This is a genomic window from Streptomyces sp. NPDC006393, assembly GCF_040628575.1.
Lineage (GTDB): Bacteria > Actinomycetota > Actinomycetes > Streptomycetales > Streptomycetaceae > Streptomyces.
Genome location: NZ_JBEXZD010000072.1, coordinates 1 through 42,341, shown reverse-complemented (window position 1 = coordinate 42,341; position 42,341 = coordinate 1). Strand labels below are relative to the sequence as shown.

Annotated in this window: 37 protein-coding genes and 4 pseudogenes; 24 read left to right on the top strand and 17 right to left on the bottom strand. The window is 71.3% G+C overall.

The genetic code is table 11. The features are described from left to right. Positions 1-151: 151 nt before the first annotated feature. On the bottom strand, positions 152-589 hold the full coding sequence (locus ABZ484_RS25905; RefSeq protein WP_030169728.1) for a DUF3052 domain-containing protein: 438 nt from the start codon (positions 587-589) through the stop codon (positions 152-154). Between the two features lie 412 nt (positions 590-1,001). Between ABZ484_RS25905 and aceE the strand changes: the two genes are divergently transcribed. Beyond that, positions 1,002-3,758 carry a pyruvate dehydrogenase (acetyl-transferring), homodimeric type gene (gene aceE / locus ABZ484_RS25900; RefSeq protein ID WP_358868316.1) on the top strand — a complete coding sequence of 919 codons (2,757 nt, stop codon included), beginning with the start codon at positions 1,002-1,004 and terminating at the stop codon, positions 3,756-3,758. Between the two features lie 53 nt (positions 3,759-3,811). Here the strand turns inward: aceE and ABZ484_RS25895 are convergent, their stop codons facing one another. Continuing rightward, the gene (locus ABZ484_RS25895) at positions 3,812-4,225 is read right to left on the bottom strand and encodes a CU044_2847 family protein (RefSeq protein ID WP_358868315.1); all 414 of its coding nucleotides are present in this window, start codon (positions 4,223-4,225) and stop codon (positions 3,812-3,814) included. Positions 4,226-4,333: 108 nt separating this feature from the next. Between ABZ484_RS25895 and ABZ484_RS25890 the strand changes: the two genes are divergently transcribed. Further along, positions 4,334-5,536: a hypothetical protein gene (locus ABZ484_RS25890; RefSeq protein WP_358868314.1), complete on the top strand. Its 1,203-nt coding sequence runs from the start codon at positions 4,334-4,336 to the stop codon at positions 5,534-5,536. Here the strand turns inward: ABZ484_RS25890 and ABZ484_RS25885 are convergent. Together ABZ484_RS25885 and ABZ484_RS25880 are read right to left on the bottom strand one after the other, a co-directional pair. Beyond that, the gene (locus ABZ484_RS25885) at positions 5,522-6,055 is read right to left on the bottom strand and encodes an NUDIX hydrolase (RefSeq protein ID WP_358868313.1); all 534 of its coding nucleotides are present in this window, start codon (positions 6,053-6,055) and stop codon (positions 5,522-5,524) included. The two genes, ABZ484_RS25890 and ABZ484_RS25885, sit on opposite strands and share 15 nt — an antisense overlap. Before the next feature lie 49 nt (positions 6,056-6,104). Then, positions 6,105-9,092 carry a serine protease gene (locus tag ABZ484_RS25880; RefSeq protein ID WP_358868312.1) on the bottom strand — a complete coding sequence of 996 codons (2,988 nt, stop codon included), beginning with the start codon at positions 9,090-9,092 and terminating at the stop codon, positions 6,105-6,107. Between the two features lie 163 nt (positions 9,093-9,255). Here ABZ484_RS25880 and ABZ484_RS25875 point away from each other — a divergent pair. Next, positions 9,256-9,969: pseudogene (locus tag ABZ484_RS25875) on the top strand (potassium channel family protein); the annotation flags it as partial. Between the two features lie 69 nt (positions 9,970-10,038). Here ABZ484_RS25875 and ABZ484_RS25870 read toward each other — a convergent pair. Continuing rightward, positions 10,039-10,350: a small hydrophobic protein gene (locus ABZ484_RS25870; RefSeq protein ID WP_358868311.1), complete on the bottom strand. Its 312-nt coding sequence runs from the start codon at positions 10,348-10,350 to the stop codon at positions 10,039-10,041. A 289-nt stretch (positions 10,351-10,639) separates the two neighbouring features. Next, the gene (locus tag ABZ484_RS25865; RefSeq protein WP_358868310.1) at positions 10,640-12,253 is read right to left on the bottom strand and encodes an MFS transporter; all 1,614 of its coding nucleotides are present in this window, start codon (positions 12,251-12,253) and stop codon (positions 10,640-10,642) included. Positions 12,254-12,375: 122 nt separating this feature from the next. Here ABZ484_RS25865 and ABZ484_RS25860 point away from each other — a divergent pair, with 122 nt between their 5' ends. From ABZ484_RS25860 to ABZ484_RS25850, 3 genes are all read left to right on the top strand, one after another. Continuing rightward, entirely contained in the window at positions 12,376-13,056 is a 681-nt protein-coding gene (locus ABZ484_RS25860; RefSeq protein WP_358868309.1) for a TetR family transcriptional regulator, read from the top strand. 265 nt (positions 13,057-13,321) lie between these two features. Continuing rightward, positions 13,322-14,539 (top strand): alpha/beta hydrolase, encoded by a 1,218-nt coding sequence (locus ABZ484_RS25855; RefSeq protein WP_358868308.1) that lies wholly within the window; start codon positions 13,322-13,324, stop codon positions 14,537-14,539. Between the two features lie 66 nt (positions 14,540-14,605). Further along, the gene (locus ABZ484_RS25850; RefSeq protein WP_358868307.1) at positions 14,606-15,490 is read left to right on the top strand and encodes a DUF4429 domain-containing protein; all 885 of its coding nucleotides are present in this window, start codon (positions 14,606-14,608) and stop codon (positions 15,488-15,490) included. 32 nt (positions 15,491-15,522) lie between these two features. Here ABZ484_RS25850 and ABZ484_RS25845 read toward each other — a convergent pair whose 3' ends face one another. Beyond that, positions 15,523-16,539, bottom strand: coding sequence for an aldo/keto reductase (locus tag ABZ484_RS25845; protein ID WP_358868306.1), 1,017 nt, complete (start codon positions 16,537-16,539; stop codon positions 15,523-15,525). Further along, a complete protein-coding gene (locus ABZ484_RS25840; RefSeq protein ID WP_358868305.1) occupies positions 16,536-17,036 on the bottom strand; it encodes a MerR family transcriptional regulator in 501 nt (166 codons plus the stop codon). The genes ABZ484_RS25845 and ABZ484_RS25840 overlap by 4 nt, the downstream gene beginning before the upstream one ends. Before the next feature lie 105 nt (positions 17,037-17,141). Here ABZ484_RS25840 and ABZ484_RS25835 point away from each other — a divergent pair, with 105 nt between their 5' ends. Continuing rightward, complete coding sequence (locus ABZ484_RS25835) at positions 17,142-17,612, top strand: GNAT family N-acetyltransferase (protein WP_358868304.1); 471 nt, start codon at positions 17,142-17,144, stop codon at positions 17,610-17,612. Between the two features lie 17 nt (positions 17,613-17,629). After that, entirely contained in the window at positions 17,630-18,448 is an 819-nt protein-coding gene (locus ABZ484_RS25830; RefSeq protein WP_358868303.1) for a serine hydrolase domain-containing protein, read from the top strand. Between the two features lie 48 nt (positions 18,449-18,496). On the opposite strand, the pseudogene ABZ484_RS25825 reads toward ABZ484_RS25830, so the two are convergent. After that, positions 18,497-18,715, bottom strand: a pseudogene (locus ABZ484_RS25825) (TetR/AcrR family transcriptional regulator); the annotation flags it as partial. A 133-nt stretch (positions 18,716-18,848) separates the two neighbouring features. Beyond that, entirely contained in the window at positions 18,849-19,550 is a 702-nt protein-coding gene (locus ABZ484_RS25820) for a pirin family protein (protein WP_358868302.1), read from the bottom strand. Between the two features lie 132 nt (positions 19,551-19,682). On the opposite strand from ABZ484_RS25820, the gene fasR reads away from it, so the two are divergent. The 5 genes from fasR to fabF all read left to right on the top strand — a co-directional run bounded on the left by fasR (position 19,683) and on the right by fabF (position 24,667). Next, on the top strand, positions 19,683-20,888 hold the full coding sequence (gene fasR, locus ABZ484_RS25815) for a fatty acid biosynthesis transcriptional regulator FasR (RefSeq protein WP_358868301.1): 1,206 nt from the start codon (positions 19,683-19,685) through the stop codon (positions 20,886-20,888). Between the two features lie 89 nt (positions 20,889-20,977). Continuing rightward, positions 20,978-21,895 (top strand): ACP S-malonyltransferase, encoded by a 918-nt coding sequence (locus ABZ484_RS25810; RefSeq protein WP_358868300.1) that lies wholly within the window; start codon positions 20,978-20,980, stop codon positions 21,893-21,895. Between the two features lie 22 nt (positions 21,896-21,917). After that, positions 21,918-22,949 (top strand): ketoacyl-ACP synthase III, encoded by a 1,032-nt coding sequence (locus ABZ484_RS25805; RefSeq protein ID WP_358868299.1) that lies wholly within the window; start codon positions 21,918-21,920, stop codon positions 22,947-22,949. Between the two features lie 101 nt (positions 22,950-23,050). After that, positions 23,051-23,299: an acyl carrier protein gene (locus ABZ484_RS25800; protein WP_018545314.1), complete on the top strand. Its 249-nt coding sequence runs from the start codon at positions 23,051-23,053 to the stop codon at positions 23,297-23,299. Between the two features lie 87 nt (positions 23,300-23,386). Beyond that, positions 23,387-24,667: a beta-ketoacyl-ACP synthase II gene (gene fabF / locus ABZ484_RS25795; protein WP_358868298.1), complete on the top strand. Its 1,281-nt coding sequence runs from the start codon at positions 23,387-23,389 to the stop codon at positions 24,665-24,667. A 222-nt stretch (positions 24,668-24,889) separates the two neighbouring features. Here the strand turns inward: fabF and ABZ484_RS25790 are convergent, their stop codons facing one another. Then, positions 24,890-25,384, bottom strand: coding sequence for a DUF3145 domain-containing protein (locus ABZ484_RS25790; protein WP_030173395.1), 495 nt, complete (start codon positions 25,382-25,384; stop codon positions 24,890-24,892). Positions 25,385-25,653: 269 nt separating this feature from the next. Here ABZ484_RS25790 and ABZ484_RS25785 point away from each other — a divergent pair, with 269 nt between their 5' ends. The 4 genes from ABZ484_RS25785 (at position 25,654) to ABZ484_RS25770 (ending at position 29,874) form a co-directional block, all read left to right on the top strand. Continuing rightward, positions 25,654-26,550: an SGNH/GDSL hydrolase family protein gene (locus ABZ484_RS25785; RefSeq protein ID WP_358868297.1), complete on the top strand. Its 897-nt coding sequence runs from the start codon at positions 25,654-25,656 to the stop codon at positions 26,548-26,550. 15 nt (positions 26,551-26,565) lie between these two features. After that, complete coding sequence (locus ABZ484_RS25780; RefSeq protein ID WP_358868296.1) at positions 26,566-27,543, top strand: aldose epimerase family protein; 978 nt, start codon at positions 26,566-26,568, stop codon at positions 27,541-27,543. A 148-nt stretch (positions 27,544-27,691) separates the two neighbouring features. Continuing rightward, the gene (locus tag ABZ484_RS25775) at positions 27,692-28,444 is read left to right on the top strand and encodes a peptidase inhibitor family I36 protein (RefSeq protein WP_358868295.1); all 753 of its coding nucleotides are present in this window, start codon (positions 27,692-27,694) and stop codon (positions 28,442-28,444) included. Continuing rightward, positions 28,441-29,874, top strand: coding sequence for a phosphodiester glycosidase family protein (locus tag ABZ484_RS25770; RefSeq protein ID WP_358868294.1), 1,434 nt, complete (start codon positions 28,441-28,443; stop codon positions 29,872-29,874). The genes ABZ484_RS25775 and ABZ484_RS25770 overlap by 4 nt, the downstream gene beginning before the upstream one ends. Before the next feature lie 114 nt (positions 29,875-29,988). Here ABZ484_RS25770 and ABZ484_RS25765 read toward each other — a convergent pair whose 3' ends face one another. Together ABZ484_RS25765 and ABZ484_RS25760 are read right to left on the bottom strand one after the other, a co-directional pair. Beyond that, positions 29,989-30,984 (bottom strand): hypothetical protein, encoded by a 996-nt coding sequence (locus ABZ484_RS25765; protein ID WP_358868293.1) that lies wholly within the window; start codon positions 30,982-30,984, stop codon positions 29,989-29,991. 221 nt (positions 30,985-31,205) lie between these two features. Then, positions 31,206-31,586, bottom strand: a pseudogene (locus ABZ484_RS25760) (RidA family protein); the annotation flags it as partial. 85 nt (positions 31,587-31,671) lie between these two features. On the opposite strand from ABZ484_RS25760, the pseudogene ABZ484_RS25755 reads away from it, so the two are divergent. Then, a pseudogene (locus tag ABZ484_RS25755) lies at positions 31,672-31,890 on the top strand (LysR substrate-binding domain-containing protein); the annotation flags it as partial. A gap of 13 nt (positions 31,891-31,903) precedes the next feature. Here the strand turns inward: ABZ484_RS25755 and ABZ484_RS25750 are convergent. The 3 genes from ABZ484_RS25750 to ABZ484_RS25740 form a co-directional block, all read right to left on the bottom strand. Beyond that, positions 31,904-32,782 carry an EI24 domain-containing protein gene (locus ABZ484_RS25750; RefSeq protein ID WP_358868292.1) on the bottom strand — a complete coding sequence of 293 codons (879 nt, stop codon included), beginning with the start codon at positions 32,780-32,782 and terminating at the stop codon, positions 31,904-31,906. 45 nt (positions 32,783-32,827) lie between these two features. Further along, the gene (locus ABZ484_RS25745; RefSeq protein ID WP_358868291.1) at positions 32,828-33,247 is read right to left on the bottom strand and encodes an organic hydroperoxide resistance protein; all 420 of its coding nucleotides are present in this window, start codon (positions 33,245-33,247) and stop codon (positions 32,828-32,830) included. 153 nt (positions 33,248-33,400) lie between these two features. Next, positions 33,401-34,423, bottom strand: coding sequence for an NADP-dependent oxidoreductase (locus ABZ484_RS25740; protein WP_358868290.1), 1,023 nt, complete (start codon positions 34,421-34,423; stop codon positions 33,401-33,403). Positions 34,424-34,568: 145 nt separating this feature from the next. On the opposite strand from ABZ484_RS25740, the gene ABZ484_RS25735 reads away from it, so the two are divergent. After that, positions 34,569-35,012, top strand: a complete 444-nt coding sequence (locus ABZ484_RS25735; protein WP_358868289.1) for a MarR family transcriptional regulator — start codon at positions 34,569-34,571, stop codon at positions 35,010-35,012. A gap of 147 nt (positions 35,013-35,159) precedes the next feature. Here the strand turns inward: ABZ484_RS25735 and ABZ484_RS25730 are convergent, their stop codons facing one another. Further along, the gene (locus ABZ484_RS25730; protein WP_358868288.1) at positions 35,160-35,948 is read right to left on the bottom strand and encodes a hypothetical protein; all 789 of its coding nucleotides are present in this window, start codon (positions 35,946-35,948) and stop codon (positions 35,160-35,162) included. 191 nt (positions 35,949-36,139) lie between these two features. Between ABZ484_RS25730 and ABZ484_RS25725 the strand changes: the two genes are divergently transcribed. The 5 genes from ABZ484_RS25725 to mmsA form a co-directional block, all read left to right on the top strand. After that, positions 36,140-37,303: a mandelate racemase/muconate lactonizing enzyme family protein gene (locus tag ABZ484_RS25725; protein ID WP_358868287.1), complete on the top strand. Its 1,164-nt coding sequence runs from the start codon at positions 36,140-36,142 to the stop codon at positions 37,301-37,303. A gap of 8 nt (positions 37,304-37,311) precedes the next feature. After that, positions 37,312-38,316 carry an alcohol dehydrogenase catalytic domain-containing protein gene (locus tag ABZ484_RS25720; protein WP_358868286.1) on the top strand — a complete coding sequence of 335 codons (1,005 nt, stop codon included), beginning with the start codon at positions 37,312-37,314 and terminating at the stop codon, positions 38,314-38,316. A gap of 127 nt (positions 38,317-38,443) precedes the next feature. Continuing rightward, positions 38,444-39,412, top strand: a complete 969-nt coding sequence (locus ABZ484_RS25715; RefSeq protein WP_358868285.1) for a hypothetical protein — start codon at positions 38,444-38,446, stop codon at positions 39,410-39,412. 234 nt (positions 39,413-39,646) lie between these two features. Beyond that, entirely contained in the window at positions 39,647-40,762 is a 1,116-nt protein-coding gene (chvE, locus tag ABZ484_RS25710) for a multiple monosaccharide ABC transporter substrate-binding protein (protein ID WP_358868284.1), read from the top strand. Between the two features lie 53 nt (positions 40,763-40,815). Then, on the top strand, positions 40,816-42,341 hold a 1,526-nt coding region (mmsA, locus tag ABZ484_RS25705; RefSeq protein ID WP_358868283.1), incomplete at its 3' end, for a multiple monosaccharide ABC transporter ATP-binding protein.

Sequence of the window (42,341 nt, the reverse complement as noted above, 5' to 3'; positions counted from 1 at the left end):
AGCGGTACGTCCCCTGGGGGCGCGCCTCGGGGCCGGCGTCGGCCGCACGGAGGCTGAGGACCATGGTGAGGCCGCCGCCGGGCGTGTCCTCGGCCGCCGTACGGCGGCGACGGTCCGCGGCCCGGACGGGCCGGCGCTCCTTGCCGGACCGCTACTTCTTGGACTTCGCGGCCTTCGGCGTCAGCAGCCTGGTGCCGTTCCAGTCCTTGCCCACGCTGACGCTCTTGGTCTGCGACAGCCCCGCCGTCGTGGCGGCGTCGCCGATGTCGCTGGGCTCGACGTATCCGTCCCGGCCGGTCTTCGGCGTCAGGAGCAGGATCACCCCGCCCTCGTCGAGGAAGCCCAGGGTGTCGACCAGCGTGTCCGTCAGGTCGCCGTCCTCGTCGCGGAACCACAGCACCACGGCGTCGGCCACGTCGTCGTAGTCCTCGTCGACGAGCTCGCTGCCGATCGCTTCCTCGATGGACTCGCGGAGCTCCTGGTCGACGTCGTCGTCGAAGCCGATCTCCTGGACCACCTGCCCGGGCTGGAATCCCAGCCTGGCGGCCGGGTTAGTCCGCTCCTCCGCGTGGTCCGCGGTCGCGCTCACGGGTTGCCTCCTGATGGTGTTGCGATATGGGTCTTCAGCCACGCGCGTGCGCGAAGCATTGGCCGTAGTCCACACGGGCGGGCCGGATCGCGCAAGTACCCGGCGGTCCGGACCGCCGAAACGGTGACGTTCCCGGCTGTGTCGCCGCAACTCCTGACACCGTATCGCGATCAGCGGTGACTCACACCACACCCTTCTGCCCGCTTTTGCGTGTTTGGGAACCCCCGGTGGGCAGGAGAACCAGCAGGAGTCCTCCGGTTACCGAGCAGTAGAGATGACGTGTGGCTCACGCCAGGTACACGATGGGGAACGGTGCAGGCACAGACAGGCAAATCGACTGAAACCCAGGGAAAGACCGAAAAAACCCAGAACCGCCCCAGATATGTCAGCCCTCTGACAGGTAAGGAACAGCGTGGCTTCCGGATCCGATCGAAACCCGATCATCATTGGCGGCCTTCCGAGTCAGGTTCCTGACTTCGATCCCGAGGAGACCCAGGAGTGGCTCGACTCGCTCGACGCCGCCGTCGACGAGCGAGGCCGGGAGCGGGCCCGCTACCTCATGCTCCGGCTGATCGAACGCGCCCGTGAGCGGCGCGTGGCCGTGCCGGAGATGCGCAGCACCGACTACGTCAACACCATCCCCACCAAGAACGAGCCGTTCTTCCCGGGCAACGAGGAGATCGAGCGCAAGATCCTCAACGCGACCCGCTGGAACGCCGCGGTGATGGTCTCCCGCGCCCAGCGCCCCGGCATCGGCGTCGGCGGCCACATCGCCACCTTCGCCTCCTCCGCCTCGCTCTACGACGTCGGCTTCAACCACTTCTTCCGCGGCAAGGACGACGGCCGCGGCGGCGACCAGGTCTTCTTCCAGGGGCACGCCTCGCCGGGCATCTACGCGCGCGCGTACCTGCTGGACCGGCTCACCGAACAGCACCTGGACGGCTTCCGCCAGGAGAAGTCCAAGGCGCCCTACGGCCTGTCCAGCTATCCGCACCCGCGCTCCATGCCGGACTTCTGGGAGTTCCCGACGGTCTCCATGGGCCTCGGCCCGATCGCCGCGATCTACCAGGCCCGGATGAACCGGTACATGCACGCGCGCGGCATCGCGGACACCTCCGACTCGCACGTGTGGGCGTTCCTGGGCGACGGCGAGATGGACGAGCCGGAGTCGCTCGGCCAGCTGTCCATCGCCGCCCGTGAGGGCCTGGACAACCTGACCTTCGTGGTCAACTGCAACCTCCAGCGCCTGGACGGCCCGGTGCGCGGCAACGGCAAGATCATCCAGGAGCTGGAGTCGGTCTTCCGCGGCGCCGGCTGGAACGTGATCAAGCTGATCTGGGACCGCACCTGGGACCCGCTGCTCGCCCAGGACCGCGACGGCGTGCTGGTCAACAAGATGAACACCACCCCGGACGGCGCCTTCCAGACCTACGCCACCGAGTCCGGCGCCTACATCCGCGAGCACTTCTTCGGCGACGACCACCGGCTGCGCAAGATGGTCGAGAACATGACCGACCAGCAGATCCTGCACCTGGGCCGCGGCGGTCACGACCACCGGAAGATCTACGCGGCCTACAAGGCGGCCCTGGAGCACAAGGGCCAGCCCACGGTGATCCTGGCCAAGACGGTCAAGGGCTGGACGCTGGGCCCGAACTTCGAGGGCCGCAACGCCACGCACCAGATGAAGAAGCTCACCGTCGACGACCTCAAGCGCTTCCGGGACCGGCTGCACCTGCCGATCTCCGACCAGGAGCTGGAGTCCGGCCCGCCGCCGTACTACCACCCGGGCCGGGACACGGACGAGATCCAGTACATGCACGACCGCCGCAAGGGCTGCGGCGGCTACGTCCCGACCCGGATCGTGCGCGCCAAGCCGCTCGCCCTGCCCGACGACAAGGCGTACGCGTCCGTGAAGAAGGGCTCCGGCCAGCAGGCCATCGCCACCACCATGGCGTTCGTGCGGCTGCTGAAGGACATCATGCGGGACAAGGAACTCGGCCGGCGGTTCGTGCTGATCGCGCCGGACGAGTACCGCACGTTCGGCATGGACTCGTTCTTCCCGAGCGCGAAGATCTACAACCCGCTCGGCCAGCAGTACGAATCGGTGGACCGCGATCTGCTGCTCGCCTACAAGGAGTCGCCCACCGGGCAGATGCTGCACGACGGCATCTCCGAGGCGGGCTGCACCGCCTCGCTGATCGCCGCGGGCTCGGCCTACGCCACTCACGGCGAGCCGCTGATCCCGGTCTACGTGTTCTACTCGATGTTCGGTTTCCAGCGCACCGGCGATCAGTTCTGGCAGATGGCCGACCAGCTGGCACGCGGTTTCGTCCTGGGCGCGACCGCCGGACGTACGACCCTGACCGGTGAGGGGTTGCAGCACGCCGACGGCCACTCGCAGCTGCTGGCCTCCACGAACCCGGCGTGCGTGGCGTACGACCCGGCGTACGCGTACGAGATCGCGCACATCGTGCAGGACGGCCTGCGCCGGATGTACGGCGGGGAGGCCGAGAACCCCGGGCACCCGCACGGCGAGGACGTCTTCTACTACCTGACCGTCTACAACGAGCCGATCCGGCAGCCTGCCGAGCCCGCGAACGTGGACGTCGAGGGCATCCTGAAGGGCGTCCACCGGATCGCCCCGGGCACGGCGGGCGAGATCCCGGCGCAGGTCATGGCCTCCGGCGTGGCGGTGCCGTGGGCCCTGGAAGCGCAGAAGATCCTCGCCGAGGACTGGAACGTCAAGGCGGACGTCTGGTCGGCGACCTCCTGGAACGAGCTGCGCCGCGAGGCCGTGGCCTGCGAGGAGCACAACCTGCTGCACCCGGAGGAGGAGCAGCGGGTGCCGTGGGTGACGCGGAAGCTGAGCGGGGCCGAGGGCCCGTTCGTGGCCGTGTCCGACTGGATGCGGTCGGTGCCGGACCAGATCGCCCGCTGGGTGCCGGGTCCGTACCAGTCGCTGGGCGCCGACGGCTTCGGCTTCGCCGACACCCGTGGGGCGGCCCGGCGGTTCTTCCACATCGACGCCCAGTCGATCGTGGTGGCCGTGCTGACGGAGCTGGCCCGCCAGGGCAAGGTCGACCGGTCGGTGCTCAAGCAGGCCATCGACCGGTACCAGGTCCTCGACGTCACGGCGGCCCACCCGGGGGCGGCGGGCGGCGACGCGTAGGGCTGGAGCCGCCGCGGGGAGGGCACAGGTCCGTGCACTCCCCGCGGCGGCGCTCAGGCGGCTGCGTCTCCGTCGGGCACCACACCGGTGCCGTCCGTGTCGTCCGTGTCGTCCGTTTCATCCGTTCGGGGCACAGGCGTCACCGCCGGCCGCGGCTCCTCGCCCTTGCGCCAGGTCACGTTCACCTTGAGCGTTGCCTTGCCGCCGAGGTCGGTCAGGACGCTCACCAGATGGCCGCTCTTCGCGGCCAGCTCGATTCCGAATTCGAGCGAAACCTCGTCGGGCGCTGCGCTGCGCAGCCCTGCACGCACACTGCGAGTGACCGTCTCGAGGGTTTGCGGGAGATCCTCCAGCCGCCGCGGTACGGACGGTCCGAAGCCCGTGTCCGTGGGACCCGTCTCCTCGTCGCCCGCCCGCACCCACAGGGACGACCCGTCTGGCATGATCGCTTGAACTAGGTCGGACACCGCGCCTCCTGATACACCGTCACTCGCCGGTGAGCAGAATGCACGACTGCCCTGACAGGTGTCGATCCTCCCTCTAGGATCGCCTCCCGGACGAGCAGGGGGCGCTGTGTGAGCGATGGACGGCATGACTCGGCGACGAAGGTGTACCTCTCGGACGTCGAGATCCACCTTCAGTCACCGTTCGCCAGCGCGGAGGACTTGCGCGCCCGGGTGCTTTTCCACGTCCTCTTCTGCGACGAGTTGCTGGTCGGAGACTCCCAGTGCCTCAACACGCCCTTGTTCCGCGCCCTGGTGTCGCGTGACGAGGCCGGGGCTTCCCCCGTGCGCAGCGACCTGGGGGTCCTGCTGGACAGCGGACGCATCCGTGTCGCTCGACGCGACGACCGCACGCTGCGCGAGGTTCGCGACTCCCAGGAACTTCGTGGTGTCGACAACGTCCCGAGCGCCGAGTACGCCGAAGCGATGGATCTCAGGATTCGACGCCATCCGGTGACCTACGACCTCGACGGCGTCGCGGCGGCGTTCAAGTCGGGCGTGCTGCGGCTGCTCGGCAAGGAGCTCGCCGGGGCCGAGGGCGTCACCCGCCGGCTGCTGGAGGAGGCCCGCTCGTGGGCCGACTCCCAACAGCCCCTGTTCTACAAGTCGATCCGGGACTGGGCCGAGGACTACGGACGAGCCTCGGTCAGTGTGTCCACCGAGGTGGTCCTCGCGCTGGACACCGTCGACCGGGCCGCCGGTGAGGCGTACCGGCAGGCGCTCCCCACCGTGCTGGGAGCCGGCACTGCCGCCCCAAGGGGCACGGTGCGGCTCGCCGCCTCCGCCGGCCACCGCACCGTCGCACAGACGGTCGGCCTCCCGGCGGACATGCTGGACTCCTTCCTCCTGGGCAGACTTCCGGTGGGCGTCCTGCTGGAGGCGACCGAGCAGGCCTCCCGCGCCGTCCTGGTCCGCGAACTGGCCGTACTGAGAAGTGGGCGGGAGCCGGACCAGGCCCTGCTCCAAGAGGCCGTCAGCGAATTCGGCGCCTGGATGCACAGGGCGTTCCTGCGGGCCTACAGGACCACGGACGAACGGGCCCGGGCCGTCCTGCGGGGCGAACAGAACCTGATGCGCTTCGGCATCACTCAGAACGCGGTGACAGGGGCCCTGAGCGCGAGCCTGGAGGTGCCCCAGCCGGACGACGACGGCACCGCTTACCTTGATGTCCGGTTCCTGGAGCACGGCCTTCCGGCCGCGGACGACATCAGTGCCGCCGCATTGCAGCCGCACCGGCTGCGGCAGCGTGCCGTCGTGGGCTCATCCCTGGGGTGAGGCGGTGGCTCCGTCGGCGAGCACGAGGGCGAACGCGGCCAGCGTGACCCCGCAGGTGATGCGTCCCCCGCACAGCGATGCCAGCGCCTGGTCACGCGACAGCCAGACCGGATCGGTCACCGATTCCATCGCCTCGGGCCGCGCCACGCCGCCCCCATCGGTCACCTCCGCGGTGAAGACGTGGACTCCGGACTCGATCAGCCCGGTCTCCGCGTGCAGGATGCCCAGGGGGCGCAGCAAAGAGGGGCGGCAGTCGAAGCCGGTCTCCTCCTTCAGTTCCCGTGCCGCCGCGTCGTGCAGCGCCTCACCCGGTTCGCATCCGCCCCGGGGGAACTCCAGGGAGATACGGCCCAGCGGGTAGCGGAACGTGGGCACCAGCGCCCAGCCCCGCGGACCGGTCGGCACCACCACGACCCCGGCCTGCGACCATCGCCAGCGCAGATACCTTCCTTCCGCGCCGCTGGGCGACACGACCTCGTCGTTGTACAAGGAGCCGTAGCGGTTGTGGAACACCCGCACCTCCCTGTTCCTCCGGATGGGGAGCGGATCTGTCGGCGCGGTTCCGGGATCATTCGTCGGCATGGCTCTCCTGCAGCGCGTCGTGACCGTCCAGGCCGGACAGCATCAGCCGCCAGGATGGTCTCTCCTGGGTGGACCCGTCCATCTCCTCCTCCAACTGGAGGAGGACGCGCAGGGCCACGCGCTGATCCTGCCGATGCGCAGGAAGGTGCAGCGGCAGGGCGGCCCGGAGCTGGACCGCCTCACGCAGGACGACGTAGGCCTCGTGCAGCCGCCCGGCCCTGATCAGCCCCAGGCCCTGACGCTGCAACGTGCCTGGCAGCCGCGCCAGATGCTGTCCGGGCCGCCGCTCGGCCAGGTCTCGCGCCAGGCGTACCGCTTGGGCCCCGGTGGCCAGGGCCTCGGTGGTCAGACCCGTACGGTGGCGGCACTCGGCGAGGATCTCCAGGCAGGACAACAGGATGTCCTCCTGCCGCGGCCCCGCGCCGGCCTGCTCGCACCGGATCACGCCCTCCGAGGCGTCGCCTGCGGCTCCGTTGACCTGGCCGTCGAAAAGCCGGAGCAGGGCGAGCGTGCTCAGCACCGCGGCGGTGTCGAGCAGTCGGCGCCTGCGATGGGCCCCCGGTGCGTCCAGAAGCTGCCGGTACAGGGTCAGTGCCTCGATGCTCAGGCCGAGGGCGGTGGAGGTCCGTCCCGCGCGGTGCTGCAACGCCGCCAGGTTGTGCAGTGCCGTGGCGTGTTCCGGTGCGTGTCGCTCGGAACGCCTGAGGAGCTCACGGCTGAGCACCACCGCCCGGTCGGCCGCCTTGATCGCGTCTCCGCGATGGCCCGTTTCGTCGAGGCGCAGGCTGAACCGCACCAGGCGACGCAGTCGGAGCAGCCCCTCCTCGTCGCCGTCACCCTCCTCCGCCGGACGGAGCAGGCGTCCGAGGACGAGGGCGGCGATCCCGGACAGTCCGGAAGGATGGCTGGGCAGGAACTGCTCGGCCTGCCGCAGCAGCTCGGTGTCGCAGCTCTCCAGCGCCGGACGCATCACCTCGGCGAGCGGGTCCGCGTGCGGCATCCGGCTGCCCGTGATGATCAGCGCGGGCACCAGCAGACGCGGTCGTGTGCGCACGGCCAGCCGCAGCGAGCGGTCCAGGATCGCGTGCGCCGGGTGGTCGACGACCCGACCCACCGCGGTGCAGCCACGCGCCCGTGCCAGCGCGTCGAGTGTCGGCAACACCGCGCCGACCCGCTCGTCCGCGCTCGCATCGGGCGCATCGGCGACGTCCAGGACGGCCGCGAGGTACGCCTCGCCGCTCCTCCCCCAGCGGTCGGTCTCCCGTAGCACCCGGCGCACCAGAATCTCACCGACGCGGTCCGGCTCAAGAGGGGCCACCGCGCCACCGGGCGCGGGATAGAGCGCCCTGAGACAAGCGTGCACGGCAGACATGTCGAGGCTCGGCCGTCCGGGGAAGGCGGCCTCGTGCGTGCGGGCGAGCAGCGCCGTCAACCGGTCCGGGACGAGGCCGCGGGCCAGGGTGGGCACCAGCAGCAGCGCCTGTGTCACCACAGGGCCGACGCGGCCGTTCAGGGCCGGGCTCTCGCCGAGCTGGTCCTCCACGAAAGCGTGCCACGCCCTGGTTTCGTGCCGGCAGATGCGTACCAGCGGATCATCCCCCTCGTCCCACGTCTCCCCCTGTTTCAGGCTGAGTACAGCGTCGAGTGCGCTCGCCAGCACACCCAGCAGCGAGTCCTGCCGACGCGCCCGCCGGCCCAGCGACTGCGGCACCGGAAGCCATGAACAGTCCAGTTGCCGGGCGAATTCGGAGAATGCCTGCTCAGCCAGCGTTTCGGGATCCGCCGCTTCGATCGTGCTCGGCAGGCGCCGGGAGCTCGCCCCGGCCAGGGCCCAGTCCTCCACCTCCAGGTCCTCCAGCGCCTCGCGCAGAGCCGGCCACAGCGGGTCCTCGGACCGGGCCAGCAGCAGGACCCGCAGGGTCATACCGTTGCGTCGGCGGCGGTGGACATGACTCAGCAGTGCGCAGACATCGTCCTGCCGTGCCTGGGCGTAGTCGAAGACCACCAGGGTGGGAAAGCCCGCTGCCAGCGCGGAGCTCAGTTCTTCCAGCCAGCGGCTGCGTCCCACGGAGTCCTTGAAGGGCTCCGGTTCGGCGAATCCGGCGATCCAGCCGGACTGCCGGAGCTGTCCGCACAGCTCGGCCGCCAGGCGGGTCTTGCCCGATCCGCCCGGCGCGTGCAACAGGCGCAACAGCTGGTCGGCCGGTTCCTGGCACCATGTGTGCAGCTCGGCCAGCTCGGGACGCGGCACGAAGGGCATCGCTCCCCGAGCCAGCATCTGCGCGGGTGTCGTGCGTTGGCCACCGCTGCCGCGGCCCTCGGCGAAGAGCGTGTCCTGGAACCCCTGGCGGCCACGGGCGGTGTCGAACCACTCCGTGCCGGGACCGTGGGCCCACGCGTTGCGTTGCACCAGTCCCGGTGAGCACGACTCGACGGCAGCGACGGGGATCAGCCATCCTCCGGAAACGTCCTTCTCGTTCCGGGAGGCCTTGAGAATGCCGCACACCCGCCCGGTACGGAGGTTCAGAACCGGTCCGCCGCTGAAGCCCCTCACCACCTGATCGCCCTGGAGCCGCACGAACCGGCCGCTGCGTCCGGCCACCCGCAGATCGAGCGTGTCGGGCTGTACCCCGGGGTCCAGGGTGTGCCCGCTGAAACCGTGCACGGACACCGGCTCGGACTGGGCCGGCGCCGCCTCGTCGAGCCATACGCCCGCGAGCCCCGCGGCGGGCTCGGACAGTCGTAACTCCGCAAGATCCGGATACTCGTGGATGATGCCCGCGCCGCCGACCCGCGGCTCCATGCGGACCACCTCGGCGGCCAGACTCGAGCCCTCGGCCTCGACCGACAGTGGTACCCCTTCGCATCCGGAGACCACGTGGGCACAGGTGAGGACGGTGTCAGGGGAGACGAGAAAGCCGGTGCCCCGGAAGTTCGAGGCCGCCAGGATCCGGACCACATGCCGTTCTGTCATGGTCTGCAGTGCTTGCAGAGTGCCCACGCCCAGTCGTTCAGACCCCTCCAACGCCGCCCCCTCACACCGACGAACGGATGTCCCGCGAGGGGCCAGTATCGCGCGCCGCCGACGCCGAACCGACGCCCGAGCCAGGCTCGCCCGCCGGACCTACGATGCGGGCATGGACGATCTGTCGGCACAGGCCCGTTGGGAACGGCGTACGCAGCGGCCCCTGCTGGTGCTCGCGCTGGCGTTCGCCGCGGCCTACGCCGTGCCGATCGTGCACAGCTCCGCGAGCCGGCCGGTGACGCTGGCCTGCACCGTGGTGGAGTGGGTGGTCTGGGGCGCGTTCGCCGCCGACTACCTGATGCGGCTCGGGCTCGCCCGGCGGCGCGGGGAGTTCGTCCGCGGGCACTGGCTGGACCTGTGCGCGGTGGTGCTGCCGATCCTCCAGCCGCTGCGGCTGCTGCGGCTGGTGTCCACGCTCATGCTGGTGGGGCGGCGGGCGCGGATGGCCGAGCAGATCCGGCTGACGACGTACGTCGCCGGGGCCGTGGTGGGACTGCTGATGTTCGGGTCCCTGGCGGTGCTGTCGGTGGAGCGGGACTCGCCGAACGGGAACATCAAGACGCTGGGTGACGCGGTGTGGTGGTCGTTCACGACGATGACGACCGTCGGCTACGGCGATCACGCGCCGACCACCGGCCTGGGACGGATGCTGGCCGTCGGCCTGATGCTGGCCGGGATCGCCCTGCTGGGTGTGGTGACCGCGAACATCGCGGCCTGGTTCATCGCCCGCTTCGAGCGCGACGACGTCGTCGAACGCCGGCAGACGCAGGCCATCGAGGAACTGGCCGAGGAGGTGCGCAGGCTCCGGGCCGAGGTGCGGGCCCTGAACACGGAGGAGGGCCCCCGGCCCTCGGCCGGAGGCCCCGCTCGCGTCCGCCCGGAATCAGAACCGGGATCAGAACATGCCGTTGCCCCAAGTGGCCGCTCCCGCCAGCGAGATGACGGCGACGAGCGTGTCGATGGCGCCCAGTACGAGGGCGACCAGGGCCGGGACCGAGCGGTCGGCGCCCGCCCAGCTGCGGCCCATCGCCAGCCAGCCGCAGACGACCGCCACCGGGCCGAGGACGATGCCCAGCACGAAGAATCCGGCGATCGCGCAGACGGCTCCGATGATCCCGAGCGTCGCGCTGTCCGGCCCGTTCCGTGACCACGTCCGACCACGTGAACGGGGGTGTGCGCGCGTTCCGTGTCCGAAGCCCGTCATCATCAACTCCTCGAACCCCGCGTCTGGTTGGGGTTCTGTCGGGGTTCATGTATGCGGGTACCCCGGTTCCGGAGCTCATGCCTCGCACCCCATGACGGATGACCGGACCGCGTCCGCTGCCTGCGCGCTGCCCCCCTCCAGCAGCGCGCCGCAGACGGTCGTCCTCCGTCCCCTGCGCAGGACGTGACCCACTGTGACCTGCCGCGCGCTCCGGGGGCGAGCCGTCCCGGGCAGCGTCACCCTGATGGGCGAACCCGGGCCGGCGGAACCGGAAGTCCGCCGGCCGGGTGCGTCAGATGTGGCCGACGCCCGCGCCCGCCTCCGCGTTCTGCCCGCGCTTGGTGAGCAGCGCGACCAGGACGGCCACGGCCGCGACACCGGCGGCGACGAGAGAGGCCAGGCTCATGCCGGAGATGAACGTGTCGTGCGCGACGGAGGTGATCTTCGCGGCGACCGCCTCCGGCACACCCTTCGGCACCGGTGCCACGCCGACCTGGACGGCCTCGGAGGCCTGGTCCGCCTGGGCGGCCGTGAGCGGCGGGAGACCCGCGTCCTTCCAGTTGCCCGCCAGGTCGTTGTCGACCTTGGAGGCCATCACGGCGCCCAGCACGGCCGTGCCGAGGCTGCCGCCGATCTGCATGGCGGCCTGCTGGAGACCGCCGGCCACGCCGGACAGCTCCATCGGCGCGTTGCCGACGATGACCTCGGTCGCGCCGACCATGACCGGGGCCAGGCCGAGGCCGAGCAGGGCGAACCAGAGCGACATCGTGGCGCTGCCGGTGTCCGTCTCCAGGGTGGACATGCCGTACATGGCGACGGCGGTGGCGAGCATGCCGCCGGCCAGCGGGATCCGCGGGCCGAGCTTGGTGATCAGCGCGCCCGCGAGCGGCGAGCCGACGATCATCATGCCGGTGAGCGGCAGCAGGTGCAGACCGGCGTCGATCGGGCTCATCCCGTGGACGTTCTGGAGGTAGAAGGTGACGAAGAACAGGCCGCCCATGAACGCGATGGCCATCAGGACCATCAGGACGACGCCCGCGGACAGCGCGACGGAGCGGAACATCCCGAGCGGGATCAGCGGCTCCTTCACCTTCGTCTCCCAGAAGGCGAAGAGGGCGAAGCCGAGCACGGACGCGGCGATGAACGTCCACGTCCGGCCGTCGCCCCAGCCCCAGCTCGGCGCCTTGATCAGGGCCCAGACCAGGCAGAACATCGCCCCGGAGAGCAGCACGATGCCGGGGATGTCGAAGGAGCGCGGCGCGTTCTCGGCGCGGTGGTCGAGCAGGATGATCAGCCCGAGGATCAGGGCCAGGGCGCCGACGGGCACGTTGATGAAGAACACCGACTGCCAGTTGACGTGCTCGACGAGGACGCCGCCGAGGATCGGTCCGCCGGCGGTGGAGGCGCCGATGACCATGCCCCAGATGCCGATGGCCATGTTGAGCTTCTCGGCCGGGAAGGTGGCCCGCAGCAGCCCCAGCGCGGCCGGCATCAGCAGCGCGCCGAACAGGCCCTGGAAGACGCGGAAGGTCACGACCATCGCGATGCTGTTCGACAGGCCGATGGCCCCGGACGCGGCGGCGAAGCCGGTCACGCCGATCAGGAAGGTCTGCCGGTGCCCGAAGCGGTCACCGAGCTTGCCCGCGGTGATCAGGCAGACCGCGAGAGCCAGGAAGTAGCCGTTGGTGATCCATTGCACATCGGCGAAGCTGGCGTGCAGGTCCTTCTGGATGGCCGGGTTGGCGATGGCCACGATGGTGCCGTCGAGGGCCACCATCATGACGCCCACGGCGACGGTGATCAGGGTGAACCACGGGTGCCCCCGCAGACCCTGTGGCGGCGCGGGGTCCGACGGGGCTGACGCCTTGTCCCCCGGCCCTGTCGATTCGATGGTCTGACTAGTCATACATTCGAGGCTAATGTCAGCCACTGACAAAAGACAAACGGATTCACAAGTCGGTAACTGACATGTCGCACCCCTATAGTCTGAACAGGGGAAACAGTTCACCGGGAGGGCCGGAGACGTTGATGGAGACGGTGGGGGCCGCCGAGGCGGCGCCACGCCCGGGGCTGCGCGAACGCAAGAAGCAGCGCACCCGGGACGCACTGCTGCGGGCCGCGCTGGAGCTGTTCACCACCCGCGGGTACGAGCAGACGACGGTCGACGACGTCGCCGAGGCCGTGGACGTCTCGCAGCGCACCTTCTTCCGCTACTTCCCCGGCAAGGAGGAGGCCGCCTTCGCCGTGCAGGACATGGTGGAGGAGCAGTTCCTCGACTCCGTGCGCGCCCGCCCGCCCCACGAGGCCCCGCTGGAGGCGCTGCGCCGGGCGGTGCTGGACAACTGGGACAGGATCGGCGAGGCCATCATGAGCGCCGTCCCCCTCGAACTGCACCTGCGCATGTTCCAGGCGATCGAGTCGACGCCCGCCCTGCTCGCCGCGCATCTGCGCCGCTCGGTCGAGACCGAGGAGCAGCTGGCGCGCCTGCTCGCCGCGCGCGAGGGCCTCGACGTGGACACCGACCCTCGTCCGCGTCTGCTGGCGGCCGCGTTCGGCGGGGTGATGCGGGTGACGGGGCGTCAGTGGAGCACGAGCGAGGACCTCAGCCTGGAGGGGATCCGGGCGCTCACGGCCGCGTACCTCGACCAGATGGGACCGGCCCTGACCGGGAACTGGCGGGCCACCGGGCCCGCCCGCAGCGCCGGTTGAGCGGCGGCAGCCCACCGGGGCGGCGCGGGGACGCCCCAGGTCCGACCACAGGGCCGGCCACAGGTCCGACCACACGGCCGGCCACAGGTCCGATCACAGGGCCGGCACGGAGGTGTACGCGGCCGACGAACTGCCGTACGAACAGCCGATCTTGAACACGTGTACGGAAGACGGAGGGACTGAGACCCCCGTCACGCCCCTCAAAACGTGATCCCCGTCACTCGGTTAACGCGAGACCGGCTCGTTCTCCTAGTGTGTCCTCCCAGTGACTTCCTTCGACACCTCCCCGCAGCTCAACGTCTGGCGCGCGCTGCTCGCACTGGCCGTGGTCTTCGTGATGCTGGCGACCACCGGCTGGACCGCCGTGCGCGGCCACCGCGGGTCCACCGCCCTCCAGGCGTCCCTGTCCGCGTGGGAGCACGGACGGCTGCACGGGCACCGGCTGCCGGACCCCGACGCGGCCCCCGCCCTGCTGACGCGTTTCTTCGCCTCGCTCGGCGCCCAGGACCGCGCCCGGCTCGCCCACCGCTACCCGCTGGCGGTCGGCAACATGAACGGCGCTCCCGTCCGGCTGCGTTACCAGGCCAACCGCATCGCGCTCGGCCAGGCACGCAAGGTCGAACTCAAACGCATGCACGACAGCCGGCTCACCCCGGTCGGGCAGCAGGACGCCGGTCGCCGTATGCACCGCTTCACGGCGCTGATGGCCAAGGACCGCCAGATCCTCGCCTTCGACCCCGAGGGCTCCGGACGGGTCGCGGAGGTCTTCGGCAGCCTGCCGAAAGCGGAGCGGGTCTCGGTCGTCGTCCCCGGTGTGGACACCGACCTGTTCACCTTCCGCAAGACCTACCGTCCGTACTCGGCGCCGTACGGCATGGCCAAGTCGCTCTACACGGCGGAGCGCACGGCGTCCCCCGGCACGCGTACGGCCGTGATCGCCTGGGCCGACTACACCGCGCCCAGCGGGCTCGGCGTGGACGCGGCCACCGCGATGCGCGCCGAGGACGGCGCCCAGCGGCTGAACAAGATGCTCGGCGGGCTGCCCGGCCGCGCGCCCGTGGCCCTGTTCTGCCACAGCTACGGCTCGGTGGTCTGCGGGCTGGCGGCGCGCGAACTGCCGGGCCGGGTGACCGACATAGCGGTCGCCGCGAGCCCCGGCATGCGGGTGCGGAAGGCCTCCCACCTGCACACCGACGCGCATGTGTGGGCGATGCGGGACGCCACCGACTGGATCCGGGACGTGCCGTACATGGAGCTCGGGGGTCTCGGCCACGGGGCCGACCCGGTCTCCGACGCGTTCGGGGCGCGGGTGCTGTCGGCCCAGGAGGCCAAGGGCCACGCCGGCTACTTCGAGCCGGGCACGGACAGCCTGACCAACTTCGCCGAGATCGGCGTCGGCTCGTACCAGTCGGTGCGGTGCGCCCATGACAACGACGGATGCCGGGCGGGTTTGTCCGCCACGACGACGGCCGGACGCGCGTAGAGACAGCAGGAAGTGCGGTCTGCGCGAGGAGGGACGCGGAAGCTCGTGCCGCCTACGATGAGCCGCATGGGTGACGTACTGACCGGATTTCACGCTGCCTGGGAGTTCGAGTCCGATTCCGTGCTCATCCGCTACGAACGGGGGATACGGACACCGAAGCTCTTCCAGGCACTCGGCGAGCGCCGGGTGCCCCTGGCCGCGCTCGCGGGGGTCACGCTCGCTCCGGGCCGGCGCGGGACCGTGGTCCTGCGGGCCGAGCCCCGTCCGGGCGCCGATCCGCTGATGGACGCGGCCGACGGACAGCTCAAGGAGGGCTGCGACCCCTATCGGCTGGTGCTGCCCGCCGAACGGGAGACCCTCGCCGGGTACTACGCCGACGAACTGCGCACCCGGATCACCGAGACCGGCCCCGCCGACCGCCATCTGGTGGCCCCGCCCGGGGCGCCGCTGCACTTCAAGGCCTACGACGGCAAGGCGTCCTTCGACGGCACGGCGGTGCGGTTCCGGTGGTCGTGGACCGGGGCGTCCTCGGCGAAGTGGAAGGCCGGCGACCAGAGCTTCCCGGTCGGCGAACTGGGCGGGGTGGAGTGGCGCTCGCCGGAGGTCTTCGACGGGCACCTGCGGCTGCTGCGACGGACCACTGGCACCACGCAGGGCACCGCCGGGCACACCGCGCGGCAGGCCCAGCGACCGCAGCCGGACCAGGACCCGGCCACGGTCGTGTTCGGTCTCGGCTACGGGCCGGTGCACGAGTCGCTCCCGTTCGCCGCGGCCGTACTGGCGGCGGTGCGCGCGGCGGGCCCGGCGGCCCCGGTGCCGGTACCGGCCCCGCGCAGCGACCCCGCCGACATCGCCGACCGCATCCGCCACCTCGGCGAACTCCACCAGGCAGGCCTGGTGACGGACGAGGAGTTCACCGTGAAGAAGGCGCAACTCCTGGCGGAGCTGTAGGGAGCGCCGAGGGGGGCGGCGGCGTGGTCCGCCTACTCCCGTCCGCCCGAGGCGAACGACATGTCGGCGTACCGCGTGCCGGCCACCTGCCCGGCGATCGGCTCCAGCAGCGCCAGCTCCTCCCCCGTCAGGACGATCCCCGTCGCCACCGCGTTCTCCTCCACCCGGCCCGGCTTGCGCGTGCCCGGGATCGGCACGACCGGCAGGCCGTGGACGGACGCCCGCTGCTGCACCCACGCCAGCGCGACCTGCGCGAGCGAGACGTCGTGCGCCTTGGCGACGGTACGGACCGGCTCCAGCAGCGCCGCGTTCGCCGTGGCGTTCTCCCCCTGGAAGCGCGGCATCGTCCGGCGGAAGTCGTCCTCGGTCAGCTCCTTCTCGGCCTGGACGAAGCCGCCCGTGAGGAAGCCCCGCCCGAGCGGCGAGTAGGGCACCAGCGCCACGCCCAGCTCACGCGTGGCCGGCACCACGTTCGCCTCGATGTCCCGGCTGAACAGCGACCACTCCGACTGCACGGCGGCGATCGGGTGCACGGCCTGCGCGGCCCGCAGCTCGTCGGCGGTGACCTCGCTCAGCCCCAGGTGCTTGACCTTGCCCTCGCGCACCAGCTCGGCCATCGTGCCGACGGTCTCCTCGATGGGGACGTGCACGTCCCGCCGGTGCATGTAGTACAGGTCGATCACGTCGACGCCCAGGCGCTGAAGGCTCGCCTCGACGGCCTGCCGGATGTAGGGCGGGTCGTTGCGGATGATCCGCCTGGCCGGGTCGTCCGGCGGGATCGACAGGGCGAACTTCGTGGCGATCACGACCTCGTCCCGGTGCGCCCGGAAGAAGGGCGAGAGGAAGCGCTCGTTGTCCCCCGCGCCGTAGGCGTCCGCCGTGTCGTAGAGCGTCACGCCCAGTTCCAGGGCCCGCTCCAGCGTGGCGCGGGACGCCTCGGTGTCCGTGGGGCCGTAGGCGAAGCTCATGCCCATGCAGCCCAGGCCCTGGACGCCCACCTCCGGTCCGCCCTCGCCGAGCCGTACCGTCGGGATCCTGCTGTCGGTCATCGCGTGCCGTTCCTCTCGGTCTCGTAGCGGCATCCGGCCTGCGCGTAGAAGCCGATCTTGCGGTCCAGGACCGCGAGCGTGTCGCGGAGCTCGGCGATGCGGGCGAGGACGTCCCGGCGGGTCGCCTCCAGCAGCTCGTACCGCTCGCCGTACGTGCTCTCGCCCGCGCGCACCAGTTCCGCGTACCGGACCATGTCGGCGACCGGCATGCCGGTCAGCCGGAGCTTGCCGACGAGGTCGAGCCAGTCCAGGTCGCGGTTGGTGTAGCGGCGCTGGCCGGTGTGCGAGCGGTCGACGTGGGCCATCAGGCCGATGCGCTCGTACCAGCGGAGCGTGTGGGCCGTGAGCCCGGTGAACGCGACGACCTCGCTGATCGTGTACCGGTCCTGCCCGTCGGGACGCGGGTGGCGCGGGGGCGGGGCGGAGCAGATGTCGGTGCGGGTGGGAGCCTGCGGGGTTTCCTCGGTGGCCACGGCCGTGGTCTGCATCACCGTCATGCCCTCCACGCTATGACGTTGGAGTGCACTCCAAGCAAGCCGGACCGGACACGGCGGCCGAAAAGCGCAGGACACGGCGCGGGCCCGGTGGCTAGCGTGCGGGGCATGAGTCTCGTACGACGTGCCGAGCCGGCCGACGCGGAGGAAGTGCTGCGCCTGCGCCAGGTCATGATCGACTCGCTGTTCCAGGCCGACCGGTCCACCGACTGGCACGCGGAGTCCCTGCCCACCCTGCGCGCGAAGCTCGCCGATCCGGACGGGACCTTCGCCGCCTTCGTCGTCGACCACCCCGAGCGGCCGGGAGCGCTGGCCGCGCTCGTGGCGGGCACGATCGACTACCGGATCGGACGGGCGGGCAACCCGCTCGGCGCGGTCGGCTACGTCTTCAGCGTCGCCACGGACCCGGACGCCCGCCGCCGCGGGTACGCGCGCGCGTGCATGGACACGCTCCTGAAGTGGTTCCGCGAGCGCGGCGCCGACCGGGTGCAGCTCACCACGTCCGCCGAGGGCGCCCCGCTGTACACCTCGCTCGGCTTCCGGCCGAAGCCCGACCCGCTGCTGGAGCTGTGGCTGTGAGCGCTTAGGCTCGACGCATGTCGTTGCACAGCCTGGCGTCGATCGAGAACTGGCCGGTTCCCACCGCCGCGGCGGGCGTGGTCCGCGCGGACGGCACGGTCGTGGGCACCCACGGCCCGGCCGACCGGCGTTTCCCGCTGGCCTCGGTGACCAAGCCCCTGGCGGCCTACGCGGTGCTGGTGGCGTACGAGGAAGGCGCGGTCGAACTGGACGAGCCGGCCGGCCCGCCCGGCGCGACCGTCCGCCACCTGCTCGCCCACACCTCCGGCCTGGCCTTCGACGAACACCGGGTGACGGCCCCGCCCGGGGAGCGCCGCCTGTACTCGAACGCCGGCTTCGAACAGCTGGGCGACCATGTCTCGAAGGCCACGGACATCCCGTTCTCCGACTATCTGCGCCAGGCGGTCCTGGAGCCGCTGGGCATGACGCGGACGACCCTGGACGGCTCCCCGGCGAAGGACGGCGTCTCCACGGTCGAGGACCTCCTCCGCTTCGCCGCCGAACTCCAGGCCCCGCGCCTGCTCGACCCGCGCACGGTCGCCGAGGCGATGACGGTCCAGTACCCGGGCAGGAAGGGCGTCCTGCCGGGCTACGGCCACCAGAACCCCAACGACTGGGGCCTGGGATTCGAGATCCGCGGCTCCAAGTCCCCCCACTGGACGGGTACTTCGTCTTCCCCTCGAACTTTCGGGCATTTCGGACAGTCGGGTACGTTCCTCTGGATCGACCCGGACGCGGGGCTGGCCTGCGCGGCCCTGACGGACCGGGCCTTCGGCCCGTGGGCGATCGAGGCGTGGCCGCCGTTCACGGACGGGGTGCTGGCGGAGCTCCGCTGACACCACCGAAGGTCCCCCGAGCGGCCTTCGCGCGGCGGATCGCGCGGATCAATCCGCGTCGAGGCCGTCGACCAGCCGGTTGAGAAAGCGGGTGAAGGTGGCCTCGGGGGTGAGAGGGCGTCCGGGCGAGGCGAGGGTGTGGCCGTCGGCGGCGACGGCGGCGAGGTAGCGGGCTTCTGCGGCACCGCGGTCGGCGGACCGGGCGGCCACGGCCTGGGCGATCTCATGGCTGACGTGCCCGGCGTCGAAGGCGGTGAGCTGGGCAAACCGACTACACCACCCCTGCCGTCAGCTACGTCGACGCCGAATCCACCGTCGCCGTCCCGGACCCGGCCGGCACAACAGACCCGCCCCCTTCGACCTGACCACGCTGGGGCCCCGGACAGCTGGCGCGCACTCCTCAGGCACCGCCGGCGGGCCGGGCAGGGTCTCCCTGTCCGGCCCCGCCCATCTCCCACATCAGCAGTTCCGCTCCCGTCACATCCACCGCCTCCAGTTCTCCGCCCGCGTCCGTGATCCGGGCGGCGTCGCCCGGTCCCAACCGCTCACCGGCCAGCAGCACTTCGCCCCGGACCACATGGACGTACGCGTACGCCGCCTCCGGTACCGCCGTGCGCTCGCCCGCCGCCAGGCGTCGTACGTGGAGCATGGCGGCGGCTTCCGGGACGGCGTACGGGGTGGAGTCGGCGATGCCGTGGACGATCTCGTAGAAGGGGTCGCCGCCGGGTTCGAGGGGGGCCAGCCACATCTGGACGAAGGTCAGGGGGACGGTTCCGTCGTTGCGTTCGACGTGGCGGACGCCGGCCGCCGCGCTCAGGCGCTGGACGTCGCCGGGGCGGATCAGCGTCTCGTGGCCCGTGGAGTCGCGGTGGGTCAGTTCGCCGGTCACCACCCAGGTGACGATCTCCGTGTGGCTGTGCGGGTGCTCGTCGAAGCCGGCGCCGGGGGCCAGGTGCTCCTCGTTGCAGGCGATCAGGGCGCCGAAGCGGAGGTTGTCCGGGTCGTAGTGGGGGCCGAAGGAGAAGGAGTGGCGGGTGGTGATGCCCGCCGCCGGGTCGCCGCCCTGGTAGCGCTCTGCCGCGCGCCGTACGTCCGTCGTCACGGGGACCACCGTAGACCCGCTCGTGAAACCGGCCCTCGCCACCGTTCCTCAAACCCGGTCGCGGGGGCACCCGCAGTCCTACATCCGACCCGGCGGCACGCACTGACGTCCGGATAAGGCAGTCTTGTCCCCGTGCCCGAACCCGAATCCCGTCACGCCGACGCCCCAGCGCGCCCCGCTCATCCGCATGCCGCGACCCTGAGACGGCTGGAGAAGTCCTCCGGGTCCCTCGCCGCGCAGGCGATCGCGCGGATGGACGAGTCGCTGCCGTGGTACCGGGCCATGCCCCCGGAGAACCGCTCCTGGATCGGGCTGGTGGCCCAGGCCGGTATCGCGGCGTTCACCGAGTGGTTCCGGCACCCGGACGCCCCGCAGGCGATCTCGACGGACGTGTTCGGGACGGCTCCGCGTGAGCTGACGCGGGCGATCACGCTGCGGCAGACCGTGGAGATGGTGCGGACCACCATCGAGGTCATGGAGTCCGCCATCGACGAGGTGGCGGCGCCGGGGGACGAGGCGGTGCTGCGCGAGGCCCTGCTCGTCTACGCCCGGGAGATCGCCTTCGCCACCGCCCAGGTCTACGCCCAGGCCGCCGAGGCACGCGGTGCCTGGGACGCCCGGCTGGAGTCGCTCGTCGTCAACGCCGTGCTCAGCGGGGAGGCCGACGAGGGCGCCGTGTCACGGGCCGCCGCCCTCGGGTGGAACTCGCCCGAGCATGTGTGCGTGGTGCTCGGGACCGCGCCCGACGGGGACTCCGAGCTGACTGTCGAAGCCATTCGGCGGGCCGCGCGGCATGCCAAGCTCCAGGTGCTCACCGGGGTTCTCGGGGAGCGGCTGGTGGTGATCGCGGGCGGCAGCGACAACCCGCTGGCCGTGGCGAAGTCGCTGATCGGGCCGTTCGCCGCCGGACCGGTCGTGGCCGGTCCCGTCGTGCCCGATCTGCTCGCCGCGACCCGGTCCGCGCAGGCCGCCGCGGCCGGGCTGAAGGCCTGTTTCGCCTGGCAGGACGCGCCGCGCCCGGTGCTCGCCGACGATCTGCTCCCGGAGCGCGCCATCGCCGGTGACCCGAGTGCCCGGGAGCAGTTGGTAGAGGAGATCTACAGACCGCTGGAGGAGGCCGGGTCCGCGCTCCTGGAGACCCTGAGTGTCTATCTGGAGCAGGCGAGCAGCCTCGAAGGCGCCGCCCGGATGCTCTTCGTTCACCCGAACACCGTGCGCTACCGGCTCCGACGTGTGACAGACGTCACCGGATGGTCGCCGTCCGATGTACGATCCGCGTTCACACTGAGGATCGCCTTGATCCTGGGGCGTCTGGCCGACGGAGATCCCCAGACCTAGGCTTTTGTCGGGGGCCCACAAAACCCCTCCGTGTTCTTCGTCCCTGTCCCCACGGGCGGCTTCGGCCGTCCCCAAGAGAGAGTGTGAGAGTGCTCGTACTCGTCGCTCCCGGCCAGGGCGCCCAGACGCCCGGCTTCCTGACCCCCTGGCTCGAACTGCCCGGGGCAGCCGACCGTGTCACCGCCTGGTCGGACGCCATCGGACTGGACCTCGTCCACTACGGAACGCAGGCCGACGCGGACGCGATCCGCGACACCGCCGTGGCCCAGCCGCTGCTCGTGGCCGCCGGGCTCCTGTCGGCCGCGGCACTCGGTGACGTGGCACCGGATGCCGTCGCCGGGCACAGCGTCGGTGAGATCACCGCCGCCGCCTTCGCGGGCGTCCTGAACGACACGGCCGCGCTGACGCTGGTGCGCAAGCGGGGTCTTGCGATGGCCGAGGCCGCCGCCGTCACCGGGACGGGCATGTCGGCGCTGCTCGGCGGCGACCCGGAGGTGTCCGTCAAGCACCTGGAGAAGCTGGGCCTCACCCCGGCCAACGTCAACGGCGCGGGCCAGATCGTGGCCGCGGGCACCCTGGAGCAGCTCGCCGCGCTGAACGAGGACAAGCCCGAGGGCGTACGCAAGGTCGTGCCGCTGAAGGTGGCCGGCGCCTTCCACACCCACCACATGGCCCCCGCGGTCGCGAAGCTGGCCGAGGCCGCCAAGGCGCTCGAGCCCACCGACCCGAAGGTGACCTACGTCTCCAACAAGGACGGCCGGGCGGTGCCGAGCGGCACCGAGGTCGTCGAGCGGCTGGTCGGCCAGGTCGCCAACCCGGTCCGCTGGGACCTGTGCATGGAGACCTTCCAGGAGCTCGGCGCCACCGCGCTGATCGAGGTGTGCCCCGGCGGCACGCTCACCGGTCTGGCCAAGCGGGCGCTGCCGGGCGTGAAGACGCTGGCGCTGAAGACCCCCGACGACCTCGACGCGGCCCGCGCGCTCATCGCCGAGCACACGAACGCCTGACGCCCTAAGGAGCCGATCGCACATGTCGAAGATCAAGCCCAGCAAGGGCGCCCCGTACGCGCGCATCCTCGGCGTGGGCGGCTATCGGCCCACGCGGGTGGTGCCCAACGAGGTGATCCTCGAGAAGATCGACTCGTCCGACGAGTGGATCCGCTCGCGCTCCGGCATCGAGACCCGGCACTGGGCCGGCCCCGACGAGACCGTCGCGGCGATGTCCATCGAGGCCGCCGGCAAGGCGATCGCGGACTCGGGGATCGACGCCGAGCAGATCGGCGCCGTGGTCGTCTCCACCGTCTCGCACTTCAGCCAGACCCCGGCCGTGGCCACCGAGATCGCCGACAAGCTGGGCACCGACAAGGCCGCGGCCTTCGACATCTCGGCCGGCTGCGCCGGCTTCGGCTACGGCCTCACCCTCGCCAAGGGCATGGTCGTGGAGGGTTCCGCGGAGTACGTCCTCGTCATCGGCGTGGAGCGGCTGAGCGACCTGACCGACCTGGAGGACCGGGCGACGGCCTTCCTGTTCGGCGACGGCGCCGGCGCGGTCGTGGTCGGCCCGTCGAAGGAGCCGGCGATCGGCCCGACGGTGTGGGGTTCGGAGGGCGACAAGGCCGGGACGATCAAGCAGACCGTGCCCTGGGACCGTTTCCGGATCGGCGATGTGTCCGAGCTCCCGCTGGACAGCGAGGGCAACGTCAAGTTCCCTGCGATCACGCAGGAGGGCCAGGCGGTGTTCCGCTGGGCCGTGTTCGAGATGGCGAAGGTCGCCCAGCAGGCGCTGGACGCGGCCGGGATCAGCCCGGACGACCTGGACGTCTTCATTCCGCACCAGGCGAACGTGCGGATCATCGACTCGATGGTGAAGACGCTGAAACTGCCGGAGCACGTCACGGTCGCCCGTGACATCCGCACCACCGGCAACACCTCGGCCGCCTCGATCCCGCTCGCGATGGAGCGGCTCCTGGCGACCGGCGAGGCGAAGAGCGGCGACACCGCGCTCGTCATCGGCTTCGGGGCGGGTCTCGTGTACGCCGCGACGGTCGTTACCCTCCCCTAGGCACTCCGTGCCGGATCATGCGTCCGGGACGGCAACCGCAACACCTGCCGCTGCCGCGGCGGGCGCCACACCCTTACGGAACACAACGAAGGAGCGCCGACATGGCCGCCACTCAGGAAGAGATCGTCGCCGGTCTCGCCGAGATCGTGAACGAGATCGCCGGGATCCCCACCGAGGACGTCCAGCTGGACAAGTCCTTCACCGACGACCTGGACGTCGACTCGCTGTCCATGGTCGAGGTCGTCGTCGCCGCCGAGGAGCGCTTCGACGTCAAGATCCCCGACGAGGACGTCAAGAACCTCAAGACCGTCGGCGACGCGACCGACTACATCCTCAAGCACCAGGCCTGATCGACCGATCACTGCCTTGGGCTGACTGCCCCGCCACCCGGCGGTGGCGCCGTACGAATCCTCGTTTCCGTTGGAGAAAGAATTCCCGTGAGCTCGACCAATCGCACCGTGGTCGTCACCGGTATCGGCGCAACCACACCGCTGGGTGGCGACGCAGCCTCGACCTGGGAGGGTCTGGTCGCCGGCAAGTCCGGTGTCAAGCCCCTGACCCAGGAGTGGGCGGCCGACCAGGCCGTCCGTATCGCGGCCCCGGTCGCCGTGGAGCCGACCGAGACCATTCCGCGGCCGCAGGCCCGCCGTCTGGACCGCTCGGCGCAGTTCGCGCTGGTCGCCGCCCAGGAGGCCTGGAAGGACGCCGGGTTCACCGGCAAGGCGGGCGAGGACGGCAGCGACGGCGCCGTCGACCCGGACCGGCTGGGTGCCGTGATCGCCTCCGGCATCGGCGGAGTGACGACGCTGCTCGACCAGTACGACGTGCTGAAGGAGAAGGGCGTCCGCCGGGTCTCCCCGCACACCGTGCCGATGCTGATGCCGAACGGCCCCTCCGCCAACGTCGGTCTGCTCGTGGGCGCCCGTGCCGGTGTGCACACCCCGGTCTCCGCCTGCGCGTCGGGCGCCGAGGCCATCGGCTACGCCATCGAGATGATCCGCACCGGCCGCGCCGACGTGGTCGTCGCCGGCGGTACGGAGGCGGCGATCCACCCGCTGCCGATCGCCGCGTTCGGCAACATGATGGCGATGTCCAAGAACAACGAGAACCCCGAGGGTGCCTCGCGCCCCTACGACGTCGACCGGGACGGCTTCGTCCTGGGCGAGGGCGCCGGTGTGCTCGTGCTGGAGTCCGCCGAGCACGCGGCCCGGCGCGGTGCCCGCGTCTACGCGGAGGCGGTCGGCCAGGGCATCTCCGCCGACAGCCACGACATCGTGCAGCCGGAGCCGGAGGGCCGCGGCATCTCGCACGCCCTGCAGAACCTGCTGGACCGCACCGACCTGGACCCGGCCGAGATCGTGCACGTCAACGCGCACGCCACGTCGACCCCGGCCGGTGACGTCGCCGAGTTGAAGGCGCTGCGCAAGGTGTTCGGCGACGACGCCGACCACATCGCGGTCTCCGCGACCAAGTCGATGACCGGTCACCTGCTCGGGGGCGCGGGCGGTGTGGAGTCGGTGGCGACCGTGCTGGCCCTGTACCACCGGGTGGCCCCGCCCACCATCAACGTCGAGAACATCGACCCGGAGGCCGAGGCGAACGCGGACGTGGTCCGCGGCGAGGCCCGCAAGCTGCCCGTCGAGGGCCGCATCGCGGCCCTGAACGACTCGTTCGGGTTCGGTGGGCACAACGTGGTGCTGGCGTTCCGGACCGTCTGAGGAACTCCGGTACGAGCGTGAAGGGCCCCCACCGGTCGGTGGGGGCCCTTTCCCTTGCCGCTGTGGCCACTCGGACCCGGGGCCGTGGCTGAGAGTCGGACGCGGGGCCGTGGCTGAGAGTCGGCCCGGGGCGGTGCCTGAGAGGCGGGCCCGGGGCGGTGCCTGAGAGTCGGCCCGGGGCGGTGCCTGAGAGGCGGGCCCGGGGCGGTGCCTGAGAGGCCGTCACACCACCTGGTGCAGCCAGCGCACCGGGGCGCCCTCGCCCGCGTAGCGGAACGGCTCCAGCTCGTCGTCCCAGGGCTTGCCCAGGAGCCTGGCCAGTTCGGCCTCCAGGTCGCTCTCGCCGCGCTGGGAGCGGATCAGGGCGGCGCGCAGCCGGTCCTCGGGGATGAGGATGTCGCCGTGGATGCCGGTGACGGCGTGGAAGATGCCGAGGTCGGGGGTGCAGCTGTAGCGCTCGCCCTCGGCGGTCGCGCAGGGCTCGGCGGTGACCTCGAAGCGCAGCAGGTGCCAGCCGCGCAGCGCGGAGGCGAGCTTGGAGGCGGTGCCGGCCTCGCCCTGCCAGGAGAACTCCGAGCGCCAGGTGCCGGGCGCGGCGGGCTGCCGGATCCAGTCCAGGCTGACGCGCGTGCCGAGCACCCCGGCGACGGCCCACTCGACGTGCGGGCACAGCGCGCGCGGCGCGGAGTGCACGTACAGAACTCCACGTGTCGTCACCGGGACCTCCGGGCAGAGCGGGACTAAGTGCGGGCGGGCGGCAGTGGCGCTCGACCGCCCTGCTGATGGCGAGGCTACCGTGCGACGGGGCAAGGAGTGTGACGTACCGTCGGTCCCGGTGCCAGGAAGGGGCCCCCATTCACCCAGGGGGACGCTTGTACGGCTGTGCGCCGTCGCCTCGGTTGGGGACGGGAACCCTCGCGCGTTCTTATGGAGGGGAGTGCCCGTTCTGCGCGAGGTTGCGCGCGACGACCGAGGGGATCACGAGGATGCGGAAGCGAAGCCACCGTATGCGGGCCGCGCATGCCGTCGTGGCGGCGGCCGTCCTGGTCACCGCGGGCTGTGACGTGGTCGGTGACAAGGCGTCCGCCCGTGACGCCGGTGCCAGAGCGGCCAAGCCGCCCGTGGCGGCGACACCGGTCTGGGACGCCAGTCCGCACTCGATCGCCGCGGTCGGCGACTCCATCACCCGTGGCTTCGACACGTGCGCCGTGCTGTCGGACTGCCCGGAGGCATCGTGGGCGACGGGCAGCGACCCCTCGGTGAACAGCCTGGCGGTGCGGCTGCTCGGGGCGGACGGTGCGGCCCGGCGCAGCTGGAACCACGCGGTGACCGGCGCCCGGGTGGCGGATCTGAACGGCCAGATGGCCCGGGCGGTGCGGAACAAGCCGGAACTGGTGGCGGTGATGGTCGGCGCCAATGACGCCTGCCGCGACTCCCCCGCCCAGATGACCTCGGTCGCCGACTTCCGCCGCGACTTCCAGAAGGCGATGGGCACCCTGCGCAAGGCGCTGCCGAAGGCGGAGGTGTACGTCTCCAGCGTGCCGGACCTGAAGCGGCTGTGGTCGCAGGGGCGGACCAACCCGCTCGGCAAGCAGATCTGGAAGCTGGGCCTGTGCCCGTCGATGCTCGGGGACGCGGACGCGCTGGACGCCGCGGCGAAGCAGCGGCGCGAGACGGTGCAGTCCCGGGTGGTGGACTACAACAAGGTGCTGGCCGAGGTCTGCGCGAAGGACCGCCGCTGCCGCTTCGACCGCAACGCGGTCTTCGACTACCGGTTCGGCACGGCGCAGCTCAGCCACTGGGACTGGTTCCACCCGAGCCGCAACGGCCAGGCGAAGCTCGCGGAGATCGCCTACCGCACCGTCACCGCCAAGAACCCGTGACCTAGGGTTTCCCGCATGAGTGAACTCTTCGGCGCACTGTCCGACGGCACCCCGGTCCACCGCTGGACGCTCCAGCGGGCCGGGGTGCGGGTGCGCGTGCTGTCGTACGGTGGGATCGTGCAGTCGGTGGAGGTCCCGGACCGGGACGGGCGCACCGCGGACGTGGTGCTGGGCTTCCCGGACCTGGCCGGCTACCTCGCCCACCCCGAGCCGTTCCTCGGCGCCCTGATCGGCCGGTACGCCAACCGGATCGCCGGCGGCCGCTTCCCGCTGGACGGGCGGACGTACGCGCTGGCGCGCAACGACGGCCCCAACTCGCTGCACGGCGGGGAGCGCGGCTTCGACAAGCGGGTGTGGGACGTCACCGCCGTCGAGCACGGAGTGCGCCTGTCCCGGGTCAGCCCGCACGGTGAGGAGGGCTTCCCCGGCCGGCTGGAGGTCACGGCGACGTACACGCTGGACTCCTCGGGCGCCCTGAGCATCGCCTACGAGGCGGTCACGGACGCGCCGACCCTGGTCAACCTGACCAACCACACGTACTGGAACCTCGGCGGCGCCGGCTCGGGCGCGGCCGGCGGCCACGAACTGCGGCTCGCCGCCTCCCGCTACCTCCCCGTCGACGAGCACCTCGTCCCGGTCGGCGCGCCGGCCGGGGTCGAGGGGACCCGCTTCGACTTCCGGCAGTCCCGCAAGACCGGCTCCGGCTACGACCACGACTTCGTCCTCGACAAGGGCGTCACCCGGGCCGCCGAGGAGGTCGCCGAGCTCCACGACCCGGCGTCGGGCCGCACCCTGACGGTGGCGACGACGGAGCCGGGCATGCAGCTCTACACCGCCGACCACATCACGGCGCCGTTCGCCCCCGGCGACGGGATCGCCCTGGAGACCCAGCACCACCCGGACTCCCCCAACCGCCCGGACTTCCCGACCACGGTGCTCCGTCCGGGCGAGGTGTACCGCTCGGAGACGGTGTACGGGTTCTCGGCGCGGTGAGGGCCGGTCCGCCGCGGGACCGGCCGCGGCGGACACCCGCTTCCGGGTGCGGGCCCCGGCCCGCCTCCGCGGCCGGTCCGATCGATCCGACCGGAAAAACGAACAATTGTTCCTCGCCGCGCGGACGGCGGTGGCAGACTCTTCCGCCGTGATCATTTCCCGCGTCAAACGCACCCTTCCACGGCCGGGCCACCTGCTCACGGTCGGCCTGGCCCTGTTGTGTTCGCTCCTCTTCGTCCTCCCGGCGAAGGCCGATCCGGCTCCCTTCGACGACTGTCCCTCCGACACGCTGTGCCTCTACAGCGGCAGCGACGGCAGCGGCGACCGCCGCGACTTCACCGAGTCCGGCAACGCCGAGAGCTACGACGCGACCTGGGACGGCAAGACCCTGTCCGCGAAGAACAACACCAAGCTGTGGGCCTGCGTCTACGTCGGCACGGGCTACGGCGGCCTGCTGCAGACCATCAAGCCGGCCAACTCCGACGAGTACTCCACCGACTCGCGGTTCGCCGGCACCATCAGCTCCCACAAGCTGGTCCCTTCCCGTGCGCACTGCTTCACCGGATACGAGCGCTGCCCCGACAACCGCGTCTGCACCTTCACGGAGCCCAACGGCCGCGGCACGATGACCGTCCACCGGCCGGCGACGGACACGGCCACGAAGAACTACGGCAACAGCTACGGCAGCGACGTCGCGCCCGTGTCCGTGTGGAACCGCACCAGGAAGCACGTCTGCTTCTACCCCGAGCCGGACTTCACCGGCACCTGGACCGACCCCGCGGACGGCCAGGTGTACGGGGCGTACGTCGTCCTGCGTGGTGACAGCACCACTGTGCCCGCCCCGTTCGCCGGCACCTTCCGCTCGCACGAACTCGTCAACGGAACCTCGGAGTGCCAGTGACCAGGACCCACCGCCCCTGGACGGCCGCGGCCGCCGCGCTCGGCGCCGCACTCGCCCTCACCTCGCCGGCGAACGCCGAGCCGTCGGAGCCCAGCCTGCTCGCCGCCAACTGGACCAAGGGAACGGCCGTCACCGTCTCCGCCGGTGTCACCCGCACCACGTGGACCGAGTCGACGCCGGACAACCGCGCCAAGGCCCGCATCCTCCAGGTCGTCGAGATCGACCCCACCGCCGGGGCGCTCACCCTGGAGAGCACCGTCGGCAGGGGCGACGGCATCACCGAGACCGTCGCCGACCAGCTCGCCACCGTCAGCTCCGTCGCCGCCCGCCGCCCGCTCGTCGGCGTCAACGGCGGCCTGTTCAAGTCCGATCCCAAGCATCCCGACCACGTCCTGCCCGCCGACGACGAGCCCAAGGCCCTCGTGCACCTGGGCGTCTCGGCCACCGACGGCGTCCTGCACAGCGCCGGCTGCTGGATGAACGGCGCGGGCAGCAGCGGCGCCGTACTCCAGTACGGCATCCCCTACATCACCAAGCTCCGCGCCGAGCTGTCGCTCACCACCTCCACCGGCGCCACCGTCGGCCTGGACGACATCAACCGGGACCCGGGCCGGATCCGAGGCTGCGCGCGCGACGCGGAGGACGCGGCCGTCACCGACCAGAAGGGTCTGTTCACCGACCCGGACGAGATCGTCCTGTTCACCGACGACTACGAGTACCCGGTGCCGAAGCCCGGCATAGACCCGCTCATCACCGCCGACGACGACCCCGGCTTCGAGGTCGTCCTCGACGCCGACGGGGTCGTCACCGACGCCCACGAGGGACGCGGCGGCCGGACCGCGGCGGAGCAGGTGCACGTTCCGGCGGGCGGCCACATCCTCCAGGGCATCGGAACCGGCGCCCAATGGCTGCGCGAGCACCTGGTCCGGGACGACCGGGTGACGCTCGGTCAGAAGTTGCACGACGTGACGCTGGACCGGGACATCCCGCTGGACGACTCCGTCGACGTGGTCAGCTCCTTCCACCAGTTGCTGCGCAACGACGCCGTCCCCGACGAGCTGCCGAACTCATGCAGTGGTACGGCGACGGGCGCCGACGGCACCAACCCGATCTGCACCGACTCGCGCACCGCGCTCGGCACCAACATCAAGGGCCACCCCGTGCTCATCACCCTCACCGGGCAGGACACGGAGGACGGCGACTACCTGCGCACCTTCGCCACGCTCCTCGCCTCCCCGGAGCTCGCGCTGGTCGACGCCCTCAACCTCGACGGCGGCGGATCGACCACGCTGATGGCGGTCACGAAGCCGCTCAACGCACTCACCCCGCTCACCCCGCCCACGGACACGGTGAACGGCGTCAAGGTCTACCGGCACGTGGCCGATGCCGTGTACTCGGGAGTCGGCGGCTACGGGATGTACGCGAAGTAGCCGCTCGGCCCCCTTCTCGGCGGGCGGCAGGCCGCGGCCGGCACCGCCGCGGTGCTCCGGTTCCGCCGCCCGCTGCCGGGCCCCGCGAGCCCGGCGTGATCCGGACGAAAGAACCTAGAGTCCCTCGCCGCGCATTCGCTTGGCCGCGCGGCCGAGCAGGGCGACCGCGCCCGCGCAGACGAGCAGCACCGCTCCGCCGATCAGCGTCGGCTGCGCCTCGCCGCTCTTGATGCCCTCGCCGGTGACGGTGGTGGCCAGCACCAGGATGATCGAGTACAGGCTCCGGCCGACCTTGGCGCCCGCCGGGATCACCTGGAGCAGTTGCGGGATGGTCGTCGCGGCGCCGAGCCCCATGGCGAACGGGATGAACGCGCCTCCCATCAGCGCCCCGAACCCGAAGGAGTTGCCGTAGGCGCCCCAGCCGGCGCCCTTGACCAGCAGATAGCCGGTGGCGGCGAAGGACAGCAGGACCAGCACACCGTTGATGTACGCGGCCAGTGTGGCGGCCTTGCGGGCGCCGGGCAGGTGCGCCGCCGGGGAGCGCCAGGCGTCCGGGGTGATCAGGCGCAGCTGCCGCTTCATGGCCTGCATCTGCGTCAGCGCGAGGACGCCCATGGCCGCGAGGGCCAGCCCGACGGCCGCGGCGCCGAAACCGGCCGGGGCGCGCGTGATGCCGTAGTGCGCGCCGCCGAAGGTGAGCGGGATGCCGAGCACGAAGCCGTAGGCGAGGAGCTTGGACTTCTTCTGGATCCTGAGGACCAGCGTCCGCTGGTCGGCGGTGAGGTTCGGGTCCAGCCGCACATGGCCTTCGCCGAGCCGCTGAAGCGGGGCCTGGGGCTGCTGCGGGGCCTGGGGGGCATAGGGCTGCTGGGGGGCGTAGGGCTGCGGCGGGGGCGGCGGGTACTGGCCCGGCTGCTGCCCGTACGGTGCCGGCTGCGGTGCTTGCTGCGGGTACGGTCCGGGCTGTCCGTAGCCGCCCTGCGGCGGGTACGGCTGCTGTCCGTACGGTCCCGGTCCCTGCGTGTACGGTCCTTGCTGGGCCCCCTGCTGTCCGTACGGCCCCGGCTGCTGCTGCCCCGGATACATCTGCGTCTCCCCCTGAACGTCCACCGGACCGGTCTGGTCCGGCGTTTCCGGGCCGGGAGTCTGCCACATCCGGCCACGACGCCACGAGCCCCGGTCCAGGGGTCAGGTCCCGGACCGGGGCTGCTCGCAGGGAGACTTGTCCCGGATCAGACCCTAATCGCCGGGCTGCCGTGCGGGCCGCAGATCGAACGTCTGGCCGTAACCTCGTACGAACCCTTCACATACTGGCGGCCGTCCCGGGTCCGCGCGGGCACGGCGGCCACGACCTCGACCTCGACCTGCGCCTCGGGCCGGAACAGCCGGGACACCTCGAAGGTCGTGCTGGTGGGCGGGGTGCCGGAGAGGAACCACCGCCGTACGGCGCCGTACTCGGCGAGCTTGTCGACGTCGGTCGGATACGTGCGGATGCTGATCACGTCCGCCAGGCTCGCGCCGTGGGCGTCGAGGAGCGAGGCGACGGTCTCGAAGACACCGCGGCTCTGCTCGGCGAGTGTGGCGCCCTCGGCGATCTGGCCGGAGACGAACAACAGGGCGCTCCCGTCGGCGTGTTCGACGCGGGCGACCTGGGAGTAGTAGGGGCTCAGGGGCTGGGGCGCGCCGGCGGGGCTGCCGAGGGTGATCTGCATGTCGCAGCTCCTCACAGGGCGATGCGGGACACGGCGGTGACGGGGTCCGCGGTGCGGAGGTGGGCGGCGGCCGGGCGAGGTCGTCCTCGGCCGACTCGCCGACGCTGACTGGATCTCCGGCGGCCCACGGCCCGAGGGCACCCTGCTCGACGCGGTGCTGCGCCACGGCTTCCGCCCGCGCATCGCGCACGTCGTCGCCGAGTGGACCGCCGAACAGGGCTACGTCGCCGCCGGGCTGGGCGTGACCCTGGTCCCGGCGCTCGCCGCCGCGTCCGTACGGCCCGACGTCGCGCTGGTCGCGTTGCGGGACTCGGCTGTCAGGGGGTCCGCGGTGCCTGCGGCGCCTGCGATGCCCGGGTGACCGTGTCGCTGTCGCGGTTCGAGCCGCCGTCGCCCGTGTCGTCGCGGTTCGAGCCGCCGTCGCCTGCGTCGCCGTCGGTCCGGTCGACCGTCTCCTCGTCCAGAAGGTCGCGGGCGAGCAGCGTGGCGCCCGCGACCGCGCCCGGCATGAGGAACACGGCGACGAACGGCACCAGGAAGGCCAGGCCCAGCGGCGCGCCGAAGCCCCAGACCAGCGCCTTGCGGGAGCGCAGCAGGGCGAGACGGTCCCGGAGTTCGAGGCCGCGGCGCTGGAGCGCGACGGCCGCCAGCTCCTCGGTGAGGAAGAAGCCCGTGACGAAGAAGCCGATCACGGGCACGACCGTCTGGCCGAGGAACGGCAGAAAGCCCAGGGCGAAGAGCAGTACGCCCCACACCGCGGCCCGGACGAGCACGCGCAGGCTGTCGCGGGCCGATATCCACAGCTCCCGCCAGAGCGGCAGCGTGGACTCGGGTGCCGTGCCGTCCGGGGACACGTCCCGGTCGACCTGCTCGGACAGGATCTCGTAGAACGGCTGGCCGATCAGCAGGGTGACCGCGGTGAAGGTGATCACGGCGAGCAGCAGGCCGAGGGCGAACAGCACGGCGGTGAGGAAGCCGCGGAACAGCCCCGGCCAGGGACTCGGCCAGCCGTCGGCGAACGGGGTGGCCCAGGCGACGGCGTCCTCGCCCCAGATCGCGAGCGCGACCAGGGCCGCCGCGTACAGGACGAGGGTGATCAGACCGGGCAGCAGGCCCAGGTCGAACGACCTCCCGTGCCGGGCCACCCAGCGCTGGCCCTTCAGGAGATGACCGAAACCCACCCCAAGATCACGCATGGGCCCACTCTAGCGAGGGGCCCGTCGCCGGGAGGCCGGCCCCGGTCAGGCCAGCGTGACCGTGATGTTGCCGCGCGTCGCCTTCGAGTACGGGCAGACCTGGTGGGCCTTCTCGACCAGGGCCTTCGCGGTGGCGGCGTCGGCGCCGGGGATGTCGGCCGAGATCTCGACGATGATTCCGAAACCGTCCTCGTTCTTGCCGATGCCGACCTTCGCGGTGACGGTCGAGCCGGAGATGTCGGCGCCCTCCTGGCGGGCGACGACGCCCAGGGCGCCCTGGAAGCAGGCGCTGTAGCCGGCGGCGAACAGCTGCTCGGGATTGGTGCCGGTGCCGCTGCCGCCCATCTCCTTGGGCGGGTTCACGACGACGTCGATCCTGCCGTCGTCGGTGGCGACGCGGCCGTCGCGGCCGCCCTCGGCGGTGGCCACGGCGGTGTACAGGACCTCGGACTGCTGAATGGGCATGCGGTTGTCTTCCTCCTCGGTCCGCCACGACTCGCGCCCACGATCGACGGCGGATTCCGGAAAGAAGTTACCGCATGCCGGAAATTCAGTGAAGGCCATCACCGGGGAGCCGGTCCGCCGGTCCGCCGGTCCGCCGGTCCGCCGGTCCGCCGGTCAGAGCCTGACGATCATCTTTCCGGTGTTGTCGCCGCGCAGCACGCCGAGGAAGGCCTCCAGGGTGTTCTCGACGCCCTCGACGACGGTCTCGCGGTACTTCAGCTCGCCCGAGCGGACCCACGGTCCGACCTCCCGCACGAACTGCGGCTGGAGGTCGTAGTGGTCGCCGACGAGGAAGCCCTCGATGCGGCCTCGGGTCTGGATCAGCCGGGCCAGGTTCCTCGGGCCGGGGGCGGGCTCGGTGTTGTTGTAGACCGAGATCATGCCGCAGACCGCGATCCGGCCGCCCTGGTTCAGGGAGCCGATGGCGGCCTCCAGGTGGTCGCCGCCGACGTTGTCGAAGTAGACGTCGATGCCGTCGGGGGCGGCGCCGCGCAGCTGCTCGCTCACCGGGCCGCTCTTGTAGTTGAAGGCGGCGTCGAAGCCGTACTCCTCCAGGAGCAGCTTCACCTTCTCGTCGGAGCCGGCCGAGCCGATCACGCGCGAGGCGCCCTTGAGCTTGGCGAGCTGCCCGACCTGGCTGCCGACCGCGCCGGCCGCGCCGGAGACGAACACGACGTCGCCCTCCTTGAAGGAGGCGGTGCGCAGCAGGCCCGCGTAGGCGGTCAGCCCGGTCATGCCGAGCACCCCGAGGTACGTCGACAGGGGCGCGGCCTCCGGGTCGACCTCGACCGCGTGCCGGGCGTCCACGGCGGCGTACTCGCGCCAGCCGCCGAAGTGCAGGACGTGGTCACCGACGGCGAAGCCCTCGGCGCGCGAGGCGACGACCCGGCCGACGGCGCCGCCCAGCATGGGCTTGTTGAGCTCGTACGGCGCCGCGTAGGACTTCGCCGCGCTCATCCGGCCGCGCATGTACGGGTCGACGGAGAGGTACTCGTTCCGTACCAGGATCTGGCCCTCGCCCGGCTGCGGGAGCGGGGCCTCGACCAGGGCGAAGTCCTCGGGCTTCGGCCAGCCGACCGGGCGGCGGAGCAGGTGCCATTCACGGCTGACGGCGGGGAGTGTGGGGGTGTCGGACACGGTGGCGCCTCTCGTCGGTGCGGTGCGGTTCCTGGCGGGTCTGGTGCGGTCCTGGCGGGCTGCGACGCCCGAAATGTTTCAGCACCTGAAACAACCATGCGCCTGAATATTTCAGGATGTCAAGTAAGCGGGTACTCTGGACGCCATGGCCACTCCATCGAAGACCCATCGCCCCGATGCGCTGACCCAGGAGGTCGTCGAGCTCATCGGCGACGTCGTGGCCCGGTTCTACGAGGACTACGAGGACGCCGCGGGGGAGCACGCGCTGACCGGCGCGCAGGCGCGGCTGCTGAGTCTGCTGTCGGCGGAGCCGCTGCCGATGCGGAAGCTGGCGCAGAAGCTCAAGTGCGAGCCGTCGAACGTGACGGGGATCGTGGACCGGCTGGAGGCGCGGGGCCTGGCGGAGCGGCGGCCCGATCCGGCGGACCGCCGGGTGAAGCTGGCGGCGGCGACGGAGGAGGGGCGGCGGGTGGCGCGGGAGCTGCGGGAGGGACTGCGGTTCGCGCGGGAGCCGCTGGCCGGGCTGAGCGAGGGGGAGCGATTGGTACTGCGGGATCTGCTGCGGCGGATGCTGAACGAGGAAGCTTGAGCGACTTGAGTGAGCGGGCGTCGCTGTAGCAGTTGACCTGAGTCGCAGCCGGCGCGGGTGGGGATGACGTCAAGCCCTGGGGAGGCGCGACCGCCCGCAGCCATGTCACGACCGCCCGCGGCCATGTCGCGGCTGCACGCGGCTACGTCATGTGCACCACCACAGGAAGCGTTCGCACTTCGTGTGGGTCGCGGTGGGGGTCGGGCTCGGGCGGGGGTCCGACGTCGCTGGCGGCGGCGTGGGGGTGCTGCTCGGGCGGGGTGGTGCCACGGTCGTACCGGAACCGCCGCCCGTCCCCGCGCCCCTCGTCGCCGGTGCCGAGTGGCGCGGGCTTCCCGAGGCGCTCTCGTCCGGTTCCGGCTTCTCGTCCTTCGCGGAGGCGGACGGGGACGCCGATGTCGTGGCCGAGGCCTTGCGTGCGGCCGTGCCGCCGCCAGGAGTGCCGCCCGGCGGCCAGGCCGTCCCGGACGCGCCGGGGCTCGTCGCGCCGCCGTCGGCCGTCTCGTCGCCCGCGGCGGCCGGCTCCGGGCTGGAGAAGCCCGGCAGGATCGGGGCGTCCGTGCCCAGTTCGGCCAGGCTCAGGCCGCCCGCCGCCAGGACGAATCCCGCGCCGATCAGCAGGGTCCTGCGACGGCGCCTGCGGTGGGCCGCGGCCTTGCGGTCGCGGCGGCTCGCCACGGGACCTTGCCGGTCCTCCTCGGGCGTGCCGCGCCCGCGTCCACGGCCCCGGCGCCGATCCGCCCGGCCCAGGGGTTCCTCGGAGCCGTCCCCGCTGTCGCCCGCGCCGTCCGCGAACTCCCGCTCCTGCGCGGGGAGTTCCACGGGTTCGGCCGGCGCCGCGTCCGCGTATTCGTGGAGCGCTTCGGCCGGAGTGCCGCAGCCGGGGCAGGCGAGGGCGCCGTTGAGGTGACGTCGGCACGGGTGGCAGTAGTTCATGACGCGGGAAGACTAGATTCCGCGCGCGTCGGGTTCCTAGGCATCGTTGTGAAGGTTCCGTGGGGAAGCACCGAAAGGCTTGCCTAAACCGTTACGTGTCGGACCCATTGACACTCCCCGCCGCGCATCCTTACTGTCACGCCAGCATTTCGAACGGGTGACGAAATATCGAACAGCGAGAGGCAACCGCCGTGCGCATCACCGGAATCAGCACACACGTGGTCGGAACGCCGTGGCGCAACCTGACCTACGTCCAGGTGCACACCGACGAGGGGATCACGGGAGTCGGCGAGACCCGGATGCTGGGTCACACCGACGCGCTGATCGGCTATCTGCGGGAGGCCGAGACCAACCACATTCTCGGATCCGACCCGTTCGCTGTCGAGGACCTGGTCCGCAGGATGAAGTACGGCGACTACGGGCGCGCCGGCGAGATCGTCATGTCGGGCATCGCGGTCGTGGAGATGGCCTGCTGGGACATCAAGGGCAAGGCCCTGGGCGTACCGGTGTGGCAGCTGCTGGGCGGGAAGGTGACGGACAAGGTCAAGGCGTACGCCAACGGCTGGTACACCACCGAGCGGACGCCGGAGGCCTACCACAAGGCCGCCCAGGGGGTCATGGAGCGCGGGTACCGGGCGCTGAAGATCGACCCGTTCGGCACCGGGCACTTCGAACTCGACCACGAGCAGACCCTGTACGCCGTCTCGCTGATCGAGGCCGTGCGCGACGCCATCGGGCCCGAGGCCGAGCTGATGCTGGAGATGCACGGCCGTTTCTCCCCCGCCACCGCCGTACGGCTGGCCAAGGAGCTGGCCCCCTTCGACCCGGCCTGGCTGGAGGAGCCGGTGCCGCCGGAGAACCTGAAGGCGCTGGAGAAGGTCGCCGCCAAGGTGGACGTCCCGGTGGCCACGGGTGAGCGCATCCACGACCGGATCGAGTTCCGGGAGCTGTTCGACAGCCAGGCCGTCGACATCATCCAGCCGGACGTCGGCCACATCGGGGGCATCTGGGAGACGCGGAAGCTCGCCGCGACCGCGGAGACCCACTACATGCTGGTCGCCCCGCACAACGTGGGCGGGTCCGTGCTGACCGCCGCCTCCCTCCAGGTGGGCTTCACCTCCCCGAACTTCAAGATCCTGGAGCACTTCAACGACTTCGCCGACGCGGAGATCAAGAAGGTGGTCAAGGGCGCCCCGCAGGTGGACCCGGAGGACGGCTGCTTCCACCTCTCCGACGCGCCGGGTCTGGGCGTGGAGCTGGACGTGGACGCGGCCGCCGAGTTCCCGCAGCAGCAGGCCCGGTTCGACCTGTGGGCCGAGGGCTGGGAGCAGCGCAAGCCCAAGGGCACGAAGTGAGCACGGCCGTGAGCACCGCCGTCGTCGTGGAGGCGCCCGGCGCCCACCGGCTCGCCGAGCACACCCCGCGCGAGCCGGACCCGGGCGAGGCGCTGGTCGCCGTGCACGCCGTGGGGATCTGCGGCAGCGACCGCGAGGTGTACCAGGGCAACCGGCCCGAGGGATACGTCCGTTACCCGCTCACACCCGGCCACGAGTGGTCCGGAACCGTGCGCGCGGTCGGTGCGGGGGTGCCGGGGGACCTGGTGGGCCGCAAGGTGGTCGGCGAGGGCTTTCGCAACTGCCAGGTCTGCGACCACTGCCACGCGGGCGAGACGACCCTGTGCGGCGCGGGGTACGAGGAGACCGGCTTCACCCAGCCGGGGGCGATGGCGGCCACGCTGACGCTGCCGGCCCGGCTGCTGCACGTCCTGCCGGAGGACGCCGACCTCACCGCCGCCGCGCTGCTGGAGCCTGCCGCCTGTATCGCCGCCGCCGCGCTGAAGGCGGACGCCCGGCCCGGTGAGCGGGTCGCGGTGGTGGGCACCGGGACGCTCGGGATGTTCGCCGTGCAGTTCCTGCGGGCCGTCTCTCCGGCCCGGTTGCTGGTGGTCGGCACGCGGCGGGACCGGGAGGCGCTGTCCCGGCGGTTCGGCGCCACGGACTTCCGCACCAAGGACGAGGACCTGCCGGGCGGCTTCGACGTGGTCGTCGAGACCGCCGGGTCCGCGGACGCGGCCCGCACGGCCGCCGCGCTGCTGAAGCGGGGCGGACGGCTGGTGCTCACGGGCATCCCGGCGCCGGGCGCCGAGGGGCTCGACCCGACCGACCTGGTGGTGCGGCAGCTGGAGGTGCACACCGTGTTCGGGGCGCCGCCCGCCGCCTGGGCGCACACGGTACGGGTGTTCGCGGCCGGGCTGCTCGATCCGCTGCCGCTGGTCACCCACGAACTCCCGCTCACCGAGTTCTCCCAGGCCATCGAGCTGGTCGGGGCCGGCGATCCCAAGGTGGGCAAGGTCCTGCTCCGCCCGTAGTCGTGCGCCGGTCGCGGCGCGACCTGACGGCGCCGCGGCCGGCGCACCGCCACTTTTTTCACACCCTGAGCCACGAACTTCGTCCGAAATATCGAACGAATGGCTCGGCGAACCCGAAGGACAGCTTGTGACCGACGCTTCCGCCACGGCAGCCCGCAGGCCCGGTGAGCAACTGCTCACCGCGCTCGGCCTGGGCGCCCCCGCCCTCGACCCCGCCGACGCCTCGCCGCACACCTTCCCCGGCGGCGGCCGCTGGCGCACCGAGATCCCCTCGTGCGAGGGTCCCGAGGCGCTGGCGGTGGTCCTGAAGGAGTCCTCGCGGCTCGATGTCCCGATCCACCGGATCAGCCAGGGCAGCGGCGTGTGGATGCTCACCGACGCCGAGATCACCGAGATGGTCGAGGCGACCGCCGAACGCGACATCGAGCTCTGCCTGTTCACCGGCCCACGCGGCACCTGGGACACGGGCGCCTCGGTGCGCTCGGACTCGCGCGGCGCCGGGCTGCGCGCCCGCGGCCACGACGCGGTCGCCGGGTGCGTCGAGGACGCCGTCCGTGCGGCGGAGCTGGGCGTCAAGTGCCTGCTGGTCGCCGACGAGGGCGTGCTGTGGACGCTGCACCGGGCGCGCGCGGCGGGCATCCTCCCCGCCGACACCACGCTCAAGGTGTCCGCGCTGATCGGCCCGGTGAACCCGGCCTCCTACGCCGTCTACGAGCACCTCGGCGCCGACTCCGTCAACGTGCCCAGCGACCTGACGCTCGATCACCTCACCGAGATCCGGCGGGCATCGGCCGCTCCGATGGACATGTACATCGAGGCCCCGGACGACCTCGGCGGCTATGTCCGGATGTACGAGGTGGCCGAGCTGATCCGGCGCGGGGCGCCGCTGTACCTGAAGTTCGGCCTGTCCAAGGCGCCCGGGATCTACCCGTACGGGCACCAGCTGCGCGAGGTCACCCTGGCCACCGCCCGGGAGCGGGTGCGCCGCGGCCGGCTCGCACTGGATCTGCTCGAACGCCACGGCGCCGCCGGGGACATGGCGCCGCTGGGCTCACGGCTGCCGGGCGCGCTGCGCCGGTTCGAAACACCGGCATAACGTTCCGGAAAATCGGCTTCACAGAACACCACACGTCCGCGCACAATCCCACACAACCGTTCCCGGTCCACCAGTGCTCCGCCCCCACACATCCCTAGGCACCATCCCGACGCACCACCGCAGGACCAGGCCGAGCACCACCCCGAGCACCACCGACGCGCAGCGCCCCGCACGGCCCTCGCACCACCGGACCGACCACCGGACCGACCCCGCCACACACCAAGGATGATGACCATGCGCAACCGCAGAGCCGCACTCGCCGCGATGGCCACCGCCGCCTCGCTCGCCCTGACCCTCTCCGCCTGCGGGCAGAACAGCGAGGGCGGCAGCAAGGAGAAGTCGGGCGACACCAAGGGCGCCACCATCGGCATCGCGATGCCGACCAAGTCCTCCGAGCGCTGGATCGCCGACGGCAACAACGTCGTCAAGCAACTCAAGGCCAAGGGCTACAAGACCAAGCTCGTCTACGGCGAGGACGACCCGGACACCCAGGTCTCCCAGATCGAGAACCTGATCACCCAGGGCGTCAAGGGCCTGATCATCGCGGCCATCGACAACAAGTCCCTGAACAACGTGCTCCAGGAAGCGGCCGACGCGAACATCCCCGTGATCGCGTACGACCGCCTCATCCTGGGCACCAAGAACGTCGACTACTACGCGACGTTCGACAACGAGAAGGTCGGCAAGTTGCAGGCCACCTCCCTCGTCGACAAGCTGGGCCTCACGAACGGCAAGAAGGGCCCGTTCAACATCGAGCTGTTCGCCGGCTCCAACGACGACAACAACACCAAGTACTTCTTCAACGGCGCGATGAGCGTGCTCCAGCCCTACATCGACAAGAAGCAGCTCGTCGTGAAGTCCGGCCAGACCAAGATGAACCAGGTCACGACGCTGCGCTGGGACGGCGCCACCGCGCAGAAGCGCATGGACGACATCCTGACCTCGACGTACTCCAGCGCCCGCGTCGACGCGGTGCTCTCGCCGTACGACGGCATCTCCATCGGCATCATCTCCGCCCTGAAGTCCGACGGTTACGGCTCCACGTCGAAGCCGCTGCCGGTCGTCTCCGGCCAGGACGCCGAGGTCGCCTCGGTGAAGTCGATCCTCGCGGGCGAGCAGTACTCGACGGTCTACAAGGACACGCGCCAGCTCGCCACGGAGGCCGTGACCATGGTCGACGACGTGCTGAACAAGAGGAAGCCGGAGACCAACGACAACAAGACGTACGACAACGGCGTCAAGGTCGTCCCGTCGTACCTGCTCCAGCCGGTCGCCGTCACCAAGGACAACGTCCAGAAGGAGCTCGTCGACACCGGCTACTACACCAAGGCCGACCTGGGCCTGAAGTAGGTCGGCCGGCACTCCGACCGACCGTCTCCGCAATCTAGTTGAAGGGCACGACCATGGCGGGACCCGTCCTGGAAATGCGCTCGATCGTCAAGACCTTCCCGGGCGTCAAGGCGCTGTCGGACGTCTCCCTGAGCGTCCGCGCGGGCGAGGTCCACGCCATCTGCGGGGAGAACGGCGCCGGGAAGTCCACCTTGATGAAGGTGCTCTCCGGCGTTCACCCCCACGGGAGTTACGAGGGCGAGATCCTCTTCGAGGGGGAGCCCTGCCGGTTCAAGGACATCAACGCCTCCGAGAAGCGCGGCATCGTCATCATCCACCAGGAGCTGGCCCTGGTCCCGTACCTGTCGATCGCCGAGAACATGTTCCTCGGCAACGAGCACGCCTCGCGCGGGCTCATCAACTGGCACGAGACCCTCCGGCACGCCACGCGCCAGTTGCGCCGGGTGGGTCTCGACGAGAACCCGAACACCGCCGTCGCCGACATCGGTGTGGGCAAGCAGCAGCTCGTAGAGATCGCCAAGGCACTCTCCAAGGAGGTGAAGCTGCTCATTCTCGACGAGCCGACGGCCGCGCTGAACGACGAGGACTCCGACAAACTCCTCGATCTCATACTGGAGTTGAAGAACCAGGGCATCACCTCGATCATCATCTCCCACAAGCTCAACGAGATCCGCAAGGTCGCCGACTCGGTGACGATCATCCGGGACGGGTGCACCGTCGAAACGCTGGATGTGAAGGCGCCGGAGACCACCGAGGACCGGATCATCTCGGGGATGGTCGGCCGCGACCTGGACAACCGTTTCCCCGACCGCACCCCGCACCACCCCGAGGCCGGCGCCGCGCCCGCCCTGGAGATCCGCAACTGGACGGTGCACCACCCCATCGACCAGGAGCGCAAGGTCGTCGACGATGTCTCGCTGCAGGTGCGGCGGGGCGAGATCGTCGGCATCGCCGGGCTGATGGGCGCGGGCCGCACCGAGCTGGCGATGAGCGTCTTCGGGCGCACTTACGGACGGTACGCGGGCGGCACCGTCCTCAAGGACGGCAAGGAGATCCGTACGAAGACGGTCTCCGAGGCGGTCGGCCACGGGATCGCGTACGCCACCGAGGACCGCAAGCACTACGGCCTCAACCTCATCGACACCATCAACCGCAACATCTCGCTCGCGGCGCTGGGCAAGGTCGCGAGGCGAGGCGTCGTCGACGAGCACGAGGAGCGGCAGGTCGCCGAGGAGTACCGGAGTTCCATGAACATCAAGGCCCCGACGGTCTTCGAACCGGCGGGCAAGCTGTCGGGCGGCAACCAGCAGAAGGTCGTCCTCAGCAAGTGGATCTTCGCGGGCCCTGACGTGCTGATCCTGGACGAGCCGACGCGCGGCATCGACGTCGGCGCCAAGTACGAGATCTACACGGTCATCGACAAGCTGGCCGCCCAGGGCAAGGCGGTGGTCTTCATCTCCTCCGAGCTGCCGGAGCTGCTCGGCATGTGCGACCGCATCTACACGATGGCCGCGGGCCGCCTGACCGGCGAGGTGCCGCGCGCCGAGGCGACGCAGGAGTCTCTGATGCGCCTGATGAC

Excerpts from the sequence above, each read along its gene's own strand:
- ABZ484_RS25735 (WP_358868289.1), top strand. The coding sequence starts at position 34,569 with ATGGCCACTCCATCGAAGACCCATCGCCCCGATGCGCTGACCCAGGAG.
- ABZ484_RS25780 (WP_358868296.1), top strand. The coding sequence starts at position 26,566 with ATGAGTGAACTCTTCGGCGCACTGTCCGACGGCACCCCGGTCCACCGC.
- ABZ484_RS25865 (WP_358868310.1), bottom strand. The coding sequence starts at position 12,253 with ATGACTAGTCAGACCATCGAATCGACAGGGCCGGGGGACAAGGCGTCA.
- ABZ484_RS25850 (WP_358868307.1), top strand. The coding sequence starts at position 14,606 with ATGGGTGACGTACTGACCGGATTTCACGCTGCCTGGGAGTTCGAGTCC.
- ABZ484_RS25840 (WP_358868305.1), bottom strand. The coding sequence starts at position 17,036 with ATGACGGTGATGCAGACCACGGCCGTGGCCACCGAGGAAACCCCGCAG.
- ABZ484_RS25805 (WP_358868299.1), top strand. The coding sequence starts at position 21,918 with ATGTCGAAGATCAAGCCCAGCAAGGGCGCCCCGTACGCGCGCATCCTC.
- ABZ484_RS25860 (WP_358868309.1), top strand. The coding sequence starts at position 12,376 with ATGGAGACGGTGGGGGCCGCCGAGGCGGCGCCACGCCCGGGGCTGCGC.
- ABZ484_RS25830 (WP_358868303.1), top strand. The coding sequence starts at position 17,630 with ATGTCGTTGCACAGCCTGGCGTCGATCGAGAACTGGCCGGTTCCCACC.
- chvE (WP_358868284.1), top strand. The coding sequence starts at position 39,647 with ATGCGCAACCGCAGAGCCGCACTCGCCGCGATGGCCACCGCCGCCTCG.
- ABZ484_RS25730 (WP_358868288.1), bottom strand. The coding sequence starts at position 35,948 with ATGAACTACTGCCACCCGTGCCGACGTCACCTCAACGGCGCCCTCGCC.
- ABZ484_RS25750 (WP_358868292.1), bottom strand. The coding sequence starts at position 32,782 with ATGCGTGATCTTGGGGTGGGTTTCGGTCATCTCCTGAAGGGCCAGCGC.
- ABZ484_RS25870 (WP_358868311.1), bottom strand. The coding sequence starts at position 10,350 with ATGATGACGGGCTTCGGACACGGAACGCGCGCACACCCCCGTTCACGT.
- ABZ484_RS25835 (WP_358868304.1), top strand. The coding sequence starts at position 17,142 with ATGAGTCTCGTACGACGTGCCGAGCCGGCCGACGCGGAGGAAGTGCTG.
- ABZ484_RS25880 (WP_358868312.1), bottom strand. The coding sequence starts at position 9,092 with ATGACAGAACGGCATGTGGTCCGGATCCTGGCGGCCTCGAACTTCCGG.
- ABZ484_RS25800 (WP_018545314.1), top strand. The coding sequence starts at position 23,051 with ATGGCCGCCACTCAGGAAGAGATCGTCGCCGGTCTCGCCGAGATCGTG.
- ABZ484_RS25785 (WP_358868297.1), top strand. The coding sequence starts at position 25,654 with ATGCGGAAGCGAAGCCACCGTATGCGGGCCGCGCATGCCGTCGTGGCG.
- ABZ484_RS25845 (WP_358868306.1), bottom strand. The coding sequence starts at position 16,539 with ATGACCGACAGCAGGATCCCGACGGTACGGCTCGGCGAGGGCGGACCG.
- ABZ484_RS25745 (WP_358868291.1), bottom strand. The coding sequence starts at position 33,247 with ATGCCCATTCAGCAGTCCGAGGTCCTGTACACCGCCGTGGCCACCGCC.